This is a genomic window from Weizmannia sp. FSL W8-0401 (genome assembly GCF_038009125.1).
GTDB classification, from domain to species: Bacteria; Bacillota; Bacilli; order Bacillales; family Bacillaceae_C; genus Weizmannia; species Weizmannia coagulans.
In genome coordinates, this window is the sequence record NZ_JBBPAG010000001.1 from 403,701 (window position 1) to 461,371 (window position 57,671).

The window sequence follows — 57,671 nt, forward strand, 5'->3', positions numbered from 1 at the left end:
TGGGATTTAATTTTGGAATACGGCCTGGCGGTTGCGACCGTTGCGATCGGCTGGTCCGGATACGCCGTGAACCTGCTCGGAAATCTCGGGGTCCATCTGCCAAAAGCGCTGACGCTTGCACCGATGGACGGCGGCATTGTCAACCTGCCGGCCATTCTCATCATCACTTTGGTTGCCTGGCTGTTGTATTCAGGGGTCCAGCAGACATCCCGCCTGAACGGCATCATCGTAGCCATTAAAGTGGCCGTTGTCCTGTTGTTTGTCGTGCTTGCTGTCGGGCATGTAAAACCGGTCAACTGGCATCCGTTCATGCCGTTCGGGTTTAAAGGCGTGCTTTCGGGCGCAGCGGTTATTTTCTTTGCTTACATCGGTTTTGATGCTGTGTCGACAGCTGCGGAAGAAACGCGCCGCCCGCAAAAAGACGTGCCACGTGGAATTTTGTTCTCCTTGTTAATTTGTACCGTGTTGTATATCATCGTTTCCGCCATTTTGACAGGCGTTGTCAAATTCAGCATTTTCGGCAGGCCGGAAGCTGCTTCTGCTCCAGTTGCTTATGCATTGCAGCAAATCGGCATTCACTGGGGTGCGGCACTGGTTTCCGTCGGGGCCATTTGCGGGATTACTTCCGTATTGGTTGTCATGGCATACGGGCAGACGCGTGTATTGTTTGCCATGTCGCGTGATGGACTTTTGCCTAAAATTTTTTCAAAAGTCAGTGAAAGGAGAAAAACCCCGGCGACTTCAACCGTTCTGGTCGCGATCGTAACCGCGGTCACAGCCGGGTTCCTGCCGATCAATATCGTGGCTGAGATGACCAATATTGGGACGCTTGCTGCATTTGTGATTGTATGCGTGGCAGTCATCGTGCTCCGATATAAACGCCCGGATCTGGAACGCCCGTTTAAAGCGCCACTTGTGCCAGTCCTGCCAGCCCTTGGCGCGATTTGTTGCACCATCCTGATCGCAAGCCTGCAGCCGGCAACTTTGATCCGTTTCGCTGTCTGGTTCGCAATCGGCATGGTCATTTACTTCGGATACAGTATCCGCCACAGTGAGCTGCAGCAGGGAGCGAAAAAAACAGCATAAAATCCAAAAAAAATAGATGGCCTGTTTCAGCAGGCCATCTATTTTTTGAATTTTTTTACGTTTTGTTATTGATCGTTTACGACAATATAAGCTGCTTTAACTGGCCCATGGACGCCGACGATCAAATTCATTTCAATGTCAGCGGAGTTGCTTGGGCCTGTAATAAAATTGATGCACGACGGGACGGTTTCCCCGTTTTTGATTTTTTCGCGGATCTTTAAGGCGGCCTGCGTCATACGCGGGACAATCGTGCTTTTCGGCACAATCGCGATATAGGTTTTCGGCAGCAGGCTGACCGACCGGCCGCGTTCTTTGCTGCTGAATAAAACCACCGTGCCGGATTCCGCCAGTGTGATATCACTGAACGTAATCCCGACATTCGCTTTCTCGCACAGCGCGATATTTTTTTCGCCGATTTCGGGATCCCAGACATGGGTTTCAATTCCCAATTTCGGCCAGCCTTCCTCAATCAGCGGGGTTAAACCGAATTCCCCAAACCGCCTGTCATTCCAAAGCGAGACAGGTCCGCCGCCGTACAGTTCCACGACTTCGTTTAATTTTCCGGGCAAAGTTTTTGCATCCGTTTCAAAAAAATCAACATGGACACTGAGCGACTGCTGGCGCAATACTTCCAGCAGTTCCTCCTGGCTTGCATTTGGCAGTACATCATATTGCGGCTTGTGCTTGTAATCCGGGCGGGCAACACCGGATACAACCGGCTTGCGGCCGAGCCTGCCGGCAATATTTTTTAAAAATGCATCCCGGTTTTGGATGGCTCCGTTCATTTTTTCTGCCCCCTGTCTTTTTCCCGCTTTTCAAACCAGTCGCGGAAAGGTTCTTTGTTCGGCGCAGGGAAATCGCGCACATCCGTCCACGGTTTCATCGGGCCAGGCCCTTTGTGGATCAAATCGTCTTTTAAAAACGGGCGGACGACTTTGGAAGCCATTTTTGCCCCTGCCCCGTAAAGCCCGGGTTTTGAAGCGCCGACACCGAATGCTTTCATCAGCAGCCGTTCCGCTACCGGCGAGCGTTTTTCTTTTTCCGCGATCACTTGGCGGTGCTTGATCAAAAGCTCATGCAGCGGAATTTTCACCGGGCAGGCTTCCGTGCAGGCGCCGCAAAGCGAAGAGGCGTACGGGAGTTCTTTGTATTTGTCGTATCCGCCTAAAAGCGGGCTTAATACCGCGCCGATCGGTCCCGGGTAAATGGAGCCATACGAATGGCCGCCGATATTCCGGTAAACCGGGCAAACATTGATGCAGGCTGCACAGCGGATGCACTGCAGCACCTGTTGGAATTCCGTCCCGAGAATATCGGAACGCCCGTTGTCGACGATCACGAGGTGGAATTCTTCCGGCCCGTCGACTTCTCCTGCTTCTTTCGGGCCGGTCACGGTTGTAATATAACTCGTCAGCCGCTGACCGACCGCGCTCCTCGTTAATAGGCTCACCAAAACTTCAAACTCTTCGTAAGTCGGGACAAGCCGTTCCATCCCCATCACAGCGATCTGTGTTTTCGGAAGGGTTGTGACCATGTCGGCATTCCCTTCATTTGTGACAAGGCCGACCGATCCGCTTTCGGCAATGGCAAAGTTGCAGCCGGTAATCCCGATTTCCGCTGATAAAAATTCTTCGCGCAAAACTTTACGTGCAAACGCGGCCAGCTCCTCCGGTTTTTCTGTGCCGGTATAGCCGAGGCGGTCGCGGAACACGTCACGGATTTGATCTTTGTTTTTGTGCAAAGCTGGCGCGACGATATGGGAAGGATGGTCGCCGGCCACCTGTAAAATGTACTCGCCGAGGTCGGATTCGACAACAGTGCTGCCCGCTTCCATCAGGGCTTCGTTCATGCCGATTTCTTCCGTCACCATCGATTTCGATTTAATCACTTTTTTCGCGTTTTTTTTCTGCACGACTTCTTTAATATACCGGCTCGCTTCTTCAGCGGTCTGGGCAAAGAAGACATGGCCGCCGCGTTTCGATACATTTTCGCTTAATTGATATAGATAATAGTCCAGATTGTTTAAAACATGCTGGCGGATTTCTTCGCCGAGCGAACGCCATTCTTCCCAGTTTCCGAGTTCATTGGCCGCTGCCAGCCGGTTGGTTTGCAGCCGTTCCTGGGCACTTCGGACGGCACCGCGCATAAAATCATCGTTGATGCCTTCTTCGACCCTGCCTTTAAATTTTTCATCACTAATCGATAAACCCATTTTTTTCACCCCTTTGCCGTTTTTTAATCCCTGCTGTTCAAAACTTCAGCAATATGCATAATTTTTATCGGTTTTCCTTTACGCGTCATCCGGCCGCCAATATTCATTAAACAGCCGCAGTCGCCGCCGATTAAAACGTCGGCGCCGGTTTCTTCGACGTGCTCCACTTTTTCGTCCACCATTTGCTCGGAGATTTCGCTCATTTTCACGGAAAATGTGCCGCCGAATCCGCAGCATGACAATGCATTAGGCAGCGGCACAAATTCAAGGCCGTCCACATGTTTTAACAGTTTCATAGGCGCGTCTTTTACCTTGAGCAGGCGCGTCATATGGCATGATGGATGGTAGGTGGCCTTTGCGTGCAGGCTTGCCCCGACATCTTCCACTTTTAATACATCCACGAGAAATTGTGTAAATTCGTATGTTTTTGCAGCGAGCGCTTTTGCTTTTGGTTCCCACACCGGGTCGCCCGCAAAAATTTCCGGGTATTCTTTAAACATGTATGCGCATGAGCCGGAAGGGGATACGACGTAATCTGCGTTTTCAAATGCTTTCATCATTTGTTTCATCGCAGGCTTTGTATCTTCCAGATAACCGCTGTTATAGGACGGCTGCCCGCAGCAGATCTGGCCTTTTGGAAGATCAACTTCACAGCCCTGCCGCTCCAGCACTTCCACCATTGCTTTCCCGACGTCCGCTTTGAACATATCGACAAGGCAAGTGATGAACAAACTCACTCTCACAATATTCACCTTCTTAAAGTATTAGGCCAATCATCAGATGACCGGATTACTGTTATTATACTCCTTATAGTGAAAACTTGGCAATGAAAGAAATATAGGATTTAAAACTTTTGCCGTATAAAACGGCAAGCCTGATTGATTCCTGTTTCGGAATTGAAAAGTTAAGTCCATTCTATATATTCATTTTAATGGAAAAATACAAATAAAACACCTGATTTGCCGCTTTTTTTCGGTACGGTCGCAAGCTTGGGCATCAGGTTTTTTCCGGGATCGGTTTGCGTTTCCTTTTCTCTTCATCCCGCAGCATTGCCAATTGATCTTGGCCTGGCATCTTGCCGGTTTTGGTTTGTGCGCTTCCAGGCTTCCTGTCAAATTCCTTTTCTTACCAGACTATAATTTTACCACATTAGTAATTTATCACTTTACCAAACTAAAGAAATACGTTAAAATAATGACATGAAATGGAGCGAAACCAAACCAACACAGAGGGTGAATATACATGAATAAAAAATGGGGACTTTGGACTTTAACCACGTTCGTTGTTGGCAATATGGTAGGCGGCGGGGTCTTCATGCTGCCGGCCAATCTCGCAAATAAGGCCGGGGCGCTCGGTTCAACACTTGCATGGGTTCTGACCGGCTTTGGCGTTTTGATGATTGCGCTCGTGTTCGGAAACCTGGCCATCCGGAAACCGGAACTGAAAGCAGGGCCGCAAAGCTACGCACAGTCGCTTTTTAAATCGAAGCAGGCCGGCCGGGTCGCCGGCTACAGCATGGCATGGGGCTACTGGGCAGCCAACTGGGCGGCAACGGCTTCCGTCATTATTTCGTTTGCGGGTTATTTAACGACATTTTTCCCGATTATGCAAAGCACGAAAATCTTGTTTTCGCTCGGATCTTTCCAAATGGAGGACGGGAAATTTTTGACATTTGCCGTGTGTACAGTGATGCTATGGGGGATTCAATGGATCCTGTCGCATAGCTTTAACAGCGGCGGAAAAATGAATCTTGTGGCGACGGTCACAAAAGTGCTCGGCTTTATGATGTTTATCGTCATTACCGTTTTTGCATTCGATGCCGCGAACTTCGGCAATGCGAAAGCTTTTACCGATGCGGACGGCCACGCCGTTTCTCTCTTCGGGCAAATTAACGGCGGCGCCATCTCCACATTGTGGGCGTTTATCGGGATAGAATCGGCGGTGATGCTGTCAAACCGCGCCAAATCACAAAAAGATGTGAAAAAGGCAACACTTCTGGGCCTTTTGATCTCGATCTTGATTTATGTCGGCATTACCCTGCTGACAATGGGCGCTTTGTCCCAGGCTGAACTGCGCGTCTCGCATAAGCCGCTTGTCGATGCGCTCGGCCAGGTGCTCGGTGCAAACGGCCAGTATATTTTAGCCGCACTGGCGCTCATTTCCTTGTTCGGTTCCACGGTAGGCTGGATTATTGTCAGCTCCGAAGTGCCGTACCAGGCGGCAAAGGCCGGCCTTTTTCCGGCATTTTTCGGGAAAACGAACAGAAAAGGATCGCCGTCCCGTTCGTTATTGGTAACGAATATGATGACGCAAATCTTTTTATTTTCCACTGTATCGGACACCATTTCGGAAGCATATGATTTTGCCATTGTTGTGGCAACACTGGCCTATTTGATTCCGTATCTTGTATCGGTTATTTACCAGTTGAAGCTGGTGGCAGCCGGTGAAACTTATACGTCGCTAGGCGCGCGCACAACGGACGGTATCATTACCGGTATTGCGCTAGTGTATTCGGTATGGGTCATCATTACCGGCACTGCCGATTTAAAAACGTTCTTCCTCGGCATCGGGCTGTTTGTCATCGGCCTGGTTTTATACCCGGTTTTGATGCGGGAAAATAAAGTATATAAAGAGGTGCTGGAGTAACTGCGACCCGTTGGGAAAACTGCTTCCTGACGGGGTTCCTTTGCTTAGGCTAGTCACCCGGCCACCGCTATTGCGAGATGATTTGGACGGAGACGGGTTCAACCCCCATTTCGATTCTTGTACCGGATTCCAATGGATCGACACTATGGCCAGATGATTGGAACAGAGGCGGTTTTCAATCCCCGTTTCGCAGTCTCCATTCTTGGCCGATTTCCAACGGCCCGCTATGGACAGATGATTCGGAAGCGGAGGCAGGTTTTAATCCCGTCATGTCGCAGGCTTCCGCCAATAAGAAAAGGATGTCCTCATAAAGGACATCCTTTTCTTTTTACAAACTCATCTTCAAAATTTCCCGCACATCTTCTTTGCCCAGTTTTTTAAAGTTGCCGATCGGGCCGAATGGCAAAGCTTTTTCCGCCATGACGTCGAGCTTGTCATCGCCGATATTGTAATCTGCAAGCCGGCTTGGCGCGCCGATTTCGTTAAAGAAAGCGCGAACTGCATCGATGCCGGCAAGTGCAATTTCCTCATCCGTTTTCCCTGCAGGATCCACGCCCCATACCTCAACGGCAAACCGTTTGAAACGCGGGATATTTTCTTTATAGACGTACTTCATCCAGTTCGGGAAGATGATCGCAAGCCCGCCGCCGTGCGGGATATCGTAAACAGCGCTGACGGCATGTTCAATCGAGTGCGTTGCCCAGTCGGTTTCCACGCCGGCCGCAAGCAGGCCGTTAAGCGCAAAAGTGGAGCTCAGCATTAAGTTTGCGCGTGCATCATAGTCCTCAAGGTTTTGCAGCACTTTGCGCGCATTTTCGATCACGGTTTTCATAATCGTTTCCGCAAAGCCGGTTTGCAACGGAATTTCTGTTGTATGCGAAAAATATTGCTCAAATACGTGCGAGAGCGTATCTGAAATGCCGTAAACAGTCTGGTTGCGCGGCACGGTAAACGTATTTTCCGGGTCTAAAATCGAGAACGCCGGGAAAGTCATGCTCGCTCCGTGTTTTTGCTGTGTTTCCCAGTTCGTAATAACGGAGCCTTTGTTCATCTCTGAACCCGTCGCAGCCAGCGTCAGCACAGTGCCAAGCGGAAGCGCTTTTTCCACTTTTGCCTTTCTTTCGTAAAAATCCCATACATCGCCGTCATACAGGGCGCCGCCTGCGATTGCTTTCGAGCAGTCGATGACGCTGCCGCCGCCGACAGCAAGAATCCAGTCGAGTTCATTTTCGCGGATCAGGGAGATGCCTTTTTTAACAGTGGACAGGCGCGGATTCGGTTCAACACCCGCAAGTTCGCGCACATGGCAGCCTTTTTTCTCAAAAATCGCCTGCAATTTATCGTACAAGCCGGAACGTTTGATGCTGCCGCCGCCATATACAAGCAAAATCCGTTTGCCAAGCTGGTCAATTTTTTCATTAAGCTTTTCGAGCTGCCCTTTTCCGAAAATCAGTTCAGTCGGGTTATAAAACGTAAACGGGTTCATTCAATTCCTTCTTTCTTTGGAGTTTTACAGACAGATTGTACCACATTTTAGGATGTACCAATCATTTTAAAAGCTTGCATGAGGAAAACAGCCCCCATCTGTAATGATTTGTGTACTGAAAGCGCATTCTGACAGGTTTGTAAGAAAACCTGACAAGAAATATAAAAATTTTAAAAAAATTAACGAAAAAGTATTGAAAAAATGGCTGACATCACATATGATAATTTATATAACAAAGATACGTTATAAAATCTAACATCAGAAAGGAAGAGGCAAATGGTTCCTGCAGATTCGGTCTTTATGTTTGTATCGACGGCGCTTGTTTGGGTTATGACACCTGCGATTGCGCTGTTTTACGGGGGGATGGTGAAAAGCAAAAACGTTCTAAGCACCGCGATGTACAGCTTCGGTTCGCTTGGCATTGTATCGGTATTATGGATTCTTGTTGGTTACTCGCTGGCATTTTCAACCGGCGGCAACGCGATTCTCGGCGATTTAAGCTGGGCGGGGCTGCACGATGTCACCTTTAAACCGAATGCAGATTACAGCGCGACGATTCCGCATAACTTATTCATGATGTTCCAAATGACGTTTGCGGTTTTAACCATTGCCATTATTTCAGGCGGTTTTGTCGGGCGGATGCGGTTTTCGGCATACTTGATTTTCATTTCCTTATGGTGCGTGCTCGTATATGCGCCTGTTGCCCACTGGGTATGGGGCGTCGGCGGCTGGATCCGCAACCTTGGCGCACTTGATTTTGCAGGCGGCAATGTGGTTCATATTTCTTCCGGCGTGGCGGCCCTCATCCTCGCGCTTGTACTCGGCAAACGGAAAGAATCCGAAACCGGGCGGCATAACTTAATGCTTGTCCTGATCGGCGGCAGCCTCCTTTGGCTCGGGTGGTTCGGATTTAACGTCGGAAGTGCCTTATCGTTAAACGAAGTTGCCATGTATGCTTTCATCAATACCAATACAGCGGCGGCTTGCGGGTTAATCGGCTGGGCCGCGGTGGAATGGATTGTCAATAAAAAGCCGACATTGTCAGGTGCGATCTCGGGCGGCATTGCAGGGCTCGTAGCGATCACACCGGCAGCCGGGTTTGTAACACCAATGGCATCGATTTTGATCGGCCTGGTTGGCGGCATCGTCTGCTTCTGGGGCGTCACGTATTTGAAGTCGAAACTCGGCTATGATGATACGCTGGATGCATTCGGCATTCACGGTATCGGCGGCACATGGGGCGGCATTGCAACCGGCCTGTTCGCCTCCAAAGCGGTCAACTCCGCCGGCGCGAACGGCTTGTTCTACGGCGATCCGTCGCTCGTCTGGAAGCAGCTCGTCGCCATTGTGTCCACCTATATTTTCGTCGGCATTGCCTCCTTTATTATCATCAAAGCGATCCAATTGTTTATGCCGATCCGCGTTGATGAAGAATCGGAAAAAAGAGGCCTTGATATCACGTTGCACGGCGAACATGCTTATGGACAGCCGTACGAAGAGGGGGTTTACGAACAGGCTGCAGCAAAATAATAGAGGGCGGGCATATCCGCCTTTTTCCAGCTGCCGGGACATTCCCGGCGGCTTTTAACGGCTTTCTGAAAGAAGTCTCCCATCCTCAAGGAATGTGAAGGTGCGAATCGCACCAATGAGTAGGTGGGAGATGAATTTCGGTTGGCTTTAGCCAAAGTTATTTTTCCAATCCTTTTCTCAACAATTCTAAGATTGCGGCTGTTCTAGTTGGAATCCCATTTTCTTTTTGATATTGCTCCAATTTTTCTAATATCGTCTTAGGCATACGAATTTCTACACGTTCTTTCTCTTCTCTCATGATTATCACCTCATATTGATTGTACGGATTTTTTACGATATAATCAATATATACGAAATTTTTCCGCACAAAGTGAGGTGAATGGATATGGCCAAGCAAAACAAAGCTTTCAAGTTTCGTTTGTTATCCGAATATGGATGTCCAGAAAGAAAGGGTGGCCGCCTACGCCGGAAATGCGATGTCGGTTGTGGGGATGATTTTTGCAGCCGGGATTTTTACAGGCATTTTGTCCGGGACAAAAATGGTTGATGCAATGGCAAACACATTGATTACCCACGTTCCAGCAGCCTGGGGACCGCATTTTGCCGTCATCACGGCAGTCATCAGTGCACCGTTTACCTTTTTCATGTCCAATGATGCGTTTTATTACGGGGTTCTCCCGCTCGTTGCGAAAGCAGCTGCAGCGTACGGCATTAGCCCGGAGGCAATTGGCAGGGCATCGCTGCTCGGGCTTCCGGTCCATTTGCTAAGCCCGCTCGTCCCGTCCACCTATTTGCTGGTCGGCATGATCGGCGCCGAGTTTGGCGATTTGCAGCGTGCTTTCTTAAAATGGGCGTGCGCATCGGCCCTCGTTATGATCATTGTGGCATTGGCGATTGGGGTGATTCCATTTTAAGCAGGAAAAGGGAAAGGATGATGTGTGCCTTTCGCTTTTTTGCACTTGAGGTAACGCCTGCGTTTGGTTCCGGTTCTTACAGGCTGGTCTGTGGTTTTCGCGGCTCTTTTCGTAAAATGACCTGAAAGAAAAGAAGCCCGTGTTTACGCGTTCACCGAGGTGCTTTGCCGCATACGAAAACACGGCTTCCCAAAAAAGCGAGATAGAAGGAAGCGGCGGGGTGGAACAAGCCAACCACCGCTTCTGATACGACGTAAAAAGCGACAACAGGCTTGTCAATTAATCCTTTTTGCCGAATCCTGCTGTGTCCGCAACAATTGCTGGCTGATTGTCTCCTGCTGTGCATCCTGCGCAATCGTGTAGCGCGGACGCCTTTTTGTTTCCTGGTAAATTTTACCGATATACTCGCCGATTAACCCCATACTCATCAACATAAAGCCGCCTAAAAACCAAATGGAGATAATAATCGAAGCCCAGCCGTCATCCGCATGGCCGGAAACTTTTACAAAAAGTGCATACAAGCCGGCAATGGTGCTTGATAAAAAAGTAAACAAACCGACAAGGGTAATAAAGTGGATCGGCACCACACTGAAAGAAGTAAGGCCGTCAAAGGCGAACGCCAGCATTTTTTTGAGCGGATACTTGCTCTCGCCGGCTGCCCGTTCTTTCCGGTCATAAAGCACTTCAGCCGTTTGCAAGCCGATTAACGGCATTACGCCGCGCAAAAATAAATTTTGCTCGGGAAAGCGGGAAAGCTCCTCCAGCGCACGCTTGCTCATCAGCCGGTAATCTGCATGATTGTATACGAGATCGACGCCGAGTTTTTTCATTGCCCGGTAATACCCCTGGGCAGTCGCTCTTTTAAAAAAGGTATCTTTCTCGCGCTTTTTTCGCACGCCGTATACAATGTCGCAGCCGTCGTGGAACTTTAATAGAAATTCGCGCATAACCGAGATGTCATCCTGCAAATCGGCATCGATGGAAATGACGCAGTCGGCCGCTTCTTTTGCTTTTTCAAGCCCGGCAAGCAGCGCTTTTTGGTGCCCGAAATTGCGCGAAAGCTTCAATCCTTTGACAAGCCGGTTTTTCCTTGTGATTTCTTCAATCATCGGCCATGTTTGGTCACGGCTGCCGTCATCCACAAACAAAATGTTGCTTTTCGGGCTGATCAGGCCTTCGTTCATCAAGGAATACACCATTTCCGTCAGCTGGCGTTCCGTTTCGTATAAAACAGCCTCTTCGTTGTAACAGGGAACGACAATGGTCAGTACTGGATTTTCCACGTTAGCAACCTCCAACAAACAGTATTACGGATAGGTTTTGCCAGCGTGAATCACTTTATGCTTGAAAAAGGGAAATGGAGAAAAAGAATGGCAAGATGAGAGATTATGCGGTCTTCTCTATAAAATAACTTAAGTTTTTACATCAACCCCGAGCACCCATTCGGCATGAGTCCTACTTTTTGTGGCAGGCAACAGAACGGAAAAAAACATGGAATGGTAAAAGAGAACAGACCAGACATTGGAAAATCAGGCGGAAACGTGGTATACTAAGATGCGGAGTGCAACGGATGGGGAATATATATTTTACCATCTTAATTATATCATCTCCTCATCCCATTGTCAAATTTATTGGCTTGCGGTGCTACATTTTTCCCTACTGGTTGGGATGCCGGGGTATACCGCTTCATGCCATATAAAATGAACTTATGTTTTGACATCAAGCCAATTTGCATGATGACTACTTTTACAGCAGGCAACAGAGCTAAGATAGTTTGTTCATTTTTTTAAGAAAAATTTTCTATACTCTTACTGTCAGGAAGGGGCCGGTTTTATGCCACATGATGAAGAATGGTTAAAGGAACAAAAACGCGTTGATGATACAATTGAAAAAATGAAGCAGGAAAAAGAAACACTGCTTTCCAAAGTAAGGGCTGTCCGCGGCGAGGCACAGGAAATCCGCAATACGTTCTGGGAAGACGTAACGGTGAACCTCGATGAGCCGGATGATGTCGTGGAAACATCGGCGAGCGTCCGCCAGCAGGCAGAACTGCTTGCTGAACGCGAACGGAGCTACGGGCATATGGAAAAAGACGTGAAAAAACTTGACCGCCTCATTTATTCGCCGTATTTTGCCCGCGTCGATTTTCATGAAGAAGGGGAACCTTCCGAGCCCATCTACATCGGTATTGCTTCCTACCGGGATGAGGATGAGTATCTCGTGTACGATTGGCGTGCGCCGATTTCCAGTATTTACTATGACGGGGTGCCCGGCCCGGTTTCGTACCAGGCGCCGGACGGCAGGCGCGAAGGCATCATGGATTTGAAACGGCAGTTTTTAATCCGGCGCGGCCATATTGAAGCGATGTTTGATACCGGGATCTCGATCGGCGATGAAATGCTGCAGGAAATGCTTGGGGCAAACGCAAACACCCATATGAAAAATATTGTGGCGACGATTCAGAAAGAGCAGAACCGGATTATCCGTGATGTTTCAAGCAATCTTCTGTTCGTGCAAGGGGCCGCCGGAAGCGGAAAAACATCGGTTGCCCTGCAGCGGATTGCGTATTTGCTGTACCGGTACCGCGATTCGCTCCATTCCGAGCAAATTGTTTTATTTTCGCCGAACCAGCTGTTTAATCATTATGTGTCAAAAGTGCTCCCGGAGCTCGGGGAAAACAATATGCAGCAGACGACTTTCCTGGAATTTGCCCAGGCACGTGCCGGCAAAAAGCTGAAAGTCGAAAGCCTGCTTGAGCAAATGGAAGAAGCGCTCGAAGGCAAAGCCGAAAATAGGAAAGAAGCACAAATCAAAGGCAGCCTTGCCTTTTTCCATGCCGTTCGGGATTATGCGGAAAAACTTTTAAACGGCGGCATCTTTTTCCGCGATATCCGTTTTAAAGGCGAGACGATCGTGCCAAAGGAAAAAATTGCGGAGATGTTTTATGCCTATGATCAAAGCTACTCGCTGCCGAACCGGTTTCAGCTTGTCAGCAAAAAGCTGCTGAAAGAACTGGAACAGATTGCAAAAGAAGAGCGGAAAAAGCCATGGGTGGAAGAAGAAATGGAACTGCTCGGGACGGAAGCCTATCTTGCCGCCCATCAATATGCCGAGCGCAAATCGCGCAAGAACAATGATGCGTTCAGCGGGGCCGATGATGAAAAAGAATTTTTAGCGCGTAAAATCGTCAACCGCCGCTTCAGCTCGATCCGGAAACAAATTAAAACGTTCCATTATCTCCATATCCGTGCGCAGTATCTGGATTTTTTACGGCGCGGACCAGAATTTGTTCCCGGTGCGGAAGAACGGCTTGATGCAAAAACGCGCGCCGCTTTCCGTGAAGGGTGGCTGCCCTATGAAGATACCGTGCCGTTTTTGTATCTCTTTGACCTTTTGACAGGCAAAGCAACGAGCAGTTCGATCAAATATGTGTTTATTGATGAAATCCAGGATTATTCGCCGGTCCAGCTTGCCTATTTGCGCTATTTGTTCCCGTACAGCAAGTTTACGATGCTCGGCGACTTGAACCAGTCCATATTCGGCACAAGCGGCCGTTCGCAGATGGAGCTGATCAAGGAGATTTTCGGTGAAGAAAAAGCACAGGTCGTATACTTGACGAAAAGCTACCGTTCGACTGCCCAGATCACCCGCTTTACGAAAGAAATTTTAGCGGGCGGGGAGAAGATTGAATGGTTTGAACGCGAAGGCGATTTGCCGGTTGTTACGGTGGCCCGCGGCAACGAAGAAGCTTTGGCAAAAGTAGTACGGTTTGCGAAAAAATACGCAAAAGATAGCCATACAGTTGCGATCATCGGCAAGTCACGGAAGCAGTGTGCTGAAGCGTATGAAACATTGCGAAAAGAACTGGATCTGGCCTTTATTGAAAAAGAATACAGCGATCTTCCGGAAGGCATCATCCTGATCCCGTCTTATCTTGCGAAGGGGCTGGAATTTGACAGCGTCATCGTGCTTGATGTTTCCGCGTCTGTGTATAAAGATGAAGCAGAACGCACCCTGCTATACACCGTCGGAACGCGGGCAATGCATCACCTTGCTCTTATCAGCAACGGTCCGGTCACACCGCTTTTAGATAAAGTGCCTGAGACGCTATATGTAAAGGAATAAAAACAGGATAACAATGGCCGGCTGCTGCTAAACCCATCAGCCGGCCATGATCATATCCAGCAAGTAAAACGGCATGCTGAAATAGTTTGATCAGGTTTATGATGCGGAATCAAATGGACGGGACTATTACACTTGTTTTATGGCTTTCCATGGATGGTTCTTGAGAATCTTGTTCTTGTTTTTTTTTAAATCGTTTGCGGGTATGATGGACGTCATGAAAGAGGCATTCCTGTCTAGGAAATTGAGCAGGAGTTTAAAGCTTGGGTGCAGAAACAGTAGAGAACGAATACTTTTTAGGGGGGAGCTTATGGAAAAGTTTATTAAAATATGGATGGGTACCTATATGTGGCTTTTGATTTTTCTGCTGGTTCTTTTGTTCGAAGTTTTCGATCATGCTCATGTTTCTCTTTTAATATTGGCCTTTTATTTTTTTGTTCACCTCATCATAGAAATTTACAAAAAAGCGGCAATTAGAAAAAAGTTGTTACTGTTTGTTTGATATTGATTTTTCTTTATTTCAGCTTTGTTTAAGTAAATAACCAAGGCAGTTGCCTTGGTTATTCCATGTACGAAGTTATAGCGTCATATGAACCTACCAGCTTAGTTCTCGAAGAATTTGAATACAATTTTGTACTCCATTTTACATATACTGCGGCATTATCTTCGTCAACATATTTTTTAGTAGTCCAATAATAATTTTTGCTCTTTGATACAGGCATTACAAGGTAATCTAAGATGACTGTGGTCATTCTTACATATCATGGAAATCTTGACATATACAAAACGAGCACCATCCGTATTCCGTGGTAAACTAAATTTGCATAAACATAAGGAGGAGAAAAAATGGCCTTTTCTCAAAGAATTCTTCCGGCTTCTGTCAACATGAAGGAGTTTGAAAGGTTTTTAAAAAGTGATTATGAAATCGGGATTTTTCTCGAACTACACATCTCACAACTCAAATACGTTGCGGCAATGGCAAAGGCGGAAGGCAAAAAAATGATTTACCATGTGGACTTGATCCAGGGCTTGAAGAGTGATGATTACGCAACGGAATATTTATGCCAGGAGTATCAACCTTTCGGGCTGATATCAACAAAAGCCAATGTTATACAAAAAGCAAAGCAAAGGGGAGTCGTGTCGATCCAAAGAATGTTCCTGATTGATTCGCATGCGCTTGAGAAAAGTTACAAATTAATTGAACGGACGAAACCTGACTATATTGAAGTTTTGCCGGGCATCGCGCCATGGATGATTACCGAAGTAAAAGAACGGCTTGGCATTCCAATTTTTGCAGGCGGGTTGATCCGTACGCGGGAAGATGTGGAAAAAGCATTGAAAGCCGGAGCAGAAGGCATCACCACCTCGGATACGGAATTGTGGGAAGCCTTTTTGGAAAAGAAATAACGACAGGTGGCTGTTCCGGGCGGCCGCAGCGTTTTTTTGCATGGGGCGGCACCCGGGTGTACAGCAGGCATATTGGCATGACTCCGGGGAAGCCCAAACCAGAAGCGGAAGCGGACTTCAGGTATGTGAAACATTCTCCCATTGGTGCCGAATGGGCACCAGCCGAATAATGGAAATGTTTTCGGAATAGAAGGGTGCCCGCTTCTTTCAACAAAATCAGGAAAATCCGCATATATTTTTTGTGAACATGGATTGACAAAATTTAAAGTAAGCGTTATCATCATACATAAGTTAATAAACTTGGCAGGAGAACAAAGAGATCCACTCCATTCGCAACAAATTTGCGGGCGTCGTGGGTCTTTTTGTTCTTTTTTGATGAAAGGGACCGGAGTGTTGCCGGATCAGCTTTTAATTCATTGGAAATGGAGGAAGGGGTATGAATCCATATTTCGCTGAATTGGTTGGCACAGCCATCCTGATTATTTTTGGCGGCGGTGTTTGCGCCAATGTCAATTTGAAAAAATCATTTGCCTACCAGAGCGGCTGGATTGTCATTTCGTTCGGGTGGGGGCTTGGCGTAGCCATGGCGGCTTATGCAGTCGGAAAATACAGCGGCGCTCACTTAAATCCTGCGCTTACAGTCGGGCTTGCATTTAACGGGGATTTTCCATGGTCGAAAGTGGCCGGATATATTCTGGCGCAAATGGTCGGGGCCATGATCGGTGCTGCCGTCGTATTTTTTCATTTTTTGCCGCACTGGAAGGAGACGGACGATCCCGGCGTCAAACTTGGCGTATTTTCAACCGGGCCGGCCATTCCAAACTATTTTGCGAATCTTATCAGTGAAATGATTGGGACCTTTGTTCTTGTGCTCGGCGTTCTTACGATCGGGGCAAATAAGTTTACAGACGGGCTGAACCCGTTCATCGTCGGCATGCTGATTGTAGCGATCGGGGTTTCACTTGGCGGGACGACGGGTTATGCGATCAACCCTGCCCGCGACCTTGGCCCGAGAATTGCCCATTTTCTGCTCCCGATTGCAGGGAAAGGGCCTTCGAATTGGGGTTATGCGTGGGTGCCGGTTGCCGGTCCGTTGCTCGGGGGTTCTCTCGGGGGCGTTTTTTACCGGGCTGTGTTTAAAAATGATTGGACGCCCGCGTTTTGGTGTGTTTTGCTAACGTGTTTACTTGTATTATTGATAGTATGGATGATAGAAAACAAGAAAAAGAGAGCGTAAGGAGGAAACGGGATGGAGAAATTTATTTTATCCATTGACCAGGGGACAACGAGTTCAAGAGCTATTCTTTTTAACCAAAAAGGGGAAATTGTGCATACAGCCCAGCAGGAATTTCACCAATATTTTCCAAAACCTGGCTGGGTGGAACATAATGCGAATGAAGTGTGGGCATCGGTGCTCGCAGTTACGACGACTGTTTTAACAGAAGCGGATGTAGAGCCGAAGCAGATTGCCGCGATTGGGATTACCAACCAGCGTGAGACAACGGTCGTCTGGGATAAACAAACCGGGCATCCGATTTACAATGCGATTGTCTGGCAGTCGCGGCAGACAGCGGATATTTGCGCCGATCTAAAAGAAAAAGGCTATGCTGATATGGTCCGTGAAAAAACCGGGCTCCTGATCGATCCGTATTTCAGCGGGACAAAAATCAAATGGATCCTCGACCATGTTGACGGAGCAAGAGAACGCGCTGAAAAAGGCGAGCTCCTGTTTGGCACAATCGACACTTGGCTGATCTGGAAATTTTCAGGCGGCAAAGCCCATGTTACCGATTATTCGAACGCGTCCCGGACGCTTTTGTACAATATTTACGATTTGAAATGGGATCCCGAGCTGCTTGAAATGCTGGACGTTCCTGCTGCGATGCTCCCGGAAGTCAAGCCTTCCTCCCATGTTTATGCACGGACTGCGCCGTACCATTTCTTTGGTGAGGAAATTCCGATCGCAGGCGTGGCGGGCGACCAGCAGGCAGCGCTGTTCGGGCAGGCCTGCTATGAAGATGGGATGGCGAAAAATACGTACGGCACCGGTTGCTTTATGCTCATGAATACCGGTGAAAAAGCTGTTTCTTCCAAGCATGGCTTGCTGACGACACTTGCATGGGGCATTGACGGCAAAGTCGAGTATGCCCTTGAAGGCAGCATCTTTGTGGCAGGGTCAGCGATTCAATGGCTGCGTGACGGGATGCGCATGATCAAAGACAGCGCTCAAAGTGAATCGTATGCAGAGCGGGTCGATTCAACAGATGGTGTGTATGTTGTGCCGGCATTTGTCGGGCTTGGGACACCGTACTGGGAAAGCGATGTGCGCGGCGCGGTGTTCGGGCTGACACGGGGCACCACGAAAGAACATTTTATCCGGGCCACGCTTGAATCGCTCGCCTATCAGACGAAAGATGTACTTGCTGCGATGGAGGCAGATTCCGGATTACCGCTTAAAACATTGCGTGCGGACGGCGGCGCAGTGAAAAACAATTTTCTCATGCAGTTCCAAAGCGATATGTTAGGCGTGCCGGTTGAACGTCCGGTTGTGAGCGAGACCACTGCACTCGGCGCCGCATATTTGGCGGGGCTTGCGGTCGGTTACTGGGAATCGCGTGAAGAAATTGCCCGCCAGTGGAAAGTGGAACGCAAATTTGAACCGTCACTCGCGGAAAAAGAACGTGAAGCCTTATATGACGGATGGAAAAAAGCAATCCGTGCAACCATTGCCTTTAAATAGATTTGCAGATTGCTGCAGGCAGCGCGGTAATCTGGCTTAGCCTGCGACCGAACTGGGCAGTCATACGGAAGTGGGCATGCAGTGGGCAACGTGGTTTATCTGGCTTACCCTGCGACCAAATTAGGTAGCCGTACGGAACCAGGTGTGTAGTAGGCAACACGGCTTATCGGGCTTAGCCTGCGACTGAACTGGGCAGCCATACGGAAGCGGGCATGCAGTAGGCAACACGGTTTATCTCGCTTAACCTGTGCAGCATAGCTGTTGCAGGCGGCCCCTGCTTTTAAAAAGCTTGCAGGATACCATGGCAATAACACCTTGGATTCTTGGTAGCGGCTATTGTAGCAGGCAACTAATAGTTTTGCGTAAGCTTTTACGTAGCCAGCTATTGCGTTGTTATCGCTCATCGTTCTGGCGCCATTGCCTCTATGTTTTAGCCGCAATACTAGCAGGCAATCAATAGTTTTGCACCAGCTTAACCTGTGAGTTGATGTGGCCAGCTATTGCTTTGTTGCCTCGCATGATTCGGGCGCCATTGCCTTCTATGTTTTGATGCGCTGCCTTATCTAACGGAGCAACGGCAAGAAACGAGGATTACTACATTTTCCCGGTGCATAACAGCTGAAAATCAGCGGAAGGTCTGTTATAATAAAAACAAGTTCATAAAATGTCAAGAGATGCAGAGAGACCTGGCTTGTTTTATGGGAGTTTTCCATAATGCATGGTTCAGGTCTCTTTTTATTTTGAAGGAGGGGACAAAAATGGAATTTTCAGGAAAACAACGCGGGGCGGTTTTACAAAACATGAAGAATAAAACGTTCGATCTGCTTGTGATCGGCGGCGGCATTACAGGGGCCGGCATTGCGCTTGACGCAGTAACGCGCGGCATGTCCGTAGCGCTTGTCGAGATGCAGGATTTCGCGGCGGGCACGTCAAGCCGGTCAACCAAACTTGTCCATGGGGGCCTGCGGTACTTGAAGCAGTTTGAAGTAAAGATGGTGGCTGAAGTCGGAAAAGAGCGCGCCATCGTTTATGAAAACGGCCCGCATGTGACAACACCGGAATGGATGCTGCTGCCGTTCCATAAGGGCGGCACGTTCGGCGCGTTTACAACGAATATCGGCTTACGGCTGTACGACTTTTTAGCTGGCGTGAAAAAAACGGAACGCCGGAAAATGCTGTCGGCTTCGGAAACCTTAAATAAGGAACCGCTGATCAAAAAAGACGGGCTGAAAGGCGGCGGTTATTATGTCGAATACCGGACGGACGACGCGCGGCTGACCATTGAAGTCATGAAAGCAGCTGTCGCACATGGGGCGCTGGCTGTAAACTATGCAAAAGCGGAAGAGTATTTGTATGAAAACGGCCGTATCTGCGGGGCCACTGTTCGTGACCAGATCAGCGGGGAAACCGTAAACGTGCGGGCGAAAATGGTCGTCAATGCGACCGGTCCGTGGAGTGATAAAATGCGCAATAAGGACGGGAAAGGGAGCAAAAGCCTCCGCCTCACAAAGGGCGTGCATATTGTGTTTGACCAAAGCATCTTCCCGCTCCGGCAAGCCGTGTATTTTGATACGCCGGATGGCCGCATGGTGTTTGCCATTCCGCGCGGCGGCAAAACGTATGTCGGCACAACGGATACATTTTACGACAAAGACCCGATTCACCCGAAACCGCTCCCGGAAGATATTGATTACTTATTGAAAGCGATCCGCTTTATGTTTCCGGAAGTCAAAGTGACAGCCCATGATGTCGAATCAAGCTGGGCCGGCGTCCGTCCGCTGATTTACGAAGAAGGAAAAGACGCCTCCGAAATTTCGCGTAAAGATGAAATTTGGGAATCCGACAGCGGCCTCGTGACAATCGCAGGCGGCAAACTGACCGGTTACCGGAAAATGGCGGAAACGGTTGTAGATCTTGTGGCGCGTAGGCTTGGCGGCAATTTCCGGCCGTGCCAAACGAAGCACTTGCCGATTTCCGGCGGTGACGTAGGCGGCTCTGAAAAATTGCCGGCGTTTGTCAAAGCAAAATCAAAAGAAGGGGAAGCAAGCGGCCTGTCTACTGAAGCAAGCCGGGCGATTGCGGAAAAATATGGCACGAACGCGGATCACGTATATGCATACGCGAAAAGCTGGAAAGACGACTATCCGCTGCCGCGGGAAGTGTACGCCGTATTGAAATACGCAGTGGAACAAGAAATGGCGGTAAAACCGGTCGATTTCTTCATTCGGCGTACCGGTGCCCTTTTCTTTGATATCAACTGGGTCCGCAAATGGAAAGAGCCGGTCATGACATGGTTGGCCGCCGAATTTTCCTGGGATGCGGAGACAGAACAGGCGTACAGGGAAGAATTGGAAGAAGCATTGCGAGAAGCGGTACCGGAAGTATAAACTTGTCCCGGAAAAAGGCACAGACCCTGGTGGCGACTATTCATATTGGAAGTATACGTTCCCAGCATTCTTTCAAAGACAGCTGGAAAAAAGCAGCGGACACTGTTCCGCTGCTTTTTGCGTTTTGTTTAGACCATGCTTTTTTAAAAGCAAAATTTTTTTAATATAAAAATAGTGAAAACGGGAGAAACCTGTACTATAATAGAAATATAATTCGTGACACTAAAATGTAAGCGCAAACAGAGGGGATGGCAAATGAGGATCAACTTTCGGAATCTTACAGTACAAGTCGTGATTGGCATCATTCTGGGGATTATTGTAGGGCTTGTTTCACCTAAATTCGGCGCAGAACTGAATATTCTCGCGCAATGGTTTATTAAACTCATCAAAATGCTCGTCCCGCCGATTATCTTCTTTACGGTCATTATCGGGATCGGCGGCATGGGGGATTTGAAAAAAGTCGGCCGGATCGGCGGCAAGGCGCTTATCTATTTTGAAGTCGTCAGCACGGTTGCGCTCGCCATCGGTCTGGTTATCGTTAATTTGATCCAGCCTGGCCACGGCATTGATACAAGCCATGCGAAAACAAGCCAGGTTTCACAATTCGTCACGCAGGCAAAAGACAACGAACACGGTTTTATTGGTTTTATTTCCGGTATTATTCCGGAAAGCATCGCCGGGGCTTTTGTCAAGGGAGACCTTTTGCCAATATTATTCTTTGCGGTACTGTTCGGGGTCGCTGCCGCATCCCTCGGGGAGAGGGCAAAACCGGTTATCCGCTTTTTTGAAGACATAACGGAAATCTTCTTTAAAATTGTCGGCATTGTCATGAAAGTGTCGCCGATCGCTGCATTCGGGGCAATGGCCTATACAGTCGGCCAGTTTGGCGCAAGCTCGCTGATCAATCTCGGCGAATTAATGGGATCCGTCTACCTGACGATGATCATTTTTATCGTGCTTGTCCTCGGCGGGATTGCGAAAGCGTTTGGGTTTAATATTTTCAAATTCATCGCTTATATAAAGGAAGAACTTTTACTCGTGCTCGGGACTTCTTCATCGGAATCGGCGATGCCTTCCCTGATGAGAAAACTCGAAAAATTCGGCTGCTCAAAATCCGTTGTCGGCCTTGTCGTTCCAACCGGCTACTCGTTTAACCTGGACGGCACCGCCATCTACTTGTCAATGGCTTCCATTTTCATTGCGCAGGCGTACAATGTGCACCTGACGATCGGGCACCAAATCATGCTGCTGCTGATTTTAATGCTGACATCAAAAGGGGCGGCGGGCGTGACCGGTTCCGGTTTCATTACCCTTGCTGCGACTTTGTCTGCGTTCCCGGTTATCCCGGTTGCGGGGATCGCACTGTTGATCGGCGTGGACCGGTTCATGTCCGAATCGCGCGCGCTCACAAACATTATTGGAAATGCCGTCGCGACGGTCGTCATCTCCAAAACAGAGAAAGAATTTGACAAAAAGGAAGCACCGGAAACGGTTGCCCATCCTACAGAATCGATTCCTTCTTAATAAGAGGCGCTCCGATTGGGGCCCTCTTCTTTTTTTAACGGCTTTCCGAAAGAAGTCGCCCATCCTCAAGGAATGTGAAGGTGCGAATAGCACCAATGAGTAGGTGGGAGATGAATTTCGGTTGGCTTTAGCCAAAGTTATTTTTCCAATCCTTTTCTCAACAATTCTAAGATTGCGGCTGTTCTAGTTGGAATCCCATTTTCTTTTTGATATTGCTCCAATTTTTCTAATATCGTCTTAGGCATACGAATTTCTACACGTTCTTTCTCTTCTCTCATGATGATCACCTCATATTGATTATACGGATTTTTTACGATATAATCAATATATACGAAATTTTTCCGCACAAAGTGTTGATAAGTGGAGGGTAGTTCACCATTGGCTTTGGGCAGTGTGCTTATTTTTGTGTACAATAGAGTGTGTTGAAGGGATTTGTCCTGCAGGCCGCCTGCAGCTGCGTAATGAGGAAAGGAGTGAGCGCTTTGGGAAACCTGCGTAAAATGCCGCTTTTTAAAGGACTCCGGGATGCGGATCTGGCTGTGATCGCAGAAATATCCGTTAAAAAGCATGCCGAAAAGGGTGCGCATATTTTTTTCCAGGGGGACCCGCAGGAGGCCGTTTATTTTATTGAAAGCGGGGAAGTGAAAATTTACCGCACCGATGCGAACGGCAAAGAGCAGGTTGTCACACTGCTTCGCGATGGCGACATGTTCCCGCATGTTGGTTTTTTCCGGAAAATAAGCTACCCGGCGAATGCGATGGCGGTTGTGGACACGAATCTCGTTGCCATCCGGATTGCTGATTTTGAAAGCGTGTTGCTCAACAATCCGCAGCTGACCATGACTCTATACGGTGTGATGAGTGATGAAATCCTTGACTTGCAGGACCGCCTCGAAGCCCAGATTTTAAACAACGCTTACGAGCAAGTGGTCAAACTTTTTCTGCGCCTCGCCCGTACACATGGCGTTCAGGAAAAAGACGGGCTGGTCCTCGTGAAAACCCCGCTCAACAACTCAGACCTCGCCAACATGATCGGCGTCACCCGCGAAACGGTCAGCCGCACGATCCGCCAGCTTAAAGAAAAAAACCTCATTCTCCCGCAGGAAAAAGGCACATACTTCATTCACCAGGAAAAACTGACAGAGGAACTGCTTGGGGTATAAAGAACTCTCCCGCCGGTAAGAATTAAAGCAAAGAAAGACATGGGAGCAAAACGTCCTTCATCCGGGGTGATGAAGGACAAAAGACTGGCACCTGTGCAACGGAATGTCCTTCATCGAGGGTATGAAAGACAAAAGAGAGTCGCCCAGGCAGCGAAATGTCCTTCATCGAGGTGATGAAAGACAAAAGAGGGTTGCCAGGGCAGCGAAATGTCTTTCATCGGGGTGATGAAAGACAAAAGAAACGCCCGTAAGCAGTGAAACGTCTTTCATCGAGGGTATGAAAGACAAAAGAAGGGCACCTGTGCAACGAAATGTCCTTCATCGAAAGTATGAAAGACAAAAGAAACGCCCGTAAGCAGTGAAACGTCCTTCATCAAGATAATGAAGGACAAAAGGGGAACGAATGCGCAACGAGTTGTTCTTCCCCGAGGCTAGAAAAGAAAAATGAAATGCAAAACCGCCCCTTTTTAAAAGGCTGTCCTCTCAGGCAGCCTTTTAAAAGTCAAACGGCTTCTTCGAGCAACCGCTTGAATAGAATATTATTTTCCAGGTGAATGTGCTGGAATGTATCATTTTCAAAATTTTCAAGGCGTTGGTACACGAGCTGGAATGTACGGCATGCTCCTTCCGGCAATGTATAGTCATTTGTAATTTCGCGGAGCTGGTGCAAAATTTCTCCGACAGCGGCATGTTCCGTTTCAAGATCGGCCAAACCGGCTGTCGCGGCTTTCAGGTTAGCGGCAGATGGATGGCTTTCGTACGCACGAATGGCCGGAAATTGTTCAGCATCTTCTTTTTCAGTATGCGCCAGCAGTTCTGCTCTTAATTGGTTAAACAGTTCATGCACTTCGATGAGATGCGGGTGGTTGCCACCGTGGACGCGCATCACTTTTGTCACATACGGGCTCAAGTTTGGCAGTTCCTCGCGCAAAAACGCATGGTGGGTGGCCTGAATGTGGTTGGCAATTTCCGTATAGCCCGCTTCATTCCAAGTTTTCCCAACGGCTTTTCCGGCATATTGGCCATAAAGATTGCAAATGGCATCAACCAGTTCATCTGCTGACAGGTTGCGCTTTTCCGCTGCTTCTTTCACAGACACATTGCCGCCGCAACAAAAATCGATACGGTTTGCTTTAAACAGATCCGCCGCTTTTGGAAATAAAGTTACAATTTCCCCGACAGTCTGGTTTGTTGTAAAACGTTCCATCGAATTCACTCCTCCATTTCATTGCTGTCTTCATCATAAACCATCAGCACCCGCTTATTTGTGATGCACATCACAAAAATTGAGACAAGTTCTTATTTAGAAAAAAAGCACCCCCAAAATATCCGGGATGTTTTGGCCATAAGAAGCATGATCTGACCAAAGAAAAAAGCGCCAATTTAAATTGGCGCTTCCGCAATTATTCTGCTTTGCTTGCTTCTAATTCCACCGTAAATTTGATTTCATCGCCAACGAGGACACCGCCTGTTTCAAGGGCTGCATTCCAAGTAAGGCCGTAGTTGCTCCGTTTTACGGTCCCTTCTGCACTAAAGCCGGCGGTTTCTGCACCGCTCATCGGGTTTTTCGAAATCCCTTCAAATGTGACTTTAAATGTTTCTTCTTTTGTCACGCCACGGATCGTCAAATCACCGGTGACGTTATATTCATTGTTTCCTGCCTTTGTAACCGACTTGGAGACAAATGTAATTTTCGGATATTGTTCGACATCTAAGAAATCTGCAGAACGAAGATGATTATCGCGGTCATCATTTTTCGTGCTAATGCTGCTGGCATCAATAATAAAAGAAATGTTTGCATCCGTTAAATCCTGGGGATCGGCTTCGAGTTCGACTTCAAAATTTTGAAAAGACCCTTTTACTTTTGAAATCATCATATGTTTTACTGTAAAATCAATGGTGCTGTGTGCATAGTCAACTGCCCATTTTGTTTTTGCCATCATGAATTCCTCCTGTTTTTAAAACTTACTTTTCGTAACTTAGTTTAATATTGTAAGTGAAAAAAGTCAAGAAAACCGAACCTATTTTTTAAAGTGGGTCGGTTTTCTGAATCAGCAGCAGGCAGAAACCTGCATGTTAACGGTGTTTGCGGGAACCAATCCGGGCATGCCGTAAGTTGCGCAAAAGCTGCTAAAGCCCGCAGCAATGTGTGCCAAACTAAGCTGCTAAAGCCCGCAGCAATGTGTGCCAAACTAAGCTGCTAAAGCCTTAGGCCAGATTCGGCAGGCGGAGCAATGCCGTGCAGCAGGCAGATGTCACTCTGCAAACGGGAACCAGCCCGGAATTGAGATGATCATCTTCCACAGCGGTTCCGGAATAACGAGCCGTTCGCGGTCGTCTTTTTGTAACGCGGTTTGAATCGCATCCTTTTGTCCGGCTTTGATTTTTTCCACCCAATGCGGTTCCATGACAAGCTCACGGCCGAGGGCAATAAGTGGCACGCCGGTTTCCATTGCTTTCAAAACCTCGTCTCCTGTGTGCAGGGAACCGACGCCGATCAAAGGCACGCGGCCTGCAGTATGTTCCACGATCTGTTCCATGCGCGGACGGCCGGGTTCACCGCCGCGGCGGGCTTTAGACCAGAAATGCTGCAGGGAAATATGCACGTAGTCGAGCTCTTTTTCCATCAGCGCATCCAACAGCGCGAACGTGTCATCCATCGTAATTCCCGGTTCGTACGGTTCTTCCGGGGACAAGCGGTATCCGACTAAAAACGGCCGGTCTGCATATTCCGCCACCGCTTTTTTCACAGCATCAACGACAGCAAGTGGGAATGCAAGCCGTTTTTCCAGGCTGCCGCCCCACTCGTCTTCACGCCGGTTCGTATACGGGGAGAAAAATTGCTGAATCAGATAACCGTTTGCACCGTGAATTTCAACGCCGTCAAAACCGGCTTCGATCACGCGGCGTGTTGCTTCGCCGAATGCTTTCACAATTTCAGCGGTTTCTTCTCCTGTCAACGCGCGCGCATGGACGCTGCCGTCTGACGAATCTGTTTCACTCGCGCTCACAACATCCCCGCCGGGCACGAGTTCAGCCGGGCATTCGCGGCCGCCATGGTGGATTTGCACAACCGCTTTTGCGCCGTTTTGCTGAATCGTTTGTGCCAGTTTTTTCATGCTCTCAACCATTTCATCTGTATGCACGCCGGGTTGCCCGGTAAACGCTTTTCCGTTTTCCGTAACATTGGCACATGCCGTCACGACCATCCCCGGCCCTTTGGCACGTTCCGCGTAATAACGCAGCTCAGCATCGGAAATCGTGCCGTCATCATTCGAGGAATAATGGGTCATCGGCGCCATCACGATGCGGTTTTCCGCCCTGACGCCGCTTTTAAACGTAATGGGTTCAAACAGTTTATCGTATTTGCTCATGGTAGTGCTCCTTTCCTGTTTGCTTTCGCTTTTTTATTATGTTCCAATTTGCAAAAAAACGAAAACGAAAAGCACCGATTCAACCATGCAGGCATATCATATAGGAAAGTATTTTTTACATCATGAATTGGGAGACGTGAATGATGAGTGATGTCCTTTTACTGCTTCAAATGGTGGCAAAAAGGTTGAGTGTCCTTTCGTTGATTACAGCGGTATTGCTGTTGTTGTCCCATTTATGGCTGTACGCTGTATTTGCGTTCATCATAATGGGCGGCCTGATTTGCGTTGACCGGATCATCAGTGAAAAAGGCCATTCACGGGCAGCGGAAAACCAGCGCTATTATACTTTGATCGTTGTGACAGATGAAGAGTGGTATGAAGAAGAGCATGTGCCGTTTCTTGAAATGGATCATGTCTCCTTGGAGCTACATTATCAATATGAAGATATCCGCCGCATCAATCCGTTGATCCAGCTGCAGGCGTTTCCCGGATTTGTTCTCGTCGAAACGGATGATACAAAAAGAATAGAGGAATCGTTGCAAAACCCGGCGCTCGTTACGGGAAACTATGCGGAAGTTATCCGTTTTCTGAAACAGGAAACCACGGCGGAAAACTGATGGCTTGCAATGGGATACGGCAGGCAGCGGAACATAAATGAACTTTTTAAGAAAAATCGGAAAGGCTTCCTCTCACGAACATTTCCTGTGTTAAAATGTAAAAAAAGTACGTTCAAGGGGAGCATTTTCAATGGTGTTTCGAAAAAGGGAAAAGTTAGCAGAAGATTTGTATTCCAATAGCGGCGTCCTGTTGCTGCGAAAAGGGACGTTTCTTACAGAAAGGCTTGCTGCCATTTTAAATAAATATGAAGTCATCCGCGATCCGGAACTGGACGGCAGGCGTATTGCCACCGAAGTTCCCGGGATCTTCCATGACTTATTATATGAGAATATTTACCATGAAATGGAAGAGCTCCAGCGCGTCATTCAAATGAAAACAACCCTTTATGATGCAGAAGTGGAGAGTATGGAAAGAAATTTTCGCAAGCTTTACAAAGAAGTGTTTGCCACCCGGACGTCTATTTTGGAACTAATGGAGCATTTCTCCGCTGACGAATATTTGTTCAAACACTGTATCCATGTCGGGCTGATCGCTGCCAATATCGGGAAAATTTTGAAGCTGCATCCTGAAAAGCAAAGCCTGCTGGCGCAAATGGGGCTTTTCCACGATATTGGCAAGTTCACCATTGACCCGCAAATTCTCAATAAACCGGGAAGGCTAACAGACGAAGAGTTTGCCTTGATCAAGAAGCATCCGGAAGCGGGTTACCGGCTGCTTGAGAAAACATCGCTTGACCCGATGATTTTAAAAGGGGTCCTGATGCACCATGAACGGCTGGACGGCTCAGGCTACCCGGATGGCAGGAAAACCATTCCTTTTCTTGTCGGAATTTTATCGGTGGCAGATACGTTTGACGCCATTTGCTCCAACCGCGCATACCGCAGGAGGCAGCCGGTGTTTTTTGCGATTGACGAATTAATGGCAGATGCTGATGCCGGCCGGCTCGATCGGGAAATTGTCCTCCCGTTTGCCAACTTCCTGATGGAAAATTACCGGAAACAACCGATTACACTCCGTAACGGGATAAAAGGGAGCATTATCCGGATCCATCCGCTTCATCCAAATCAGCCTGTCCTTAAAGTTGAAGGTTACCCGGTTTTAAACCTGATGGAACAAAAGCTGACCTTGTTTCAAATTGCTAATCCCTATTAACCGGGGATCTTTTGTATGAAATGTAAAAAAAAACGACTTGAAAGACAAAGCGTGCCTTTTTGGGGCCGGAAAGGCGGACAGGAGCAGTACGGCCGCCCGGATATTTCAACAAAAATAGAAGGTTTGCAAAGTATGGCAGATATTCATTCCAAAGCAAGCCGGGCATTGACTTGTCCTGCCCGGTTTTGGTATAGTATTTCTATTCAAATAGCGACGATGAAGGATCAATAGTAGCCGGAACTTTTCCTTTTCAAGCGAGCCGGGGGCGGTGGAAGCCCGGCAAGGAACCCGGTGAAACGGCAGTCCGGAGTTTTTTCATGGAAAGTGGGTGCGGAAATTCTGCATCAACTGGGGTGGAACCGCGGGAATTCAAGCTCTCGTCCCCAGGCTGTTGCCTGGAGCCGGGAGCTTTTTATATGGAAAACATTCCCGTCCCCAGGGGAAACCATTTCAATGAAAAAAGGAGAGATGACAATGAGCGTCACGATGGATCAAATCGTCTCGCACGCGAAACACCGCGGGTTTATTTTCCCGGGTTCGGAAATTTACGGAGGACTTGCCAACACTTGGGATTACGGCCCGCTCGGCGTCGAATTCAAAAACAACGTCAAAAAAGCCTGGTGGAAAAAATTCATCCAGGAGTCGCCGTACAATGTCGGCCTCGATGCTGCGATCCTGATGAACCCGCGCACATGGGAAGCAAGCGGCCACCTCGGCAATTTTAATGACCCGATGATCGACTGCAAACATTGTAAAGCCCGGCACCGTGCCGACAAGCTGATCGAAAATGCCCTGCATGAAAAAGGGATCGACATGATTGTCGACGGCCTGCCGTTTGAAAAAATGGAAGAGCTGATCAAAACGCATGACATCGCCTGCCCGGATTGCGGCAGCAAAGACTGGACCGGCATCCGCCAGTTTAATCTGATGTTCAAAACATACCAGGGCGTAACCGAAGACAGCACGAATGAACTGTATTTGCGCCCGGAAACCGCACAAGGCATTTTTGTCAATTTTAAAAATGTACAACGGACAATGCGTAAAAAATTGCCGTTCGGGATTGCCCAAATCGGAAAAAGTTTCCGGAACGAAATCACCCCGGGGAACTTCATTTTCCGTACGCGCGAATTCGAGCAGATGGAACTTGAATTTTTCTGCAGGCCGGGCGAAGAGCTCAAATGGTTTGACTACTGGAAACAGTATGCGCGCGAATTTTTGCTGAATCTCGGCATGAGGGAAGAAAACTTGCGGCTGCGCGACCATGAAAAAGAAGAACTATCCCACTACTCGAACGCGACCACCGACTTTGAATACAACTTCCCGTTCGGCTGGGGCGAACTGTGGGGCATAGCCTCCCGTACTGATTACGACCTGAAACGCCATATGGAATATTCCGGCGAGGATTTCACTTATCTTGACCAGGAAACGAATGAACGCTTTGTTCCGTACTGCATTGAGCCGTCGCTCGGGGCGGACCGTGTAGCGCTGGCATTTCTGATTGACTCTTATGCAGAAGAGACACTTGAAGACGGCACAAGCCGCACGGTCATGCACCTGCACCCTGCCCTTGCGCCATACAAAGCCGCGGTTTTGCCGCTGTCGAAAAAATTATCGGATGAAGCACGCGACATTTTTGCGGATTTGTCGAAAACGTTTATGGTTGACTTTGACGAAACCGGGTCGATCGGCAAGCGATACCGCCGCCAGGACGAAATCGGCACGCCGTTTTGCATCACATACGACTTCGATTCGCGCGACGACCATATGGTGACCGTCCGCGACCGTGACACAATGGAGCAAACCCGTGTGCCAATCACGGAACTTAAAGCCTTTTTGGAAGAAAAAATTAAGTTTTAAAAAAAAGCCCGCAGCTTGCGGGTTTTTTTCTTTGGTGGTGCGCCAGGTCAGCCATAAGCAAATCTATCCTGATCGTAATGGATTTTGGCGTTTGGAACGCCTAATTAGACCATAATTAGACATTTTTAACGGGTTTTACGCTTGGATTTGTCCAATTAGAACGCCTAACTAGACATTTTCAACGGGTTTTCGCCTAATTTGTCTAATTGGATGCGGCGTGTTTTGTCCTTTTGACAGGTTCAAAGGGACATTTCATTCCCGGATGCGGCATGTTTTGTCCTTTTGACAGGTTCAAAAGGACATTTCGGGCCCGGATGCAGCTCGTTTTGTCTTTTTGACGGCTTCAAAAGGACATTTCGGGCCCGAATGCAACTCCTTTTGTCCTTTTGACAGGTTCAAAGGGACATTTCATTCCCGGATGCGGCATGTTTTGTCCTTTTGACAGGATCAAAAGGACATTTCGTTACCTGATGCCGCTCGTTTTGTCTTTTTGACGGCTTCAAAAGGACATTTCGGGCCCGAATGGAGCTCCTTTTGTCCTTTTGACAGGTTCAAAGGGACATTTCATTCCCGGATGCGGCGTGTTTTGTCCTTTTGACAGGTTCAAAGGGACATTTCATTCCCGGATGCGGCATGTTTTGTCCTTTTGACAGGTTCAAAAGGACATTTCGGGCCCGGATGCAGCTCGTTTTGTCTTTTTGACGGCTTCAAAAGGACATTTCGGGCCCGGATGCAACTCCTTTTGTCCTTTTGACAGGTTCAAAAGGACATTTCGTTACCTGATGCAGCTCGTTTTGTCTTTTTGACGGCTTCAAAAGGACATTTTGGGCCCGGATGCAATTCCTTTTGTCCTTTTGACAGGTTCAAAAGGACATTTCATTCCCGGATGCGGCACGTTTTGTCCTTTTGACAGGTTCAAAAGGACATTTCGGGCCCGAATGGAGCTCCTAATTAGACAATTCCACCGGGTTCGCGCCTCTTTTGGTCTTATGTTTCCAATTGATCCGCCTGCCCCAAGAGGTCATCTTTTCATCCTCAGGTTTTACCTTCCTAACTCTGTTTATCTCTTTACTCCGGATTTGCCGAAAAACCTTGCTTTTTGCGTGCTTTAGGCACATTCGGATATTCTACAAAAGAAGCATGATCGAAAATTAGGTACTGTGAATAAAGACAGTTTGCCCGGGGATATGGCGGGTAAAGATGGACATACCGAAACGCAATTGCGAAATAGTCTTTACAAACAATGGCAACGGGAGTAAGATAGGATGTCGTATGTAAAATTTGCGTTTCATAACTGAACCGCTTAATCCGGAAACGGAACGGGGGAACCAGGTTGGCGGCCGCGCGCCGCTCTGGGGTGAAGCCTTTTTTTAAAAGGCAGGGCCACTCTTATGCCCGAACCCGACAGCTAACCCCGTCAGCGTTATAATAGAGGATGTGAAACTGTGATCGGGCAATAGACCACAGGGAAGATGAATTCTCTTTGTGGTTTTTCTTATTTTAGGGGAAGCATTTTTGAAACACTGCAGATAAAAGGAGACCATTCAAATGTTCACCACGATAAAACGATTGTTAATTGGGAGACCGCTTCGTTCAAATGAAATTGAAGGGCAGAAGCTGACCAAGTTAAAAGCATTGGCCATTCTTTCATCCGACGCGCTTTCATCTGTTGCGTACGGGCCTGAACAGGTGCTGATTGTACTTGCCACAGTGGGGGCGCTGGCATTTTGGTATTCTATTCCAATTACAGTCGGCATTTTAATTTTATTGGCTGCACTTATTTTATCTTATCGCCAGGTCATTTACTCTTATCCGCAAGGCGGCGGGGCATACCGTGTCTCGAAAGAAAATCTCGGCGTCACCCCTGGCCTTCTTGCGGGCGGATCTTTGCTGGTGGACTACATTTTAACGGTGGCCGTTTCCGTCTCAGCCGGAACAGATGCCATTACTTCCGCGTTTCAGAGCTTGCATCCGTACAGTGTGCAGATTGCGGTTTTTCTCGTTCTGATCATTACGATTCTGAATTTGCGCGGGCTGACGGAATCGGCCAATGTGCTCGCTTACCCGGTTTATCTGTTCGTATTTTCATTGTTTGTCATCATTGTTGTCGGTTTATTCAAAACAGTAACGGGGCAAATCCCGCAAAACCTGCATCCGCATATCGGTACGCCGGTCGCCGGCATTTCACTGTTTCTTTTGTTAAAAGCTTTCTCATCCGGCTGTTCGGCATTGACAGGGGTCGAAGCCATTTCCAACGCGATCCCGAACTTCCGCGACCCGGCACCGAGAAACGCAGCCCGCACGCTTGCCATGATGGGTATCATTCTGGCATCGCTTTTAGCGGGCATCAGTTTTCTCGCATACTGGCTCGGCATTGCGCCGAAAGAAACAGAAACCGTTGTATCGCAAATGGCCCACCGGACACTTGGCAACGGTGTTTTGTACTATTTCGTCCAGGCAACTACGACTTTAATTCTCGTGCTTGCTGCGAACACCGGGTTCTCAGCGTTCCCGCAGCTCGCTTTTAACCTGGCAAGGGACAAATTTATGCCGCGCATGTTCACGATCCGCGGTGACCGGCTTGGTTACTCAAACGGCATTATTTTTCTCGGCGTTGCTTCCATAATTTTAATTGTGGCATTCCAGGGCAATACCGAGCGCCTCATTCCATTGTATGCAGTCGGCGTGTTTATTCCGTTTACGCTTGCGCAATGCGGCATGATTGTGAAATGGGTTACTCAAAGGCCGAGGGGCTGGGCCGGCAAAATGTCAGTCAACTTTGTCGGTGCCATTATTACATTTAGTGTCCTTGCGATTTTATTCATTACGAAATTTACGCAAGTATGGCCGGTTTTGATCTTCCTGCCGATTGTCATGTATATTTTCCGGAAAGTGAACCGGCATTACGAGGCGGTCGGCGAGCAGCTGCGGATTAAAGGCATGTTTCAGGAAGAAATCCACTCCAATGTGATCATTGTCCCGGTGGCCGGCATTACAACGGTCGTGGAGCGGACGATTAATTATGCAAAATCGCTCTCGGATCAGGTCATTGCCGTTTATGTCGCTTTTGATCATGAAGACGAGAAGAAAATGGAAGAAAAGTGGAAAGAGTGGGGTTGTGGTGTCCGCCTTGTCACCCTGCACTCGTCTTACCGGAGCATTGTCCAGCCACTTGCAAAATTTTTGGAAATTATCCAGCGGAAAGCAAAAGAAAACGAGTACCAGGTCATGGTGCTCATTCCGCAATTCATCCCGAAAAAACGCTGGCAAAACATTTTGCACAACCAGTCTGCACTCCTCATCCGGATGCGCCTTCTATGGGAAAAAGACGTTGTCGTTGCAACAATGCCCTACCATTTTAAAAAGTAAAAAAGCTGCCGGATCTGGCAGCTTTTTTCGTACAGCATCGAAAATATTTAGGGCAAGGGCGTGCCAGGAATGTTTAAATGGGAAGTCTAATACAGACAAAAAGGAAGAGCTGTCCCCTGCGTACTGCTAATTAGAATGCCTAATTAGACAAAACAGAGGCCCCGCCCGCCCATTTTGTCTAATTGGAAAACCCAATTAGACGCCCATGCCGCAATGAACGCGGCACCAGCAGAAGAATGAAAACCAGCCGGCGCATATTTTCAGGATAGACAAAGCAAAGGCCCCGCATTCCTGCTTCGTCCAATTAGACGCCCATGCCGCAATGAACGCGGCACCAGCAGAAGAATGAAAATCAGCGCCGCGCAATTTCCAAGATACACAGCCGGATCATCACACAGTCCCTTTCTGCCAAAGCATGCCCGGCTCCCCGGCCCATCCCCGCAAAAAAAAGCCACGCAACGCTGCGCAGCCAAAATCTTATCGGTTCCAAATCAAAAGAAGCAAAATGATCGCCAAAAGGATGCGGTATACCGCAAACGGGATCAGCTTTACTTTGTTGATCAATGCGAGGAAAAACTTGATCGCGATTAAGGCGAAAATAAACGCGCTGATGAATCCGGTAATAAAAAACGGAATCGTCTCAGGCGTCACGGCGCCCCAGTGCTTTACAAGCGAAAGAAAGCTCGCGCCAAACATGATCGGCACAGCCATAATAAACGTAAAGTCCGCTGCAGCACGGTGGCTCATGCCAAGCAGGACGCCGCCTGAAATCGTAGAACCGGAACGTGAAAAACCCGGCCACAGGGCAAGACATTGAAAAAGCCCAACCACAAACGCCTGTCTATATGTAATTTGGTCGACCGTCTTCGTCTTCGGCCGGCGCGGGCGCGTGAGATCCGCCACAATCATCAAAACGGCCCCGGCCACAAGGGCAACAAGTACCGTATTCACCGAAAACAGATGGGCGTCAATATAATCTTCAAACAAAAAGCCGAGCACAGCCGCCGGAACGAGACCGGTAATCACATGCGTCAATTTCAGCCGTTCACCGTACATCTGCTCTCTCGTAATATTTTTCTTCAGGCCGAGCAAATTTAAAAACCTGTCCCAGAATACGACCACCATCGCCATAATGGACCCAAGCTGGATCACCACTTTAAATACATTTGCCGCTTCAGTGCCATAAAGATGATTCGATTTCAAAATCAAGTCATCCACAATAATCATATGGCCCGTCGAAGAAACCGGGGCAAACTCTGTCAGCCCCTCCACAAGACCGAGAATTGCGGCCACAAACAAATTCCACAAATGCAAAAACGTCACCTCCAGACTACATTATTCTACCATGGACGCCGGCCAAAACGAATAAATTTTTTTACGAACCCCGCCTTGCCTAATCTGAAAATAAACTGTATTCCGGTGATTATAAGTTGAAAATGTTTACAATACACTATAAGATAAAGATAAAGAAGCCCGGGGAGGGGAAAAAATGCCTGGAAATCTCAGCTTTGGCGAAATTCTCATTATCCTTGTTGTTGCACTTTTAATTTTCGGCCCGTCGAAACTCCCGCAGCTTGGAAGGGCAGCCGGCCAAACATTGCGCGAATTCAAAAAAGGCGTGCGCGACGCCATTGATGAAGAAGAAAAGCCACAAGTGAAAAAAAGCAAATCATAACCATAAGCCGCTGTAAAACACAGCGGCCCGTTTTTTGCATTCCCCCCGCCATTTTCCAAACGCTTTTCACGGTAAAACAGCGAAAAACATCCGCCCCTGACACCTTCAACGGGCCACGTGTAAAAATACGGCCAGCATACTATTTTTCATCTCATTGCCAGTGTTGCAAAAGATGCCTGATCCCTGCGAAAAATGCAGCGGCCCGTTTTTCATCCGTGCTGCCATCATCAAATGCTTTTCACAGTAAAACAGTGAAAAACGTCCGCCCTGACACCTTCAATGGGCCGTCGCGTAAAAATCCGCTGCCCTCCCCCTGCCCCTGGGGACGGATCGTGCTGGAAGCGGGGGCTCCCCGGGGCCGCATTCATCTGTAAGATGGATTCCTTTTATGGCAGGAAAAAATTTCACAAATTCCCCGCCAGCTAAATTACTTAAACCGGCTATAAATGTGTTAAGATAAGGGTAAACAGAAAAATGGTTCCTTTGAATCCGGAGGGGGCAATAACAATACGATGGAAGACCGGCTGTTTTCGTTATTTCAAAAACGGGGGGTAAGAAGGGTCCTTATTTTTGTGCTGATCACACTTATCCTGTATTTTCTGCGTAGCATGATGGACCTGATGCTGCTCACCTTTATTTTTTCCTATCTTGTCAACAGACTGCAAAAAATTGTGACAAGATGGTTTCCGATCAAACGCAGACTGGCTGTTTTAATCGTGTATATTTTGATTCTCGGCGGCCTCACACTCGGCGTGATCAAATATTTTCCGATCCTGGTCAATGAAATTACCCAGCTTGTTATGCAGATTTCCGATTTTTACACGAAACCTCAGCACAATGAAGTACTGAATTATATTGTGAAAAACATCCAGGAAAAGAAAATTGTCGACTACGCACAAAAAGGCGTTTCTATCCTGTTCGATTATTTTACAAGCATCAGCAAAGTCAGCATCCAGGTCTTCATGGCCATTATCCTGAGTTTGTTTTTCCTGCTTGAAAAAGAGCGGATCATCCGTTTTACAAAACAGTTTAAAACAAGCAAACTTGCAGCGTTTTACGATGAAATCGAATATTTCGGTGTCAAATTTGTAGGGACATTCGGGAAAGTGATCGAGGCCCAGTTCATCATCGCCTTTGTTAATTCTGTGCTTACCACGATCGGCCTCTGGATTCTCGGCTTCCCGCAGTTATTCGGGCTTGCCATTCTCATTTTTGCGCTCGGCCTTATCCCGGTTGCCGGCGTTTTCATCTCGCTCATTCCGCTATGTATCATCGCTTACAGCATCGGCGGCGGAATGAAAGTGCTGTATGTCCTCATTTTGATTGTCATCGTGCATGCAGTGGAAGCCTATGTGCTGAATCCGCAGCTGATGTCCTCAAAAACGAATATGCCTGTTTTTTACACTTTTCTCATTTTAATTTTTTGTGAGCATTTTTTCGGCGTGTGGGGGCTCATTCTTGGTATTCCAATTGTAATGTTCTTCCTTGATGTCCTTGAAGTTACCGGGCAAAGCGCGGAGCCAAAGAAAAAAACATAATGTGTACAAATGTGCGCCAGCCGTTCCAAAATGGGTAAGCATTTTGGAACGGCTTTTTTAGTGAAAAAATGAAACAGGCTGCTTTCTTCACGGGAAATTTTATAGGCTTCTTCTAAAGGGATTTCTGAGATTTTTAATATTTTTAAAAAATACCTCACCCAAAAATCCATTTCAAAAAACAGAAAAATGCCTCCAATAAAAATATTGATGTTATCTGAATAGATTGATATACTCTAAAATAGGGAGTAATGGAAGGTTTCTAAATTCTGGAAGCGCACACCAAAAAGATGAGCAGCCGGGAGGTGAAGATGTGATTTCATTCCGTCATGTCAACAAATACTATGGTGATTTTCACGTTTTAAAAGATATTAACCTTGAAGTAAAAGAAGGGGAAGTCGTCGTTGTGATCGGCCCTTCCGGATCAGGGAAGAGCACAATGCTCCGCTGCATCAACCGCCTGGAAGAAATCACGGACGGCGAACTCTTCGTCCGCAATATGAAAGTCAATGATAAAAAAACCGATATCAACGACCTTCGCAAAAATATCGGCATGGTCTTCCAGCACTTCAATTTGTATCCGCATAAAACCGTTTTGCAAAATATCACGCTGGCGCCGATCAAAGTGCTGGGCCAAAGCAAGGAAGAAGCGGAAAAAAAGGCGATGCACTACCTGGAAAGGGTAGGTATTCCGGATAAAGCAAACGCCTACCCGTCACAGTTGTCAGGCGGCCAGCAGCAACGTGTCGCCATTGCCAGGGGGCTGGCAATGGAGCCGGACATCATGCTGTTTGACGAACCGACCTCCGCCCTGGACCCCGAGATGATCGGAGAAGTGCTCGACGTTATGAAAGCACTCGCAAAAGACGGCATGACCATGGTAGTCGTCACGCACGAAATGGGCTTTGCCCGCGAAGTGGCAGACCGCGTTATTTTTATGGACCAGGGGAGGATCATCGAGGACAATACACCGGAAGCCTTTTTCAAAAACCCGCGTGAAGAACGCGCCCGCACCTTCTTAAACCGTGTACTGAACCATTAATCATGAGGCCACGGGCAAAATATTTGTATCCGCGCAGGATGCTAAAAATCGGGTGCAAACCATGTGCGACAATCGGGTCCATGCATGGCGGCATCAATCGCTGGGATGCCGGTTACGAATGGCAGCCAAACATCCTGCGCCACGCCCGGGCAGGATGCCAAAAATCGGGTGAAAACCATGTGCAGCTATTGGTCCATGCATGGCGGCTGTCAATCGCCGGAAAGCCGGTTTCTCGTGGCGGCCAAACACCCTGCATCACGCCCGGGCAGGATGTCAAAATCGGGTGCAAACCATACGCGGTTATCAGGTCCATACATGGCGGCATCAATCGCCGGAAAGCCGGTTACGAATGGTGGCCAAATAACCTGTACCACGCGGGTCAGGATGCCAAAAATCGAAAGCAAACGATCCGCGGCTATCGGGTACACGTAAGGTGGCCGTCAATCGCCCGGAAAGCCGGTTCCAGTCGCAGTCATAAACCATTTGCATCTGCATATACATTCATATCCGGGGATGGTGCGCAATCATGGCCATAAGCCAAGGAATGGTAGGTGCCGGCCCGCGGGAATACCGTGCTACTCAAAGCAGCACTAGCATAAAACATTTATCATTGGGGACTTCCGCAAAGCGCTTGCTTTCGCGGTGACCATAAATAAAAAAGGGGGATTCAAATGGGAAAGGTCAAAAAATGGTTAGCAGCAGGATTGGTTTTCATTTTGGCAGCAGCACTGGTCGCAGGCTGTGGCAAATCAAAAACGACAGGCGGCTCTGCAAGCGATGATCCGATCAAAAAAATCGAAGACAGAGGGAAATTGGTCGTCGGAGTCAAATATGATACATATCTATTTGGCTACAAAGACCCGAAAACCGGAAAAGTGGAAGGCTTTGATGTAGACATCGCAAAAGCAATTTCCAAGAAAATTTTCGGTGACAAAGTCAAAGTCGAACTGAAAGAAGTTACATCGAAAACCCGGATTCCGATGCTGCAAAACGGCGATGTTGACATGGTTGTCGCGACCATGACGATCACGCCGGACCGGAAAAAAGTGGTGGACTTCTCGGATGTTTACTTTGATGCCGGACAGTCGCTCCTTGTGAAAAAAGGCAGCAAGATTAAAAGCGTCAAAGATTTGACAAAAGGCACAAAAGTATTGACAGTAAAAGGTGCAACTTCCGGGGACAACGTCAAGAAAGCCGCACCGGATACAACTGTGCTCGAGTATGAAAACTATCAGGAGGCGTTCACGGCTTTGAAATCCGGCAAAGGGGATGCGCTGACAACCGACAACTCGATCCTTTACGGCATGGCTGCCCAGGATCCGAACTATCAAGTCGTTGGCGGGACATTCACAAATGAACCGTATGGCATCGCGATGAAAAAAGGCAATACGAAACTCGTAAAAGCCGTCAACAAAGCTTTGAAAGAACTGAAAGACAGCGGGGAATACGACAAAATCAAAAACAAATGGATCAAAGAATAAGGATAAGGGGTGGGCAAAATCGCCCATCCCTTTCTCCTGATTAAACCGCAAAGGAGTGAAACAGCGTGCTCGATTTTTCCATCCTCACCGACAATATCGACTTATACATGAAAGGTTTTGTCAATACGATTAAAATCAGCATCATCGGCCTTGCCGCCAGTTTCATTCTCGGCAACATCATTGCCGTGTTCAGGCTGGCCCCCGTGAAACTGCTGAATTTTATCGGCGCAGTCTACGTCGAAGTCGTCCGCAATATTCCGTTAATCCTGACCGGGTTCTTTTTCTATAACGGGCTCAGCTATTTTCATATTAATTTAAGCGGCTTTATCGCGGGCACCATTGCGCTCTCCATTTACACTGCCGCTTTTATTGCGGAAGCCGTGCGTGCCGGCATTCAATCGGTGGACAAGGGCCAGCTTGAAGCCGCACGGTCAACCGGTTTGACGTATACCCAGGCGATGCGTTACGTCGTCCTCCCGCAGGCAATCAAAATCGTCATTCCGCCGATCGGCAACCAATTCCTGAACCTGGTCAAAAACTCTTCGATCCTCGGCGTTTTTGCGGGACTCGACCTCATGTATTACGCCGATCTCATTCATGAAAAAACATGGGTCACTTTTGATACGTATATTTTCGTCGGCATGTTTTATCTCATTCTGACGATCCCGCTCAGCCTGCTTGTCAACTATCTTGAACGCCGGCTGGCCAGAAGCAGTTGAATCATACTTTAAAGGAGGGAAATGTGATGGATTTTGCCGGAGCTTATTCAAGCGGAAACCTGGCTTATTTGCTAAAGGGTTTTGCGGTAACATTGGAAGTGGCTTTTGTTGCAATCGTGCTGAGCTTTCTCATCGGCTGTATCCTCGGCATCTTGCGTTACGCCAAAATCCCGGTTTTATCGCCAATCGTGGCACTTGTTGTGGAAATCACCCGGAACCTGCCGCTGATTTTGATTATTTTCTTTACATATTTTGCCTTGCCGGAAGTTGGCGTGAAAATGAGCGTCACGGCTGCAGCCATTTCGGCGTTGACGGTGTTCGAATCCGCGATGATCGCTGAAATTGTGCGCGGCGGCCTGAACGCCATCCCAAAAGGCCAGATCGAAGCTGCCCGTTCGTCAGGCCTCAGTTATATCCAAACGCTGTGGTACATTATCTTGCCGCAGGCTTTGAAAAAAATGATCCCGCCGCTCGTGAGTCAGTTCATCTCACTGTTAAAAGACACTTCGCTTGCAATCATCATCTCGCTGCCGGAACTGTTGCATAATGCAAAAGGGATTTATAACGGGGAAGGCGGATCAAAATACATCATCCCGATTCTGCTCATGGCAGCTTTTATGTATTTTGTTGTCAACTACTTGCTTTCCATTCTCGCGCGCCGGCTCGAAAAACGCCTCGACCCGGACCGCTCCGCTGCCAAACAGCTTGTGAACACAACAGAAAATCTGCTCTAGGGGAACCCGTCTTAAGGTTCCTCTTTTTAATTGAGACGTTTGCGCCAGTTCCCGCAACCGATCGAAAAATCAAAAAACAAACCAAATATCCCTTGCTTTTTTGTGTTAACTGTTATACATTATATATAACAAATAACCCAAATAAAAGAGATGATGTTCATGCTCATTAAAATCGATCTTGAGTCTGATGTTCCCATCTACCAACAGCTGCATAACAGCATCATTGAAGGCATTGCGTCCAAAGAGCTGGCACCGGGCGATTCGCTTCCATCCGTGAGGGCGATGGCATCCGACCTCGGCGTCAACATGCACACGGTTAATAAAGCCTACCAAATTCTGAAGCAGGAAGGTTTTATCCAGATCCACCGGCAAAAGGGGGTTGTCATCCAGCCTGAACAGATGCCCCCGGCCGATGAACCGTATCTTGAAAGCCTTGCGGAAAAACTGCGCCCGCTTATCAGCGAAGCGATCTGCCGCGGCCTGGACGACAAGCATTTTTTAAAAATGTGTGAAAAGCTATACAACGATATTCAAAAGGTGGGAGAACAATGGAAACCGTAATCGTATTGATCTTTTTCGGACTGGTTGCCGCCATGATGGCAGTGACACCGTATATCACAAGAAGAACGGAAAGTTTCGGGGTCACCATCCCGGAAGAAGCCTACCCGGATCCTGAACTGAAAAAACTGAGAAAACAATACGCCGCAGCCATTATTGCCTTCAGTATCCTTCTGGCAGCCGCTTTGCTCATGGCCGTGCGCACGAGCCGGTTGCTTCAAACCGGTTTCGCTCTCGCAGTCATTGCCTGCATTGCCGGCGATTTTCTCATCTACCTTTATTTTCACCGGAAAATGAAAGCAATCAAGGCGGCGCGGAACTGGGCAACCGGGAAAAAGCAGGCGGTCATGGTCGACCCGAAATTCAGGAGCCAGAAACTCATTTTTTCCAACGCATGGTTTCTGATCCATGCAAGCGTGACAGCAGCCACTTTCCTGATGACATGGTTGTGCTACGGGCGGATTCCGGACCGGATTGCGATGCATTACGATTTTAACGGTACACCGACAGACTGGGTGGAAAAATCGTACCGGAGCGTGTTCGAACTGCCAACTGTCCAGCTGCTTTTGCTCATCTTGTTCATTTGGCTGAATACAATGATTGCCAAAAGCAAGCAGCAGCTCAATGCCGCCAATCCGGAAACTTCCCTCGAGCAAAATGTCCGTTTCCGGCGCAGATGGTCAGCATTTATGATCATCGCAGGCCTGCTTCTCATTTTACTGTTTTTTGCGATTCAGCTTTCCTTTATTGTGCCGGTCCCGATCTTCTTGCTTTCATACGGGGGCATGGGCGCGGTATTGTTGATTGTGGCCGGGGCGGTCGTGCTCTCGGTTACCACCGGGCAGGGCGGCAGCCGCATCCGCGTGGGCAATGGTGCCGTTCAGGGCCGCTTCCAGTATGATGACGATGCGTATTGGAAACTCGGTGTTTTTTACTTCAACCGCAACGATCCTTCTTTATGGGTGGAAAAAAGGTTCGGAAGCGGCTGGACCCTGAACCTTGCGCATCCGGCAGGCTGGGCTATCATCGGGCTTATCATTCTGATTCCGCTTTTGCTTGCTGTTTTCTTTTCTTAAAAAAACAAGGGGGCTGCTCCAGAGAATGGAAGCAGCCCCTTTTATCATTCACTTTCAAGTTCAACCCATTTGTCCGCCCAATTTTGCACTTCATCAAGGACCGGTTTGATGGCCTCACCTTTTTCCGTCAGCCGGTATTCAATCCGGACAGGGCTTTCCGGGTACACTTCCCGCACAAGGATGCCCTGGTCTTCCAGCTCCTTCAGCCGTTCCGAAAGCACCTTCTGGCTGATATGCGGGATACGCTCCGCCATTTCGTTAAACCGCATCGGCCCATCAGACAGGACACGGATAATCACGCCAACCCAGCGTTTTCCCAATAGCTGAAACGCCTTTTCGAAACGCGGACATAAACTTTGGTTTCCCATTTTTGAAACGCACCTTTCTCATCAACCCTGCATTCCGGGGCTATATCAACAAAAGCCTTTTTAACCATTATACATGAATTGTAAACTTACTAAAAGTAACTAGCTAACAATCCCTGTTGTAAAAATATCCAGGGGAAATGCTGTGTTCGGCGGAAAAGCCGGCAAACCCGCGACAGGCAAAAACGGGACGGAAATGGCCCCATACGAACCGAAAAATCCACGGGAAAAAATGGGATGAAATGCTCAGTGAAACAGTGCCGCCTCCAAACAAAAAACGAAAAAGGAAATGCTCCGATAAGTCCTGTCCGGGTAAAGTTCTTCCAATCCATTGAATTTTCATATAAAATAAAGGGAGTAAAGAAAGGGAGGTTTTTAAGGTGAAAAAATTACTTTTCTATACAGCTGTAGGCTTTGCCGGCTACCAATACTTCAAGCTCTGAACAAGTTTTATGGGAACGTGGAAAAATGGCTCTCAAATTTTCAGCCATCAAACCGCAGCGGAGACGGGCAATCCGGCATACAAGCCTGAAGGCAGACGCTGATCGGGCGCAACCGCAATTACCACTGTTGCAACCAGTCAGGCGAACGCTTGGAGTTATCTCCCACCTGCACTTTGGCCATAAGGATGGGAGACCCCTTTTAAAAATCTGTTAAAATGGACATGGTCATTCAAGCCCTCTTCTAACCCCCGTCCACCCGTAAATGTAAAATTTTTCCCGGCCGAAAACAACAGGAAAGTCGTGAACTTTCCAATCCCCAATAAGATTGACAGGTGCAAAAATCATCCGGAGCCGGGTGAAGCATAGCGGCCGAAAGCGGATAAAATGAGTTTGAAAATAAAACACTGAATCTTGAAGGTTCCCTGGCAAAATACGGAAACCGAACCAATAAGCTCATGTAAAAAATTTCCCAAGGCCTGGTGAATAGCAGCCGAAAGCAGAAAACGCCATACCCGACTTGACGCAAAACGGGTGTAAAAAACGCGCCTGTCCTGGGGAAGAAAGCTGGTTTTAAAACTGAATGATTCCCTGCGAAGTGCCTATCCTAAAATAGGACAAATACCAAGTCTTAACCTTTTTGACAAACCTCCGCCTGATGCCCGAAAATGGCTGTAAGCGGGGTGAACTTTATGCAAACAAAAGCGGTCGTTTTTATTGACGCCGTTTAAGAGAGGGATACAAATGTCGGTGACATCATACGTCGATCAATATGGATATATTGTGCTGCTTTTGGCACTTTTGCTCGAAATGATTGCAGTTCCGCTTCCAGGCGAAGTGTTGATGAGCTATGCCGGTTATATGGTGCACCAGGGGCAGCTCAACTGGATCTTGAGCATTCTCATTGCCGCCACCGGTACATCTGCCGGCATGACAACGGCCTATTTTATCGGGCAGCGGCTCGGCGGCCCGTTTTTACATAAATACGGCCATTTTATCCATCTCGGCCCGGCACAGCTTGAAAAACAATCGCGCTGGTTTAATAAATATGGGAATAAATTGCTTGTTGTCGCGTATTTTATACCAGGTGTCCGCCACATCACCGGCTATTTTTCCGGAATTACGAAACTGCCATTCCGGTCATTTGCCATTTTTGCCTATTCCGGCGCTTTGATTTGGACAAGCACGTTTATTTCCCTCGGGAAGCTGCTTGGCCCGCAGTGGGAGCAGTTTCACGAAGCGGTCAAAAAATATCTCGTCATAGGCGGTATTGTAAGCGCCGGTTTAATCATCGCGTATTATGTGTTCCGCTATTTCCATAAGCAGATTTTCTGGGCGATGATGGCGGTGCTCCGGCGCGTTTTCATGATTTTCCGCAGCCGGGTCCGCGCCGAGTTTGTGATCATCGGCACCACGCTGGTGACATTGTTTTTGATTGTGTTAATGATCACAATGATTCAAAACCTTTTCAGCGAAGATTTCAGTGACTTTAACGAGGTGACCTCTTTAATCGTATCGCTTTTGTTCAAACACCATTGGGCAGGCGTCATGAAAGGGATGCTGGCGCTCAGCTCGCGGCAGGCGCTCATTCTCGTCATGGTGTTGACGGTTCTTTGGATCATTTGGAAAGGCAAAGATCGCACGCACGAATTTTTGATTATGCTGCTTGTTACAATCGGCGGGGAACTGTATCAAAATGTGCTGCATGAAGTGTTCCACCGGATGTCGGAAACGGAAATTCCGACGTTTTCCCACTTTGTCTTCTCATTTCCGAGCGACCAGGCGATGATGATTCTGATCATTTACGGCTATTTTACATATCTCGTCGTCCGGCACGCTGAGATGTTTTGGGTCCATACGTTTATGGATGTACTTCTTTTAGCTGTTTTGTTGTTCGCAGCTGTCAGCCATATTTATTTCAGCCTTGAAGTGCCGAGCAACATTGCGGGCGGTTACGTTTTCGGCGGCGTCTGGCTTGGCTTAAATATTTTATTGCTGGAAATTTTCCGTATGATATGATGGATAAGAAAGCAAATGTTGGAGGGGAAACATGTTCTCAGATTTTGTCACACAAATTTTAACAGCACTCGCTGATCTGGGTTACTTCGGTGTTGCACTCGGGCTTGCGATTGAGATTATCCCGAGCGAGATTGTCCTTGCCTATGCAGGTTATTTAATTTCCCGCGGAGAGATCAATTATTTTGGGGCCATTGCAGCAGGCACACTCGGCATTTTGATTGCCCAACTGATTTTATACTGGATCGGTGCATACGGCGGGCGCCCGTTCCTGCTAAAGTACGGCAAATATTTGCTGATTCACGAAAGGCATCTCGATCTCGCGGAAGAATGGTTCAACAAGTACGGCGCCGGCGTTATTTTTACAGGCCGTTTCATCCCGGTCATCCGCCAGGCCATATCGATCCCGGCCGGCATTGCCAAAATGTCGTATTTCAAATTTATTTTTTTCACGCTGCTTGCGACCATTCCTTGGGCGGTGCTGTTTATCTTTCTCGGTGAACGTCTCGCATCAAACTGGGCACAAATTGATGACGTCGCGGCTCCTTATGTCAAGCCGGTTACCATTATCGCGATCATCATCATTGTGCTTTATATCGCTTACTCGATGTACCGCAAGAAAAAAAGAGCCTGACCCTCTATTCAGGGGCCGGGCTTTTTCCGTACCAAACCGGCCATGTGATGTGGGGAGTGCAACCCGTCTGCACAAAGGCGGGTGCCGGATTTTGAGCCTGCACAAAAAAGGGGTTAATATGGATGAAAAAGCAAGCCGGATTTGCATCTTGCCTGATCACAAGAAAAAAGATAACGCCGGAAGCTTAAAACAACCTTAACAGGCTGAAATTCTGAAAAAGGGGCGCGCTTATCTGCTGCGCCCGAAAAAAACCGCCTGCACAAGGGTGGCGGCCAAAAAAGGGGGCATATGAAAAAAACAGGTTGTAAGCTCTCTTGCAAAGAAAAGCATACCTGCCAACACTTAAAAAATGCTTAAAATCCCGCACCTCTCGGCCATAAAAAAACGCCTGCACAAAGCAGACGAACCAACTAAAGCTCTTACCTGATGACAAACATCAATATACAAGTGGAAAATAAAAAACACCTTAACTTTACCTAAAATTTATGTGAATTTCCCCACCATCTATTTTCTCGACAAAAAATAACAAAATTTCATCAAAATTTTCGTGACAAATTGCCGCATTTAGATAATAATAATGAAGACAGACTACTAAAACGAGGGATTCTATGGAGTCAAGAGTAGCGAAAAAAAAGAAAAAACGGTCAAGAGTCCGCTGGCGCAGAGTGTCTCTTATGCTCTTTTTACTGCTCATCGTTGCCGGCGCGGTTTACACAGCCTATCAATACTACGCCGGAGTTCATCAGACAGACCCGGAAGATGCCTTAAATATGGACAATCTGGAATTTAATGGTAAAAAGGATGCAAATGGCCGGACCAATATTCTCCTTCTCGGAATTGACCGGCGTGGCAAAGAAGATTCAAGAACCGACACCATCATGATTGCCCAATATGACCCGAAGAAAAACCAGGTTAAGCTCATTTCGATTATGCGTGACATTTATGCCGAAATCCCGGGGTATAGAAACTATAAAATTAACACTGCCTATTATCTTGGCAATTTGAACCATCAAAAGAAGGGCGTTGAACTGCTCCGCCAAGCACTCAAAACCAATTTTGACATTGATGTGCAATATTATGCACTCGTCGATTTCCAAGGCTTTGTTAAAATTGTCGATACCCTGGCGCCTCAAGGCATTGAAATGAACGTCGAACATAAAATGTCGAAAAACATCGGCTTGACGCTTTATCCTGGCAAACAGCTCATGCATGGGAAACAACTCCTCGCCTACGCACGGTTCAGACATGATGCGCAAGGCGACTTTGGCCGGGTTGCTCGCCAGCAAAAAGTGCTTAAAGCGCTCCAATCTGAAGTCTTCAGCGTGAACGGCATCGCCAAAGCACCGAAACTGCTCGGAACCATCCAGCCGTATATGGCCACCAACATGAGCAAAATGAACATTCTTGCGCTCGTTAAAGACGTCATGGTCAATGGCAACCTTAAGGTCAAAACAATGACCGTACCGGTTGCCGGTACCTATACCAATGTCAGTTATCCGGGCGTCGGCGCCGCGCTCGAAGTGGACAAAGAAAAAAATACCGAAGCCATCAAACAGTTTTTGGATGAATAACAGGGGGGCCGGTTCCGGCTCTTTTTTTTGTAGCAGACAGAAAGCCGTACCGGGAGCAAATTGTCTTTTTGGAGAGCTCAAAAAGACAAAAGAGAGCCGTACCGGGAGCAAATTGTCCTTTTGGAGAGCTCAAAAAGACAAAAGAGAGCCGTACCAGGAGCAAATTGTCTTTTTGGAGGGTTCAAAAAGACAAAAGAGAGCCGTACCAAGAGCAAATTGTCTTTTTGGAGAGCTCAAAAAGACAAAAGAGAGCCGTACCGGGAGCAAATTGTCCTTTTGGAGGGCTCAAAAAGGCAAAAGAAAGCCAATTAGACAATAGGGGCGAAACCGCATCCAATATGAATTTCAATTTCCCCCTTGTCATGTCACCCGACAAAGTGTAAAGTATAAATAAGTCAAAATTTTAAGTACGTTCAATCGAATAGCCTTATCAAGAGAGGCGGAGGGACTTGGCCCGATGAAACCTCAGCAACCAGCCATACGGCACGGTGCTAAATCCAACAGGTATACCTGAAAAGATAAGGAGAATGTTGTCATCTTGCCTCCTTTTCTGGGAGGCTTTTTTCATATCATTCAAAGGGAGTGTAAAAATTTGAACCTTCTCGAAACGTTAAAAAACCGCATCCTTGTTGCAGACGGGGCAATGGGGACACTGCTATATGCATACGGCGCCGACACATGTTATGAGTCATTCAACCTGACCCATCCGGAAGACATCCACGCGATCCACCGCGCCTATATCGAAGCAGGCGCATCGGTCATCCAGACAAACACGTACAGCGCCAACTATATCAAGCTGGCACAGTATGGCCTGGAAGAAAAAGTAAAAGATATCAACAAAGCGGCTGTCCAGATCGCAAAAGAAGCGGCAAACCGTGACACATTTATACTCGGCACGGTCGGCGGCATCCGCGGCCAGCGCAAAACCGAAGCAACACTTGCCGAAATCAAGCGTACGTTCCGCGAGCAGATTTTTCACCTCCTGAACGAAGGAGTTGATGCCCTGCTTTTGGAAACGTATTTTGACGCGGAAGAACTGTATACGGTCGTAGACATTGCGAAAAAAGAAGCGGATGTCCCGGTCATCGCCCAGTTCTCGCTTATCGAACCGGGCGTGCTCCAAAACGGAACCCCGGTCCGCGATGCTTTCAAGGAACTTGAAAACCGCGGCGCTGATGTGACCGGCCTAAACTGCCGGCTCGGCCCGCACCACATGATCCAGGCGTTCGAAGAAATCCCGATACCGAAGCGTGCCTTTTTGTCCGCATACCCGAATGCGAGTCTTTTAGATTACGAGGAAGGCCGGTTCACGTTCACAAATAACGCCGATTATTTTAAAACATGCGCCGAAAAACTGGTCGAACAGGGTGTGCGCCTGATCGGCGGCTGCTGCGGCACGACCCCAGCTCACATCAAAGCAATCGCAGACGGGGTGCAGGGGCTTTTGCCTGTCACAGAAAAAACGGTCCGCCCACCGAAAATCGAAATCGCAGCCGCCCCGGCGCAGTACGAACCGCCGTTGCATGAAATTGTAAAAAAACGCCATTCCGTCATTGTCGAATTGGACACACCGAAAACGCTGAACACAGCCCGCTTTTTCGAAGGGGCAAAAGCGCTGCACGACGCCGGCATCGATGCCTTGACAATGGCCGACAACTCGCTTGCAAGCCCGCGCATCAGCAACACAGCGATTGCTTCAATTTTAAAAGAGAAACATGGCATCCGGCCGCTTGTTCATATTACATGCCGTGATCGTAATTTGATCGGGCTGCAGTCGCACTTAATGGGTCTTGCTGCGCTCGGGATTGACCAGGTGCTTGCCATCACGGGGGATCCGACAAAAATCGGCGACTTCCCGGGAGCGACGAGCGTATACGATTTGTCATCCATGGAACTGATCGCAATGATCAAGCAATTCAATGATGGCATTTCCCATTCCGGCAAATCGCTTCACAGGAAAACGAATTTTTCCGTCGCGGCTGCATTTAACCCGAACGTCCGCAATCTTGATAAAACGGTCGGGAGGTTGGAACGCAAAATCCGCCACGGTGCTGATTATTTTATCACCCAGCCTGTCTTCAGCACGGAAAAAATCGAGCAAATCCATGAAGCAACGAAGCATTTGGACGCGCCGATCTATCTTGGCATTATGCCACTTACCAGCTACCGGAACGCGGTCTTTCTGCACAATGAAGTGCCGGGCATCACACTGACGGATGATATTTTGCAAGCGATGGAAAAAACAAACGGCGACCCTGTGAAAGCGCGCGAAGAAAGCCTTGCGATCAGCCGTACCCTGATCGATGCGGCCCTCGCCTATTTCAACGGCATTTACCTGATTACGCCGCTCGAACGCTATGAACTGACAGTGGAATGCACGCGCTACATCCACGAAAAAACAGCAGTGCAAGGCGCAGGCATTGTCTGAGACTGCAACGAAAAAAGTACAGGCGGATTCATTAAAGTGAAACTTTGATAGCACTGTCCAATTGCAAGATTAAGAAAAGAGCTCAAGAAGGCAAAACGAAACCTTGGCCGGCTTCAGCCCCGGCGAGATGCATGCACTTTAAACTCAATCAAAAGTGGCACCGGCGCCGCCAGCATCGGAACGCGACCCAGCCAGGTACCAAATGTTACCGTACGTCGCAATCTCAATATCAAACGCACAACCAAAGGGGGCATTTTTCATGGGGAAAACGATATTTGAACAGCAGCTTGCGAACCGCATTCTCATTCTCGACGGGGCGATGGGCACGATGATCCAGCAGCAACACCTCACCGCGGCAGATTTTGGAGGCGAAGCATACGAAGGCTGCAATGAATACTTGAATCTCACAGCGCCCGATCTAATCCGCTCGATCCATGAAGCATATCTCGAAGCGGGGGCCGACATCATCGAAACGAACACATTTGGCGCAACGTCCATCGTCCTTAACGAGTACGGCCTTGGGCACCTTGCCGAAAAAATCAACATCGAAGCTGCGCGCATCGCCAAGCAGGCTGCCGGAAAATTTTCCACACCCGGCCGGCCGCGGTTTGTCGCCGGTTCAATGGGCCCGACAACAAAGACGCTCTCCGTCACAGGCGGCACCACTTTTGGCGCGCTCAAAACCGCCTACCAGGAACAGGCTTGCGGGCTCATAAAAGGCGGGGCCGACGTGCTCCTGCTTGAAACATCGCAGGACGTGCTGAACGTCAAAGCCGCTTTTCTTGGCATTACGGACGCATTCAACGAAACCGGAAAAAAACTGCCGCTTCTCATCTCCGGCACCATCGAACCGATGGGCACAACGCTTGCCGGCCAGAACATCGAAGCATTTTACATTTCCGTCGCGCATATGCAGCCGGCCGCAGTCGGGCTCAACTGCGCGACTGGCCCGGAGTTCATGGCTGACTCTATCCGCACACTCGCGGGGCTCGCCAAAACGGCAGTGAGCTGCTACCCGAACGCCGGGCTTCCCGACGAAGAAGGGCATTACCACGAAACACCGGAATCGCTCGCTGTAAAAATGAAAGGCTTCGCCGAAAAAGGCTGGCTTAACATCGCAGGCGGCTGCTGCGGCACAACACCTGCCCATATCAAAGCGCTGAATGAAGCACTAGCCGGGCTCCCGCCGCGCCAGCCTGCAAAAGAAGAGCACCACGCCGTCTCTGGCATCGAACCTTTTATTTACGATGACCCGTCCACCCGCCCGATTTTTGTCGGCGAACGCACAAACGTCATCGGTTCGCGTAAGTTCCGGCGCCTGATCGCAGAAGGCAAATGGGAAGAAGCAAGCGAAATTGCCCGCACCCAGGTCAAAAACGGCGCACAGATCATCGACATCTGCCTCGCCGACCCGGACCGCGATGAAATCAGCGACATGGAAAACTTTATTTCGATCGCCGTGAAAAAAGTGAAAGTGCCGTTTATGATCGATTCCACGGATGAAAACGTGATCGAAAAAGCTTTTACATACTGCCAAGGAAAAAGCATTGTCAATTCCATTAACCTTGAAAACGGGACGGAACGGTTTGAAAAAGTCGTGCCGCTCCTCAAAAAATACGGGGGTGCCGTTGTCGTCGGCACGATCGATGAAGAGGGGATGGCTGTCACTGCCGAACGGAAACTTGAGATTGCGCGCCGCTCTTATGACCTGCTCGTCCATACGTACGGGCTCAACCCGCGTGATCTCATTTTTGACCCGCTCGTGTTCCCTGCCGGCACCGGCGACAAGCAGTATTTTGGCGCAGCAAAAGAAACAGTCGAAGGCATCCGGCTCATTAAAGAAGCGATGCCGGAATGCAAGACGATCCTCGGCGTCAGCAATGTTTCATTCGGGCTGCCGCCTGCCGGGCGTGAAGTGCTCAACTCAGTGTTTCTCTACCACTGTACGAAAGCCGGGCTGGATTACGCCATCGTAAATACAGAAAAGCTTGAACGCTTTGCGTCCATCCCGGAAGAGAACGTGAAAATGGCCGAAAAACTGTTGTTTGAAACGAGTGACGAAGCCCTCGCCGCGTTCACCGAATATTACCGCGGCAAAGTGCAGGAGAAAAAAGCGCCAAAGAGCACGATGACGCTTGCCGAACGGCTTGCGAATGATGTTGTCGAAGGGACGAAAGAAGGACTCATCCCGGATTTAGAACAGGCCTTGAAAAAATACCCGGATCCGCTCGCCATTATCAACGGCCCGCTTATGGACGGGATGGCGGAAGTCGGCCGCCTGTTTAATGACAACCAGCTCATCGTCGCAGAAGTCTTGCAAAGTGCGGAAGTGATGAAAGCATCTGTCGCATTCCTTGAGCCTTTTATGGAAAAAAATGAAACAAGCACAAAGGGGAAAGTGCTGCTCGCAACCGTGAAAGGCGACGTCCATGACATCGGCAAAAATCTGGTCGACATCATTTTGTCGAATAATGGCTATAAAGTGGTGGACCTTGGCATCAAAGTGGCGCCGGCTGATCTTATCCACGCTGTCCGCAAAGAGAAACCGGATGTGATCGGGCTATCCGGCCTCCTTGTCAAATCCGCCCAGCAAATGGTTGTCACTGCCCAGGATTTGCGGGAAGCGGGCATCCGCCAGCCGATACTGGTCGGCGGTGCAGCCTTGTCGCGAAAATTCACGTTAAATAAAATCGCTCCGCAATATGAGGGGCTTGTGCTGTATGCAAAAGACGCAATGGAGGGCCTCACGCTTGCAAACAAATTGCAGGATGAATCGGAACGCAGCTCGCTCGAAACGGAACTTGCCAACCAGCGCAGCGGCGGGACAAGGGTGGCAGCGGCGAATGCCGGCGGGGCGCCGGTTGCGACTTTACCGCGCCGTTCTTCAGTATCCCCGGATGCGCTCGTTTACCAGCCGGCGGATTTGAAGCGGCATGTGCTGCGCAATTATCCGCTTTCCCATATTGATCCCTACGTGAACATGCAAATGCTCCTCGGCCACCATTTAGGATTGAAAGGCCGTGTCGAAAAACTGCTTGCGGAGGGAGACGAACGCGCCAGTAAGCTGAAGCAGCAGGTGGATGAACTGCGCGAGTGGGTGATGAAAGAAAAACTGCTTCAGCCATCCGCTGTATACCAATTTTTCCCGGCCCAGTCGGATGGTAATGATCTGATTGTTTACGAACCGGCTGGAGAGCCTGGAGCATTAAATCCGAAATCTTTATCCATTTTAGAGCGGTTCACATTCCCGCGCCAGGCAAAGCCGCCGTATTTGTGCCTTGCCGATTATGTCCGGAGCGTAGACAGCGGGGTCGTTGACTATGTCGGCATGTTCGCGGTCGTCGCCGGCAAAAACATCCGCCACCACGCACGCTATTTGAAAGAAGCAGGCGAATATTTCAAAAGCCATGCCCTCCAGGCGCTTGCCCTCGAAACGGCAGAAGGCTTCGCCGAGCGGCTGCACGAACTGATGCGCGGCCAATGGGGCTTCCCGGACCCGGCCGGTTTCACAATGCAGCAACGCTTTGCCGCCAAATACCAGGGCCAGCGCTACTCTTTCGGCTACCCGGCCTGCCCGAACCTCGAAGACCAGGCCAAACTGTTTAAATTGCTGCAACCGCAAAAAATCGGTCTCCACTTGACCGAAGGCTACATGATGGAACCCGAAGCCGCCGTCACCGCGCTCGTGTTCTCCCATCCGGAGGCAAGATACTTTGCGGTATGACCCCCTAAAGCGGGCCCCGGCCCGCTTTAGGTTTTTTAAAGCAAGGAACGGCCATACATCAAGAAAACATGGACGTTTTCTACGTGAACAAGCGGCTGAAAATTCCATCGCTTTCCTAATCGTGTAACTGACAGGCAAAAATCTTACCGTAGAGCAGTCCATGTTAACAATCAGTCGAAAATTTTGTAGCTTACCCGCCACTTTCTTACCATAGGCGCCATGCTGCATTTTTGCGGCTTCGACAGAAGAATGCGGAACCCGGACCCATATACCATTCTGCAAAAAACCGTATTAATCGACAAAATTTGCACTGGCTTTTCTGTTCCGCCCCCAATGTTCCACGGGAAACATTCCAATGAAAATTGTGCAACCGTGCATGTTGAACAGGTTTTTTTGAACAAATACCACTTGCCAGCAAGCCCGAAAATGCTTGACCCCGTTTTCCTTCTATAAAATTACTCACCTGCCACGTTCCCTGTGGCATGAACGCCTACATTAAATCAGCTCCGGGTGCAACCTTTACATCTAAAATTCAGCCAGTGCTGTTACAACCCTTGCCAAGGCCAAGACATATGCTTCTTCATCCAGCCTAACATTCCCAAACGCTGCGAATATTGGCTTTTTTGCTGCCTTAACAAGATGACATGATAGGCTTAGTTTCGACAAAACCAGCAATATTTCCACGGAAATACCTACATGAAAAAGCCCGGATATCGGAATCCGAGCTTAAAAATCTGTCTGAAAATGTGCGGCGACTGCGGCGGATTTTCATCCTTCCGCCCCTGCCGTATCCTTTGTGGCACGGGCGTCAAATCCGCATTGAACTGTTTTGTCCTGTTCTGATATTAGCCAATGGGAGTCCAAAAGCTCCCTTGCCTTCCAGTGTCTTATCAAAAGCAAAGTGCTTACTTACGGGAGAGGCGGTCTTTTGCATCGCCGACCGAGTCCTGGGCTTCGCCTTTCAATTTGTCCATTTTGCCTTCAGCTTTTTTCTTCGCATCGCCGGTAATGTCACCCCATGTATCTTTTGCTTCGCCTTTCAATTTGTTCCCTTTTCCTTTAAGCTTGTCCTTCATGGCGTCTTGATCCATTTTCATTCCTCCCATTCATATTGTTCATCTTTCCTATTCCCTGATCACAGGCCGATAAACGAAAAATGCAAAAGAAATCGATGGAGAGGATCAACATCCAAAATGGCGTAAATTGAGGCAAAACCAAATCAAAGCCATGCGCAAAATTTGGACAGCCGCGCCAAAATACAGGATCGGCACTTCACAATCCTGGCCAAATCAGATAGGAAAAACTGCCATAACCCAAAATATGTAGATTCGCAACAAGAGTAGGGGACAGGTAAATTCAAAATTCATAGAGTGGAACATAGGTAAAGGGAACGCATGCGCATCATTTCTCCGTCCGGCAAAATTGGAAGGAAACGCATGCGTACATTGGTTGGATGGTTTTGCAGAGTGGATGAATGTTCGTTTCGTTTATTCCTGTATCGCCCAACTTCAGGAATTGCACGCCCGTTCTCAAAGCCCCCGGAATGCCCCTAGATCATTTTCTTCCATGGTATGTATTTGCCGAGGCCATGGTAATAGCCGGCACAAATCATTGTGCGGCTGAATTGCTTTTGAAATGTATGCATGGAGCAGTTCAGCTTTAGCTTTTGCTGGTTGGAAAAAGTCACATAAAGGCCGTCCGCTGTGGCGTTAAAGTCTACCACATTCGCAAGGAAAATGAACTGGCAGTCATACGATTTCGGGGATTTTGTCGGCGTTGCAATCAAACCATCCCCCAACACAACCGGTGCCTTATTAAAGTTAAAAATTTGTTTTGTGCCTTTGAGAACGCCTTCAAAATCGCACATCCGGTAATGAATGCAAGCTTCCCGCAACAATTCAAGCTTGCTCTTCCGTGAGTGAAAAACGCCGTCCTGATCATAAATGATTGTCTGATATTCCGGGTCAAATGCGGTATCCAGCGCCATCGTTTCTTCTCTAATGAGGTAATCTGTTTTATTCATCTAAAAAACTCCCCCCTGTTGTCAATTGTGCATTCCCTCTCTTCTGTATGAAGGGCAGGAGGCCAGGGGTGCCGTGTCTTGCTGCTGCCAAAATATCCTTCCCCTGAAAGAGAGGGATATCATTTGTTCCCTGGTCCTATTATACTATAAATCCCTAAAAAAATAAAGTATGAATTTACAATTTTGTTATTATTTATAATCCATGTAAATTTTGGGCAAAATTTCACGTTTCCCCTTAAAAAACATTAAATTTTCGTGCGGAAAACTGGATGTTTTGGAAACGAAAAGATGCACATCGCCGGTTCGCCCTCTCCCTTTGAACCTGTTATTTTACAATCAACCCGGGAATTCAAGGAAAGCGCGCTTTCCAAAAGGGGAAGCAAAATGGAAAGTTTTGAAGAAGTGCTCCGGCAATACCGGCCGATGATTTTTCATATGATCCGCAAACTCCGCATTTACAAAAACATCGATGAGTTTGAGCAGATCGGCATGATTGCACTGTGGGAAGCGTATCAAAACAGGCAGGATGACAAAGGGTCATTCACAAGTTACGCATACAACACGATCCGCGGGAAAATGCTGACTGAACTTACGAAAAAGCGGAGGGAGGAAGAAATGTTTGCGTGCCCAAAAGAGGAATTTTGGAATGTGAAAGTGGACGAGTCGCTCCGCCCCCCGCTTGAACTTGAAACGTTGCTGTCGTATTGCGACGGCCTTTCGGAAAAAGAGAAAAAGTGGGTAGTGGCTGCCTTTTATGAACAACTGAAACAAGGCGAAATCGCATCCCGCGAAGGCAAGTCCGCGGAGGCGGTAAAAAAATGGCGGAGGCAAGCCCTCGAGAAAATCAAAAAAAATATGGAACAAAAAGAGAGGCAGCACTGAATGCGTGCCCGTGAAGGCAATACATCCGGGGTAGCGAAAGCAACATGAAACGAACTAAAAACTGATAAACTAAAAAAGCGGCGAGCATCCACGATGATTGGGTGTTCGCCGCTTTTGCCCTTGCCTCCCCCGTCCAGGGCACCCCGGTTTCCCAAGGCTGCCGAACGGTTTCCTCAATCTGCGATAAAAAACTTGCGCAAGTAGTCGTACCATGCTGTTGTGCCCTTTTTGCTCGGGGCGGTTTGCTCGCCGTTTTGAAAGGTGACATACGATTTAAATGCGTCGCTGTCCGGATCCGGCCAGTTTTTCCAGTGGTCCAGATACGTGTAGCCTTCTTTTTTTGCGTACGATTCAAGCTCTTTCACCTGCGCCGGATAGTTTGCCGCCTTATAGAGCGGGTATGACGGCTGGATCACAAGCACTGCATCACCCCAGGCAGCAGCGGCCGTTTTGATATCCTCAAGCTGATTGTCCATCGCCACAGCCCCGTTGTTGATTAAAATAAACGGCTCAAACAAAATGAGATCCGGTTTGAAATTGGCGACGTCTTTATACTTGCCTTCCCGGATAAACTCATCGGAATTTAAATGATAGGCAAAGAGGGAAACCGACACATGGCTGCCGTACGCATCTTGCAATGCCTGCTTTAACTGCGGCCCCCAGCCGTTCGTATCCGCCCCCATCGCATCCGAACCGACAATCGCAATTTTGTAGGCACGCTCTTTGGAAAGCGCGGTTTTAAAATCCGACCGGGCTTTTTTCGGCCAGTTTTTCGTATAATCAGCCAGGGAAGAAGCCGGCTTGTCTGTTTTGTTTGCCTCATGCTTTTTCCCGGCAGCCGGCTCCGCCTTTGCCTTTTCCGCTTTCACTTCCCGAGAAGCCGGCTTGAAACGGCTTGGATCCGTTTTATACTCCCAGTACAGGTGCCCGGCTACAAATACGGCAATGGCGGCAATAACCGACAAAATCGCCGTAAACATTTTCATCTCTCATACCTCCGCTCATTCTCATGTGTAACGCCCGTACGAACCTACAAAAATTATGACAAAAAAAGACAAATTGCACAACCAAAATTGAAAGGAAATTCGCCAAAGGTAAATACAGGAAGATTTTTTAACCAGTTTCTTTTTGCAAAATATTGTGGTTTAATACAAAGTGTATCAAATTGTTTAAATTTATTT

General features: G+C 48.3%; 45 protein-coding genes, 1 pseudogene and 2 riboswitches (1 of these 48 only partly in view). Of the genes and pseudogenes, 31 read left to right on the forward strand and 15 right to left on the reverse strand.

Translation table 11 applies throughout. The annotated features are described in order from the left end of the window. On the forward strand, positions 1-1,086 hold the 3' portion of the coding sequence (locus NSU00_RS01970) for an amino acid permease (RefSeq protein WP_340703316.1). 324 nt of this gene lie to the left of the window's left edge; the window shows 1,086 of its 1,410 coding nt (coding positions 325-1,410); the start codon falls outside the window, past its left edge; the stop codon is at positions 1,084-1,086. 65 nt (positions 1,087-1,151) lie between these two features. Here the strand turns inward: NSU00_RS01970 and NSU00_RS01975 are convergent, their stop codons facing one another. The 3 genes from NSU00_RS01975 to NSU00_RS01985 are packed head-to-tail and all read right to left on the reverse strand — an operon-like array spanning position 1,152 to position 4,041. Further along, positions 1,152-1,871, reverse strand: a complete 720-nt coding sequence (locus tag NSU00_RS01975; protein ID WP_071452318.1) for a LutC/YkgG family protein — start codon at positions 1,869-1,871, stop codon at positions 1,152-1,154. Next, positions 1,868-3,298: a LutB/LldF family L-lactate oxidation iron-sulfur protein gene (locus NSU00_RS01980; RefSeq protein ID WP_013858241.1), complete on the reverse strand. Its 1,431-nt coding sequence runs from the start codon at positions 3,296-3,298 to the stop codon at positions 1,868-1,870. Before NSU00_RS01980 ends, NSU00_RS01975 begins: the two co-directional genes overlap by 4 nt. Before the next feature lie 23 nt (positions 3,299-3,321). Continuing rightward, positions 3,322-4,041 carry a (Fe-S)-binding protein gene (locus NSU00_RS01985; RefSeq protein WP_029142177.1) on the reverse strand — a complete coding sequence of 240 codons (720 nt, stop codon included), beginning with the start codon at positions 4,039-4,041 and terminating at the stop codon, positions 3,322-3,324. A 499-nt stretch (positions 4,042-4,540) separates the two neighbouring features. Between NSU00_RS01985 and NSU00_RS01990 the strand changes: the two genes are divergently transcribed. Continuing rightward, positions 4,541-5,944: an amino acid permease gene (locus tag NSU00_RS01990; protein WP_340703317.1), complete on the forward strand. Its 1,404-nt coding sequence runs from the start codon at positions 4,541-4,543 to the stop codon at positions 5,942-5,944. Between the two features lie 328 nt (positions 5,945-6,272). Here NSU00_RS01990 and NSU00_RS01995 read toward each other — a convergent pair whose 3' ends face one another. Then, the gene (locus tag NSU00_RS01995; RefSeq protein WP_340703318.1) at positions 6,273-7,430 is read right to left on the reverse strand and encodes an iron-containing alcohol dehydrogenase; all 1,158 of its coding nucleotides are present in this window, start codon (positions 7,428-7,430) and stop codon (positions 6,273-6,275) included. Positions 7,431-7,706: 276 nt separating this feature from the next. Here NSU00_RS01995 and NSU00_RS02000 point away from each other — a divergent pair, with 276 nt between their 5' ends. Beyond that, positions 7,707-8,960: an ammonium transporter gene (locus NSU00_RS02000; protein ID WP_029142174.1), complete on the forward strand. Its 1,254-nt coding sequence runs from the start codon at positions 7,707-7,709 to the stop codon at positions 8,958-8,960. Between the two features lie 157 nt (positions 8,961-9,117). On the opposite strand, the gene NSU00_RS02005 is transcribed toward NSU00_RS02000, so the two are convergent. Further along, complete coding sequence (locus NSU00_RS02005) at positions 9,118-9,258, reverse strand: ribbon-helix-helix protein, CopG family (RefSeq protein ID WP_003352379.1); 141 nt, start codon at positions 9,256-9,258, stop codon at positions 9,118-9,120. 106 nt (positions 9,259-9,364) lie between these two features. On the opposite strand from NSU00_RS02005, the pseudogene NSU00_RS02010 reads away from it, so the two are divergent. Beyond that, a pseudogene (locus NSU00_RS02010) lies at positions 9,365-9,874 on the forward strand (SLC13 family permease); the annotation flags it as partial. A gap of 275 nt (positions 9,875-10,149) precedes the next feature. Here NSU00_RS02010 and NSU00_RS02015 read toward each other — a convergent pair. Further along, positions 10,150-11,157, reverse strand: coding sequence for a glycosyltransferase family 2 protein (locus NSU00_RS02015; protein ID WP_327077093.1), 1,008 nt, complete (start codon positions 11,155-11,157; stop codon positions 10,150-10,152). A gap of 550 nt (positions 11,158-11,707) precedes the next feature. On the opposite strand from NSU00_RS02015, the gene helD reads away from it, so the two are divergent. The 7 genes from helD to dctA all read left to right on the forward strand — a co-directional run bounded on the left by helD (position 11,708) and on the right by dctA (position 22,054). Then, complete coding sequence (gene helD, locus NSU00_RS02020; protein WP_340703319.1) at positions 11,708-13,999, forward strand: RNA polymerase recycling motor HelD; 2,292 nt, start codon at positions 11,708-11,710, stop codon at positions 13,997-13,999. A gap of 307 nt (positions 14,000-14,306) precedes the next feature. Next, positions 14,307-14,498, forward strand: a complete 192-nt coding sequence (locus tag NSU00_RS02025) for a hypothetical protein (RefSeq protein ID WP_081110474.1) — start codon at positions 14,307-14,309, stop codon at positions 14,496-14,498. Between the two features lie 344 nt (positions 14,499-14,842). Next, a complete protein-coding gene (locus tag NSU00_RS02030; protein WP_026684237.1) occupies positions 14,843-15,403 on the forward strand; it encodes a glycerol-3-phosphate responsive antiterminator in 561 nt (186 codons plus the stop codon). Between the two features lie 436 nt (positions 15,404-15,839). Further along, positions 15,840-16,640 carry an MIP/aquaporin family protein gene (locus NSU00_RS02035; RefSeq protein ID WP_340703320.1) on the forward strand — a complete coding sequence of 267 codons (801 nt, stop codon included), beginning with the start codon at positions 15,840-15,842 and terminating at the stop codon, positions 16,638-16,640. 12 nt (positions 16,641-16,652) lie between these two features. Further along, the gene (gene glpK, locus NSU00_RS02040) at positions 16,653-18,143 is read left to right on the forward strand and encodes a glycerol kinase GlpK (protein ID WP_340703321.1); all 1,491 of its coding nucleotides are present in this window, start codon (positions 16,653-16,655) and stop codon (positions 18,141-18,143) included. A 758-nt stretch (positions 18,144-18,901) separates the two neighbouring features. Further along, positions 18,902-20,530: a glycerol-3-phosphate dehydrogenase/oxidase gene (locus NSU00_RS02045; protein ID WP_340703322.1), complete on the forward strand. Its 1,629-nt coding sequence runs from the start codon at positions 18,902-18,904 to the stop codon at positions 20,528-20,530. Between the two features lie 255 nt (positions 20,531-20,785). After that, on the forward strand, positions 20,786-22,054 hold the full coding sequence (gene dctA / locus NSU00_RS02050; RefSeq protein ID WP_041818673.1) for a C4-dicarboxylate transporter DctA: 1,269 nt from the start codon (positions 20,786-20,788) through the stop codon (positions 22,052-22,054). Between the two features lie 137 nt (positions 22,055-22,191). Here the strand turns inward: dctA and NSU00_RS02055 are convergent, their stop codons facing one another. Then, the gene (locus tag NSU00_RS02055; protein ID WP_003352379.1) at positions 22,192-22,332 is read right to left on the reverse strand and encodes a ribbon-helix-helix protein, CopG family; all 141 of its coding nucleotides are present in this window, start codon (positions 22,330-22,332) and stop codon (positions 22,192-22,194) included. 204 nt (positions 22,333-22,536) lie between these two features. On the opposite strand from NSU00_RS02055, the gene NSU00_RS02060 reads away from it, so the two are divergent. After that, positions 22,537-23,217, forward strand: coding sequence for a Crp/Fnr family transcriptional regulator (locus NSU00_RS02060; protein ID WP_061574842.1), 681 nt, complete (start codon positions 22,537-22,539; stop codon positions 23,215-23,217). Between the two features lie 502 nt (positions 23,218-23,719). On the opposite strand, the gene ric is transcribed toward NSU00_RS02060, so the two are convergent. The 3 genes from ric to NSU00_RS02075 all read right to left on the reverse strand — a co-directional run bounded on the left by ric (position 23,720) and on the right by NSU00_RS02075 (position 26,591). Continuing rightward, positions 23,720-24,424, reverse strand: coding sequence for an iron-sulfur cluster repair di-iron protein (ric, locus tag NSU00_RS02065; RefSeq protein WP_327077098.1), 705 nt, complete (start codon positions 24,422-24,424; stop codon positions 23,720-23,722). A gap of 196 nt (positions 24,425-24,620) precedes the next feature. After that, positions 24,621-25,157 carry a YceI family protein gene (locus tag NSU00_RS02070; protein ID WP_133536621.1) on the reverse strand — a complete coding sequence of 179 codons (537 nt, stop codon included), beginning with the start codon at positions 25,155-25,157 and terminating at the stop codon, positions 24,621-24,623. Positions 25,158-25,472: 315 nt separating this feature from the next. Further along, positions 25,473-26,591 carry an NADH-dependent flavin oxidoreductase gene (locus tag NSU00_RS02075; RefSeq protein ID WP_061566201.1) on the reverse strand — a complete coding sequence of 373 codons (1,119 nt, stop codon included), beginning with the start codon at positions 26,589-26,591 and terminating at the stop codon, positions 25,473-25,475. A gap of 140 nt (positions 26,592-26,731) precedes the next feature. On the opposite strand from NSU00_RS02075, the gene NSU00_RS02080 reads away from it, so the two are divergent. The 5 genes from NSU00_RS02080 (at position 26,732) to NSU00_RS02100 (ending at position 33,587) form a co-directional block, all read left to right on the forward strand. Continuing rightward, positions 26,732-27,208, forward strand: a complete 477-nt coding sequence (locus NSU00_RS02080; RefSeq protein WP_340703323.1) for a hypothetical protein — start codon at positions 26,732-26,734, stop codon at positions 27,206-27,208. Positions 27,209-27,338: 130 nt separating this feature from the next. Further along, positions 27,339-28,361 carry an HD-GYP domain-containing protein gene (locus NSU00_RS02085; protein ID WP_340702236.1) on the forward strand — a complete coding sequence of 341 codons (1,023 nt, stop codon included), beginning with the start codon at positions 27,339-27,341 and terminating at the stop codon, positions 28,359-28,361. A 15-nt stretch (positions 28,362-28,376) separates the two neighbouring features. Then, entirely contained in the window at positions 28,377-28,592 is a 216-nt protein-coding gene (locus NSU00_RS02090) for a hypothetical protein (protein ID WP_153013178.1), read from the forward strand. 243 nt (positions 28,593-28,835) lie between these two features. Beyond that, the gene (locus tag NSU00_RS02095; protein WP_340703157.1) at positions 28,836-30,218 is read left to right on the forward strand and encodes a glycine--tRNA ligase; all 1,383 of its coding nucleotides are present in this window, start codon (positions 28,836-28,838) and stop codon (positions 30,216-30,218) included. Positions 30,219-31,508: 1,290 nt separating this feature from the next. Continuing rightward, positions 31,509-31,657: riboswitch (cyclic di-AMP (ydaO/yuaA leader) on the forward strand. A gap of 109 nt (positions 31,658-31,766) precedes the next feature. Beyond that, positions 31,767-33,587 (forward strand): APC family permease, encoded by a 1,821-nt coding sequence (locus NSU00_RS02100; RefSeq protein ID WP_340703324.1) that lies wholly within the window; start codon positions 31,767-31,769, stop codon positions 33,585-33,587. Positions 33,588-34,064: 477 nt separating this feature from the next. Here NSU00_RS02100 and NSU00_RS02105 read toward each other — a convergent pair whose 3' ends face one another. Continuing rightward, positions 34,065-34,901 carry an undecaprenyl-diphosphate phosphatase gene (locus NSU00_RS02105; RefSeq protein WP_340703325.1) on the reverse strand — a complete coding sequence of 279 codons (837 nt, stop codon included), beginning with the start codon at positions 34,899-34,901 and terminating at the stop codon, positions 34,065-34,067. Positions 34,902-35,076: 175 nt separating this feature from the next. On the opposite strand from NSU00_RS02105, the gene NSU00_RS02110 reads away from it, so the two are divergent. From NSU00_RS02110 to NSU00_RS02145, 8 genes are all read left to right on the forward strand, one after another. After that, entirely contained in the window at positions 35,077-35,262 is a 186-nt protein-coding gene (locus tag NSU00_RS02110; RefSeq protein WP_013858271.1) for a twin-arginine translocase TatA/TatE family subunit, read from the forward strand. A gap of 512 nt (positions 35,263-35,774) precedes the next feature. After that, entirely contained in the window at positions 35,775-36,800 is a 1,026-nt protein-coding gene (locus NSU00_RS02115; protein WP_340703326.1) for an AI-2E family transporter, read from the forward strand. A 238-nt stretch (positions 36,801-37,038) separates the two neighbouring features. After that, complete coding sequence (locus NSU00_RS02120) at positions 37,039-37,839, forward strand: amino acid ABC transporter ATP-binding protein (RefSeq protein WP_412101717.1); 801 nt, start codon at positions 37,039-37,041, stop codon at positions 37,837-37,839. A gap of 671 nt (positions 37,840-38,510) precedes the next feature. Further along, on the forward strand, positions 38,511-39,320 hold the full coding sequence (locus NSU00_RS02125; protein ID WP_340702239.1) for a transporter substrate-binding domain-containing protein: 810 nt from the start codon (positions 38,511-38,513) through the stop codon (positions 39,318-39,320). A gap of 65 nt (positions 39,321-39,385) precedes the next feature. Then, on the forward strand, positions 39,386-40,039 hold the full coding sequence (locus NSU00_RS02130) for an amino acid ABC transporter permease (protein WP_017554238.1): 654 nt from the start codon (positions 39,386-39,388) through the stop codon (positions 40,037-40,039). 26 nt (positions 40,040-40,065) lie between these two features. Next, entirely contained in the window at positions 40,066-40,773 is a 708-nt protein-coding gene (locus NSU00_RS02135) for an amino acid ABC transporter permease (protein WP_019720496.1), read from the forward strand. 159 nt (positions 40,774-40,932) lie between these two features. Further along, positions 40,933-41,334, forward strand: a complete 402-nt coding sequence (locus NSU00_RS02140; protein ID WP_017554236.1) for a GntR family transcriptional regulator — start codon at positions 40,933-40,935, stop codon at positions 41,332-41,334. Continuing rightward, positions 41,322-42,407, forward strand: coding sequence for a DUF1648 domain-containing protein (locus tag NSU00_RS02145; RefSeq protein WP_340702240.1), 1,086 nt, complete (start codon positions 41,322-41,324; stop codon positions 42,405-42,407). The genes NSU00_RS02140 and NSU00_RS02145 overlap by 13 nt, the downstream gene beginning before the upstream one ends. Before the next feature lie 44 nt (positions 42,408-42,451). On the opposite strand, the gene NSU00_RS02150 is transcribed toward NSU00_RS02145, so the two are convergent. Further along, positions 42,452-42,775 carry a winged helix-turn-helix transcriptional regulator gene (locus tag NSU00_RS02150; RefSeq protein WP_019720495.1) on the reverse strand — a complete coding sequence of 108 codons (324 nt, stop codon included), beginning with the start codon at positions 42,773-42,775 and terminating at the stop codon, positions 42,452-42,454. Positions 42,776-43,956: 1,181 nt separating this feature from the next. Here NSU00_RS02150 and NSU00_RS02155 point away from each other — a divergent pair. The 5 genes from NSU00_RS02155 to metH all read left to right on the forward strand — a co-directional run bounded on the left by NSU00_RS02155 (position 43,957) and on the right by metH (position 53,585). After that, positions 43,957-45,231: a VTT domain-containing protein gene (locus NSU00_RS02155; protein ID WP_340702241.1), complete on the forward strand. Its 1,275-nt coding sequence runs from the start codon at positions 43,957-43,959 to the stop codon at positions 45,229-45,231. A gap of 31 nt (positions 45,232-45,262) precedes the next feature. Further along, positions 45,263-45,862: a DedA family protein gene (locus NSU00_RS02160; protein ID WP_013858283.1), complete on the forward strand. Its 600-nt coding sequence runs from the start codon at positions 45,263-45,265 to the stop codon at positions 45,860-45,862. 608 nt (positions 45,863-46,470) lie between these two features. Beyond that, positions 46,471-47,433, forward strand: coding sequence for an LCP family protein (locus NSU00_RS02165; RefSeq protein ID WP_340702242.1), 963 nt, complete (start codon positions 46,471-46,473; stop codon positions 47,431-47,433). A gap of 424 nt (positions 47,434-47,857) precedes the next feature. Then, a riboswitch (SAM riboswitch) is annotated at positions 47,858-47,958 on the forward strand. A 67-nt stretch (positions 47,959-48,025) separates the two neighbouring features. Further along, on the forward strand, positions 48,026-49,861 hold the full coding sequence (locus NSU00_RS02170) for a bifunctional homocysteine S-methyltransferase/methylenetetrahydrofolate reductase (RefSeq protein ID WP_340703327.1): 1,836 nt from the start codon (positions 48,026-48,028) through the stop codon (positions 49,859-49,861). A 259-nt stretch (positions 49,862-50,120) separates the two neighbouring features. Further along, the gene (gene metH, locus NSU00_RS02175; protein WP_340703328.1) at positions 50,121-53,585 is read left to right on the forward strand and encodes a methionine synthase; all 3,465 of its coding nucleotides are present in this window, start codon (positions 50,121-50,123) and stop codon (positions 53,583-53,585) included. A 905-nt stretch (positions 53,586-54,490) separates the two neighbouring features. On the opposite strand, the gene NSU00_RS02180 is transcribed toward metH, so the two are convergent. Both NSU00_RS02180 and NSU00_RS02185 read right to left on the reverse strand, forming a co-directional pair. Beyond that, positions 54,491-54,676, reverse strand: coding sequence for a CsbD family protein (locus tag NSU00_RS02180; RefSeq protein ID WP_013858290.1), 186 nt, complete (start codon positions 54,674-54,676; stop codon positions 54,491-54,493). 458 nt (positions 54,677-55,134) lie between these two features. Beyond that, positions 55,135-55,608: a competence protein ComK gene (locus NSU00_RS02185; protein WP_029142494.1), complete on the reverse strand. Its 474-nt coding sequence runs from the start codon at positions 55,606-55,608 to the stop codon at positions 55,135-55,137. A 288-nt stretch (positions 55,609-55,896) separates the two neighbouring features. Here NSU00_RS02185 and NSU00_RS02190 point away from each other — a divergent pair, with 288 nt between their 5' ends. Continuing rightward, on the forward strand, positions 55,897-56,490 hold the full coding sequence (locus NSU00_RS02190) for a sigma-70 family RNA polymerase sigma factor (RefSeq protein WP_049783528.1): 594 nt from the start codon (positions 55,897-55,899) through the stop codon (positions 56,488-56,490). A 173-nt stretch (positions 56,491-56,663) separates the two neighbouring features. Here NSU00_RS02190 and NSU00_RS02195 read toward each other — a convergent pair whose 3' ends face one another. Further along, positions 56,664-57,476: a hypothetical protein gene (locus NSU00_RS02195; RefSeq protein WP_340703329.1), complete on the reverse strand. Its 813-nt coding sequence runs from the start codon at positions 57,474-57,476 to the stop codon at positions 56,664-56,666. Positions 57,477-57,671: the final 195 nt, after the last annotated feature.

Excerpts from the sequence above, each read along its gene's own strand:
- NSU00_RS01975 (WP_071452318.1), bottom strand. The coding sequence starts at position 1,871 with ATGAACGGAGCCATCCAAAACCGGGATGCATTTTTAAAAAATATTGCC.
- NSU00_RS01980 (WP_013858241.1), bottom strand. The coding sequence starts at position 3,298 with ATGGGTTTATCGATTAGTGATGAAAAATTTAAAGGCAGGGTCGAAGAA.
- NSU00_RS01990 (WP_340703317.1), top strand. The coding sequence starts at position 4,541 with ATGAATAAAAAATGGGGACTTTGGACTTTAACCACGTTCGTTGTTGGC.
- NSU00_RS01995 (WP_340703318.1), bottom strand. The coding sequence starts at position 7,430 with ATGAACCCGTTTACGTTTTATAACCCGACTGAACTGATTTTCGGAAAA.
- NSU00_RS02000 (WP_029142174.1), top strand. The coding sequence starts at position 7,707 with ATGGTTCCTGCAGATTCGGTCTTTATGTTTGTATCGACGGCGCTTGTT.
- NSU00_RS02005 (WP_003352379.1), bottom strand. The coding sequence starts at position 9,258 with ATGAGAGAAGAGAAAGAACGTGTAGAAATTCGTATGCCTAAGACGATA.
- helD (WP_340703319.1), top strand. The coding sequence starts at position 11,708 with ATGCCACATGATGAAGAATGGTTAAAGGAACAAAAACGCGTTGATGAT.
- NSU00_RS02025 (WP_081110474.1), top strand. The coding sequence starts at position 14,307 with ATGGAAAAGTTTATTAAAATATGGATGGGTACCTATATGTGGCTTTTG.
- NSU00_RS02030 (WP_026684237.1), top strand. The coding sequence starts at position 14,843 with ATGGCCTTTTCTCAAAGAATTCTTCCGGCTTCTGTCAACATGAAGGAG.
- NSU00_RS02035 (WP_340703320.1), top strand. The coding sequence starts at position 15,840 with ATGAATCCATATTTCGCTGAATTGGTTGGCACAGCCATCCTGATTATT.
- glpK (WP_340703321.1), top strand. The coding sequence starts at position 16,653 with ATGGAGAAATTTATTTTATCCATTGACCAGGGGACAACGAGTTCAAGA.
- NSU00_RS02045 (WP_340703322.1), top strand. The coding sequence starts at position 18,902 with ATGGAATTTTCAGGAAAACAACGCGGGGCGGTTTTACAAAACATGAAG.
- dctA (WP_041818673.1), top strand. The coding sequence starts at position 20,786 with ATGAGGATCAACTTTCGGAATCTTACAGTACAAGTCGTGATTGGCATC.
- NSU00_RS02055 (WP_003352379.1), bottom strand. The coding sequence starts at position 22,332 with ATGAGAGAAGAGAAAGAACGTGTAGAAATTCGTATGCCTAAGACGATA.
- ric (WP_327077098.1), bottom strand. The coding sequence starts at position 24,424 with ATGGAACGTTTTACAACAAACCAGACTGTCGGGGAAATTGTAACTTTA.
- NSU00_RS02070 (WP_133536621.1), bottom strand. The coding sequence starts at position 25,157 with ATGGCAAAAACAAAATGGGCAGTTGACTATGCACACAGCACCATTGAT.
- NSU00_RS02075 (WP_061566201.1), bottom strand. The coding sequence starts at position 26,591 with ATGAGCAAATACGATAAACTGTTTGAACCCATTACGTTTAAAAGCGGC.
- NSU00_RS02080 (WP_340703323.1), top strand. The coding sequence starts at position 26,732 with ATGATGAGTGATGTCCTTTTACTGCTTCAAATGGTGGCAAAAAGGTTG.
- NSU00_RS02085 (WP_340702236.1), top strand. The coding sequence starts at position 27,339 with ATGGTGTTTCGAAAAAGGGAAAAGTTAGCAGAAGATTTGTATTCCAAT.
- NSU00_RS02090 (WP_153013178.1), top strand. The coding sequence starts at position 28,377 with ATGAAATGTAAAAAAAAACGACTTGAAAGACAAAGCGTGCCTTTTTGG.
- NSU00_RS02095 (WP_340703157.1), top strand. The coding sequence starts at position 28,836 with ATGAGCGTCACGATGGATCAAATCGTCTCGCACGCGAAACACCGCGGG.
- NSU00_RS02100 (WP_340703324.1), top strand. The coding sequence starts at position 31,767 with ATGTTCACCACGATAAAACGATTGTTAATTGGGAGACCGCTTCGTTCA.
- NSU00_RS02110 (WP_013858271.1), top strand. The coding sequence starts at position 35,077 with ATGCCTGGAAATCTCAGCTTTGGCGAAATTCTCATTATCCTTGTTGTT.
- NSU00_RS02115 (WP_340703326.1), top strand. The coding sequence starts at position 35,775 with ATGGAAGACCGGCTGTTTTCGTTATTTCAAAAACGGGGGGTAAGAAGG.
- NSU00_RS02125 (WP_340702239.1), top strand. The coding sequence starts at position 38,511 with ATGGGAAAGGTCAAAAAATGGTTAGCAGCAGGATTGGTTTTCATTTTG.
- NSU00_RS02135 (WP_019720496.1), top strand. The coding sequence starts at position 40,066 with ATGGATTTTGCCGGAGCTTATTCAAGCGGAAACCTGGCTTATTTGCTA.
- NSU00_RS02140 (WP_017554236.1), top strand. The coding sequence starts at position 40,933 with ATGCTCATTAAAATCGATCTTGAGTCTGATGTTCCCATCTACCAACAG.
- NSU00_RS02145 (WP_340702240.1), top strand. The coding sequence starts at position 41,322 with ATGGAAACCGTAATCGTATTGATCTTTTTCGGACTGGTTGCCGCCATG.
- NSU00_RS02150 (WP_019720495.1), bottom strand. The coding sequence starts at position 42,775 with ATGGGAAACCAAAGTTTATGTCCGCGTTTCGAAAAGGCGTTTCAGCTA.
- NSU00_RS02155 (WP_340702241.1), top strand. The coding sequence starts at position 43,957 with ATGTCGGTGACATCATACGTCGATCAATATGGATATATTGTGCTGCTT.
- NSU00_RS02160 (WP_013858283.1), top strand. The coding sequence starts at position 45,263 with ATGTTCTCAGATTTTGTCACACAAATTTTAACAGCACTCGCTGATCTG.
- NSU00_RS02165 (WP_340702242.1), top strand. The coding sequence starts at position 46,471 with ATGGAGTCAAGAGTAGCGAAAAAAAAGAAAAAACGGTCAAGAGTCCGC.
- metH (WP_340703328.1), top strand. The coding sequence starts at position 50,121 with ATGGGGAAAACGATATTTGAACAGCAGCTTGCGAACCGCATTCTCATT.
- NSU00_RS02180 (WP_013858290.1), bottom strand. The coding sequence starts at position 54,676 with ATGGATCAAGACGCCATGAAGGACAAGCTTAAAGGAAAAGGGAACAAA.
- NSU00_RS02185 (WP_029142494.1), bottom strand. The coding sequence starts at position 55,608 with ATGAATAAAACAGATTACCTCATTAGAGAAGAAACGATGGCGCTGGAT.
- NSU00_RS02190 (WP_049783528.1), top strand. The coding sequence starts at position 55,897 with ATGCACATCGCCGGTTCGCCCTCTCCCTTTGAACCTGTTATTTTACAA.
- NSU00_RS02195 (WP_340703329.1), bottom strand. The coding sequence starts at position 57,476 with ATGAAAATGTTTACGGCGATTTTGTCGGTTATTGCCGCCATTGCCGTA.